The following is a 56552-nucleotide window of genomic DNA, read 5'->3' on the forward strand; positions in this document are numbered from 1 at the left end:
CTCCCGGCCGCGCACGTCGAGGAAGCTCGCGAGTCCCGAGCCGACCCCGTACCAGCCGGTGATCACGTGGCGGTTCTGCGACCAGGCGAACACCCAGGGGATCGCCCGCAGGTCCGAGAGCGAGCGGGCGCCGAATCGGCGTGCCGGGCGGGAGCCGATGTTGAGGAGCGCGATCTCGTCCAGCGGGCTCGCCGACTGGAAATAATCGACGAGGCCGTCGGTCTGCAGCAGCTGGACGTAGGCCGCCCGCGAGGCGCCGGCCAGCGCCTCAAGCGCGTCGTCGTGGCCGGGGCCCGCGCGATCGCCCTCCCGGGCCAGCGCGTGCTCGAACACAGAGGCCGCCAGCAATTCCATCTGGTAGGCGGCGGTGCCGCGGTTGGCGTATTTGAACGAGACCACCTCGCCCTGCTCGGTGGTGCGGAACCGGCCGCGAATCGAGCCCGGGGGCTGGGCCATGATGCCCCGGTGGGTCGGCACGCCGCCCCGGCTCACCGAGCCGCCGCGCCCGTGGAAGAACGCGATGCCGACCCCGAGTTCCTCGCCGAGGCGGGTCAGCTTGCTCTGCGCCTTGTACAGCTCCCAGTTGGCGGCGACGAAGCCGCCATCCTTGTTGGAGTCGGAATAGCCGATCATCACCTCCTGCACCCCGCCCTGCCAGCGGGTCGAGCGGCGCACCACCGGCACGGCGAGCAGCGCCCGCATGATCGCCGGGGCGGCGCGCAGGTCGTCGATGGTCTCGAACAGGGGCACGATCGGCAGCGGGCAGATCTCGGTCCCGGCCCCGTCGAGGAACACCCCCGCCTCCTTGGCGAGGAGGTAGGCGCCGAGCACGTCCTCCACCGAGCGGGTCATCGACAGCACGAAGGCGCCGAACGCCTCCCGGTCGAGGGCCTCGCGCATCTCGGCGACGAGGGCGAAGGTGGCGAGCGTCTCCCGGGCGGCGTCGGGCAGGTCCTCGAAGGACCGCTCCGGATCCCGCGGCCGGGCGAGTTCGGCGTCGAGCCACTGGCGCCACGCGGCAGAGCCGAGGGCCGGCGGCTCGCCGTCGCCGTTGCGCTGGCGCCAGAGCGCCTGGAGGGTGTCGGTGGTCCGGGTGGTGTTCTCGCGCAGGTCCAGCCGGACCGTCGAGAACCGGAAGATCTCCACCATCCTTCGGACGGGGCGGACGAGGTCCCGGGCGAGGGCGCCGCATTTCGCGTCCGCGAGGCCGCGTTCCAGGACGCGCAGGTCCTCGATCAGCCCGTCGGCGCTGGCGTAGTCGGGACCCGAGGGATGCTCGCCCTCGTTGCGGGCGATCGTCGCCTCGATCTTGCGCAGCACGCAGCTGAGATACTGGCGATAGGGCTCGCCGGGATTGCGCCGGGCGATGGCCCGGGCCTGCCCGCTCTCGGCGAGCTGCCGGTCGAGTTCCGCCCGGAATCCCTCTGGCAGCGGCAGGGTGCGCTCGGTGAGCGAGAGGGTGCGGCCGAGTTCGCGCACCCCGTCCTGATAGCGGCTGAGCGAGGCCAGCGCGTTGCGATGCAGGGTCTGCCGGGTGACGGCGGCGGTGACGTAGGGATTGCCGTCGCGATCGCCGCCGATCCAGGAGCCGAACTGGAAGAACGGCGGCACCGTGAAGTCCGTGCCGGGATAGGCCTCCGCCAGGGATTCCTCCAGGGTATCCATGGTCTCGGGCAGCATCTCGAACAGGGTCTCGTCGAAGAAGTGCAGCCCCCAGGCGACCTCCCGCTCGACGGTGGCCTTCTCCAGGTGCAGCTCGCCGGTCATCCAGACCAGCTCGATCTGGTCGCGCAGCTCGTTCATGAGCCCGTTGCGCTCGCGGTCGGTCCAGCGCGGCATCTCCAGCTCGCGGAGCACGAGGTAGATCCGCCGGAACTTCTCCAGGACGGTGACGCGCTTGCCCTCGGTCGGGTGGGCGGTGAGCGTCGGGCGGATGCGCAGGTCGCTGAGCAGCGCCTGGATCTTCTCCGGCGGCACCCCCTGCTGGCGGGCATCGGAAAAGACCTTGGCGAAGGAGCCGCCGAGGGCGGCGCGCCCCTCGGTCCGCTCCACGTGGCGGCGGCGGCGCATCGCGGCGTTCTGCTCGGCGATGGAGATCAGCTGGAACCAGATGCCCTGCACCTGGAGGGCGCGCGCCAGCATCTGCGGCGAGAAGCGCGAGATGTCGGCGGTCCCGTGCAGCACCGCCTCCAGGTCGGGATCGTGCCGGCGGGCGACGTCGAGCAGCGCCTGGAACAGGATGTCCAGAGCCTGCTCCGACGACGTGCCGGTGATCACCGGCGGCGCGAAGGCCGTGGCGTCGACGAGGCCGGGGGTTGCGTGAAGGGTACGGGTCATGGGGCCACCTCGTGGCGCATGGTTTTTGAGGACGATCAGCGCGAAGCGCCCCCTCCCCCCTCTGCGGGGGAGGGTGGCTCCTGCGTCAGCAGGGGTCGGGAGAGGGAAGCGCCGGTGCAGAACGAGGCTGTGTCCGTCATGCAGGGCGCGCATTTTCCGGAAGCCGGGTTCCCCACTCCCGACCCCCTTCGGGGGCCACCCTCCCCCACAGAGGGGGAGGGAGAGCGGCGCGCCGAGTACTGTTACGCCGCCCGCGCCAGCACGTCGGCCACAGTCTGCCCGAAGCTGCCCGGATCCGGCGCCACGGTCAGCCCATACGACCGCATGATCTCGGCCTTCTCGGCGGCGCTGTCGCCGGCCGCCGAGATGATCGCGCCGGCATGGCCCATGCGCCGGCCCTTGGGCGCCGTGAGCCCGGCCACGAAGCCGATCACCGGCTTCGACATGTTCTCGCGGATCCAGGCCGAGGCCTCGGCCTCCTGCGGGCCGCCGATCTCGCCGATCATCAGCACGGCGTCGGTGTCCGGGTCCGTCTCGAACAGGGCGAGATGGTCGAGGAAGGAGGAGCCGTTGATCGGGTCGCCGCCGATGCCCACCGAGGTCGAGATCCCGAGCCCCAGTTCCTTGAGCTGTGCGGCAGCCTCGTAGCCAAGGGTGCCCGAGCGGGAGATCACTCCGACATTGCCCGGGAGGTAGATGTGGCCGGGCATGATCCCGAGCATCGCCTTGCCGGGGGAGATGATGCCGGCGCAGTTCGGGCCGACCACCATGGTCCGCCGGTCCCGCGGGTAGCGCATCAGGTAGCGCTTCACCCGCATCATGTCCTGGGCCGGGATGCCGTCGGTGATCGAGCAGACCAGGCGCAGGCCGGCATCGGCCGCCTCCATGATGGCGTCCGCCGCGAAGGGCGGCGCCACGAAGGTGATCGACGTGGTGGCGCCGGTCGCCGCCACCGCCTCCTTGACGGTGTTGAACACCGGCAGGCCGAGATGGCTGCGCCCGCCCTTGCCCGGGGTGACGCCGCCCACGACGTTCGTGCCGTAATCCAGCATCTCCTTGGCGTGGAAGGTGCCCTTGTCGCCCGTGATGCCCTGGACGATGATCGGGGTGGTCTCGTCGATGAGGATGCTCATGGCGCGGTCTCCCCCTCAGTGCTTCGTCTTGGCGGCCGAGCAGGCGTCGACCGCCTTGCGGGCCGCCTCCGACAGCGTGTCGGCGGTGATCAGGTCGAGGCCGCTCTCGGCCAGGATCTTCTTGCCGGCCTCCACGTTCGTGCCGGCCAGCCGCACCACCAGGGGCACGTCGATCTTCACCTCCCGGGCGGCCTGGATGACCCCCTCGGCGACCCAGTCGCAGCGGTTGATGCCGGCGAAGATGTTGACCAGGATCGCCTTGACGTTGCGGTCCGAGAGCACGAGCCGGAAAGCCGTGGCCACCCGCTCCGGCGAGGCGCCGCCGCCGACGTCCAGGAAGTTCGCCGGCTCGCCGCCCGCGTGCTTGATCATGTCCATGGTGGCCATGGCCAGCCCGGCGCCGTTGACGATGCAGCCGATCTCGCCCTCGAGGCCGATATAGCTGAGGTTGTGCTCGGCCGCCTGCGCCTCGCGGGGATCGCCCTGCGACGGGTCGTGCATGTCGGCGATGCCCGGCCGGCGGAACAGGGCGTTGTCGTCGAAGCTCATCTTGGCGTCCAGCGCCAGCACCCGGTCGTCCTTGGTGACGACCAGCGGGTTGATCTCAAGCATAGTGCCGTCGCAGTCGCGGAACGCCCGGTAGGCGTTCATGATGGTCTTCACCGCGGCCGAGACCTGCTTGATGTTGAGCCCGAGCTGGAAGGCGATCTCCCGGGCCTGGAACTGCTGCAGGCCGACCGCCGGCTCGACCACCACCTGGATGAGCGAATCCGGCTCGTTGGCGGCGATCTCCTCGATGTCCATGCCGCCGCGCTGGCTGGCGATGACGCGGACCCGCTCGGCCTTCCGGTCCAGCACGTAGCCGAGATAGAGCTCGCGCTCGAACGGATCGGCGGTTTCCACGTAGACCCGCTGGACCGGCTTGCCCTCGGGGCCGGTCTGGAGGGTGACGAGGCGCTTGCCCAGCAGCTCCTTGGCGGCGTCGCGGACCTCGTTGTAGGTCCGGCACAGCTTGATCCCGCCGGCCTTGCCGCGGGCGCCCGCATGGATCTGCGCCTTCACGGCCCAGAACGAGCCGCCGAGTTCGGTGGCCGCGTAGACCGCCTGATCCGGGCTGAAGGCGATCGCGCCTTTCGGAACGGCCACGCCGAAGCTCGCGAGCAGCTCCTTGGCCTGATATTCGTGGACGTCCATTCGGCGCCTCCTCCGCGGTTCGTTGCCGCCGTTGACGCCTTTCAGTTTAGTTGAGTCGAAAGAATACGCCCGTCAAATTTTTTGAGACGCGGGTTCAGGGGGGCTTTTTCGCAGGCGCAGCACGGATCGTATTCGTTTGCGCATCGCAACATACAGAAAAACAACGAGGCCGGGGCATGATGAACCCGGCCTCGACTGTCGATCTGGAATTTTGGCACTGCGCTCGGATGCGCTGACAAGTTTAGCGCCACGCCGACGGCGACGCGCGCCCACCCTCCCCCCCTCTGCGGGGGAGGGAGAGCGGCGCGGGCTTCAATGCGCCGTCAGTTCACCTTGGCCTTCACGACCCCGTAGATCTTCTCGGTGAGCGCCCCGGCCTCCGAGAGCAGCTCCTCGAGTTCCGTCAGCCGCTCGTCGGCGAAGTCGCGATCCTCGAGGCCCTTGGCGTTGACGTAGACGTTGAGCGCCGCGCTGCGGAGGCCCGCATAGGCCGAGAGCACCGCCACGCCGGCATCCGACACGACGTTGAGATTGCCCTTGTCGGCGGTGATCGCCGCGAGGTCGATCACCGCCCGACAGGCCCGGCAGCAGGCGAGCGGGACGTCGCAGGCCGTCTTGAGCGCCGCCTGGATCTTCTCGCTCCGCGCCGCCTTCTCGTCGTCGGTGACCTTGGGCAGGCCGTAGGCGCCCATCACGGCGTCGAAGGCTTGGACGTCCTCGCCGATCATGCCGGTGAGGACGACCCGCAGGCCCTCCGACTTGGCCAGCACGTCCTTCAGCTCGGCCTCGACCTCGACGTACTTCTTCTTGCCGATGGTGAGGTTGCAGACCATCGACACCAGGGCCGCGCCCATGGCGCCGGAGATCGCCGCAGCGCCGCCGCCCCCGGGGGTCGGGGCGGCGCTCGCCAGCTCCGTCAGGAAGGTCTGGATGGTCGCGGTTTCCGGCGCCTGCTGCGTGTCCGACATGGGCCTCTCCCCTGCTCAGGCCATTGTCTTCGCGAGCGCGTAGATCTCCTCGGCATCGAGCACCTGCTCGGTGCTCTCGAAGAGCTGGCCCACGCAGGCCCGGTGCAGCTTCAGCTTCAGCCCGCCGATGCCGAGCGCGCCGAAGGCCTTCTTGCCGTGGCGGTCCTTGGCCTTGTCCATCACGTCGATGCCGCCGATCCCGGTCGGGGGCTGGGCGTTGTAGTCGGCGACGAACTCGATGGCCGGGTCCTGGGCCCAGGCCGCCTCGGGCAGCAGCTCGACGCCGATGGCGCCGGCGGTGAACACGAGGTTCGTGCCCTTCACCAGGGCGATGCGCGAGGCCTCGTCGGGGGTCGCGGCGGCCTTCACGTTGACCTTGAAGCGCTGGTTGATCTGGTCCGCGGCGGCCTGCGTCTTGTCGAGGGCCCGGCCCGCGATCGTCACCTCGGCGCCCTCGCCCGCGAGGAGCGCGGCCGAGCGCATGCCCACCGGACCGGTGCCCGCCAGCACCACGGCCTTCTTGCCCTGGAGCGAGCCCGCGGCCTTGGCCACCAGCGCGACGCCGGCGGCCGCCGTGGTGTTGGAGCCGTTGGAGTCGAGCATGACCGAGACCCGGAACGGGCCGAAGAACCGCTTCTTGACCGCGGTGAACAGCGCCTCGCCCGCCGCCATGCTGCCGCCGCCGACGAAGATCGCCGTCGACTTCTTCTCGGAGCCGCCGCGGGTGTAGATCGTGCCGTCGACCAGCGCGCCGACGTTGTCGGGGGTCACGCCGCCGTAGCCAGCGATGTGGTCGGCGCCGCCGTCGTAACCGACCACCGTGTCGAACACGTTCGGCACCGCATCGGTGTCGAACAGGAACAGCAGTTTCTTTGTCATTTGTTATCGGACCTTTCCGTCGCGCCGGTGGGGCGCCGTCATGGTGTCTTTCCGATCGTGATCGGAGTCAGGGGCGGGATCTGCGCGTCTCCCTCCCCCCTTTGCGGGGGAGGGAGGCCCCCGAAGGGGGTCGGGCGAGGGGTGCGACGGAGCATAACGGGGCTGAGCCCTTCATGAAGGCCGTGCTACATCCTGAAGCCGGGCTCCCCTCTCCCGACCCTCGCTGACGCGAAGCCACCCTCCCCCGCAGAGGGGGGAGGGAAAAATAGCGCCCTACTCCACCACGTTCTGCGGCTTGCCGGCGACGAACGCCTCGACGTTGTCGACCAGCTGATCGGCGAGGATCTGCATCGCCTCCTTGCTGGCCCAGGCCACGTGCGGGGTGACGATCAGGTTCGGCAGATCGGCCTCGCACAGGATGTTGCCGTCCTTGGGGGGCTCCTGCGCCACCACGTCGAACCCGGCGCCCGCGATGGTGCCGTCCTTGAGCGCGGCGAGCAGGGCCGCCTCGTCCACCAGCCCGCCCCGGGCGGTGTTGATCAGGATGGCGTTCTTCTTCATCCGCTTGAGCTCGGCGGCCCCGATCATCCCCTTGGTGTCGGGGGTCAGCGGCACGTGCAGCGTGATCACGTCGGACTGCGTCAGGATCGTCTCGAAATCGACGAGCCCGTCCTGCGGGAACACGTCGTAGGCCAGCACCTTCATGCCCAGCGCCTCGGCCCGCTTGCCGATCGACTTGCCGAGCGCGCCGTAGCCGACGATGCCGAGCGTCGAGCCGGCGATGTCGTAGATCGGGTAGTCGAAGTAGCAGAACTGCGTGGACTTCGCCCAGTCGCCGCGGCGCACCGAATTGGCGTACGGCACGATCGCCCGGCGCAGGGCGAACATCAGCCCGACCACGTGCTCCGGCACGGTGTTGAACGCGTAGTTGCGGATGTTGACGACCGTGATCCCTTGCGCCTTCGCCTGGGCCTTGTCGACCACGTCCGTGCCGGTGGCGGCCACCGCGATCAGCTTCAGGTCGGGCAGCTGCTTCAGCGTCTCGGCCCGCATCGGGACCTTGTTGATCAGCGCGATCTCGGCGCCCTGGAGCCGGGACACCGTGTCCTCCGGCGTCCAGGTCGACTCGTGCTCGACGTACTCGTGCGGGAAGGTGAACGGCCGGACGGTCGCGTCGAGGGACTCACGGTCCAGGAACACGATCTTCTTGGTCATGGATCCCCTCTCGGGCGGCGGGCGGTTTCCTCGGGCTTGTTCGTCTTAGTTGCGCGCCGGGGCGGGCCCGGCAACCCGGACCCGCCCCGACACGGCGCAGCGTTCACGCCTTATGCAGCGGATTCTCGCGCAGGTAGCTGGAGGCGGCGGCGACGCCCGAGCCCGGCGTGACCTTGATGCCGCAATCGAGCATCGCCATCTCGGCGCCCGCGATGGCACCGAGCAGCGACAGCTCGTTCAGGTCGCCCAGGTGGCCGATGCGGAACACCTTGCCGGCGACTTTCGACAGGCCAGCCCCCAGCGAGAGATTGTAGCGCTCGTAGGCGTGGGTGATCACCTTGGCGGCGTCGGCGCCCTCCGGCACCACGATCGCCGTGACCGTGTCGGAGTTCCACTTCGGCTCCTTGGCGCAGGGCTTGAGGCCCCAGGCCGCCACCGCCTGGCGGGTCGCCTCGCCGAGCACGTGATGGCGGTGGTAGATGTTCTCCAGCCCCTCCTCCTTCACGATCGCCAGGGCCTCGCGCAGGCCGTAGAGCAGCGGCAGGACCGGCGTGTAGGGGAAGTAGCCGGTGGCGTTGGCGGCGAGCTGATCCTTCCAGGCGAAGTAGGCGTGGCCGAGCCGGTCGTTGCGGCCGGTGCCGCCCTCGGCGATCTTCAGCGCCTTCGGGCTGATGCAGATCAGGCCGAGGCCGGCGGGCAGCATGAAGCCCTTCTGCGAGCCCGCGATGGCGCAGTCGACCTTCCACTCGTCCATCTTGAACGGCAGCGAGCCGATCGACGAGATGCCGTCGACGAACAGCAGCGCCGGGTGGCCGGCGGCGTCGATCGCCTTGCGCACCGCGGCGATGTCGCTGGTGACGCCCGTGGCGGTCTCGTTGTGGACGACCATCACGGCCTTGATGGCGTGGTCCTTGTCCGCCCGCAGGGCCTCCTCGATCTTCTGCGGATCGGCGCCGGCGCCCCACTCCTCGTCCTGGACGATCACGTCGAGGCCGAGGCGCTGGGCCATGTCGACCCAGAGGTGGCTGAACTGGCCGTAGCGGGCAGTCAGCACCTTGTCGCCCCGGCAGAGGGTGTTGGACAGGGCCGATTCCCAGATGCCGGTGCCGGAGGACGGGAACAGGATCACCGTGCCGGCGGTCGAGCCGAACACCATCTTGGAATCCTGGAGCAGCGGCTTCACGAGCTCGGGGAAGCTCGGCGAGCGGTGGTCCTCGGAGGGCACGTGCATGGCCCGCAGCACGCGATCCGGGATGTTGGTGGGGCCCGGGATGAACAGGTGATTGCGACCGGGGCGACGGGTAGCGGCCATGATGTTTCCTCCGAAATGTCTGTTGCGCGCGAGGTTGGACCCGCGCCGGTTTGTCCAAGTGTCCTCGGGAGTCGGTCCGGCGCCGGCGGTCGTGGCTCGCGCCCGCGAACGCCTTCCTGTTCCGTGAAAGAGGGGGCGCTGCGGAGCGGCAGGCGGCCTCACGCCGCTCGCGTCGCGGCACGCCCCCGCGCACCGGTCGCCTCCGAATTGCCGTCCCGTTCAACGGCCGCAGGGCCGTCCTCGCCGCCTTCCTGATCTGCGCCCGGCTCGGCGCAGGCCGAGCCGCCAGTTGCTGGTATTATGAGATGGCGCAGCTCGAAAGGAAAACCGGAAAAACTTCGGGAACTTGCCAAAAAAATTTTTTGTGCAGCGCAGCGAAGCCGATCTCCGGTTGAGAGGTTGCCCCGCACCGCACGCGTCGCGATGGCGGCGGCCCGAGGGCGCGTCATCAAACTGAGATGCGATCGCGTTCAGGCTTCGGCACCGATCAGCCGCCGGGAGAGGGTGCCGTGGCCGAGATTGAGGAGATGCCGGTCCGTGTGCGGACATTGTTCCTGTCCGACCTGCATCTCGGCACCCGCGGCTGCCAGGCGGGGCTGCTGCTGTCGTTCCTGAAGGATTACGACGCCGACACGATCTACCTCGTGGGCGATATCGTGGACGGCTGGCAGCTGCGCTCCGGATGGTACTGGCCGCAGGAGCACAACGACGTCGTCCAGAAGCTGCTGCGCAAGGTCCGCAAGGGCACGCGGATCGTCTACCTGCCGGGCAACCACGACGAGTTCCTGCGCGACTACGTGGGCACGAATTTCGGCGGCATCGAGCTCGCCGAGACCGCGATCCACGAGGCGGCCGACGGGAAGCGCTACCTCGTGATCCACGGCGACCAATTCGACATGGTCGTGCGTCACTCGCGCTGGCTCGCCCATCTCGGCGACGGCGCCTACACGCTTGCGCTGACCCTGAACACGCTGATCAACCGGGCGCGGCGACGCCTCGGCCTGTCGTACTGGTCGCTCTCCGCCTGGGCGAAGCTGCGGGTGAAGAACGCCGTCAGCTTCATCGGGCGGTTCGAGACCATCCTGGCCGAGGAGGCGCGCCGCCAGGGCGCCGACGGGGTGATCTGCGGCCACATCCACCATGCGGCGGACCGGCCGATCGGCGAGCTGCGCTACCTCAACACCGGCGACTGGGTGGAATCCTGCACCGGGCTGGCGGAGCATTACGACGGCCGGATCGAGGTGCTGCACTACCCGAGCCTCCTGCGCGCCCGGGCGGCCGAGACCGTGCCGGCACCGCTGGCCGGCCGGCGGGCGGTGGCGTGAGGAGTCCCGCGTGAAGCTGCTCATCGCCAGCGACGCGTGGCACCCGCAGGTCAACGGGGTGGTGCGCTCCCTGGAGCAGATGGTCCGTCGCGCGCCCGAGCACGGCTTCGCGACGACCCTGCTCACGGTGGCGGATTTCCGCTCGCTGCCCCTGCCGGGCTATCCCGAGATCCGCCTGGCCTACGCGGGCCGGGAGCGGGTGGCGGAGCGCTGGCACGCGGAGCGTCCGAGCCACGTCCACATCGCCACCGAGGGTCCGGTGGGGCTGGCGGTCCGGCGGCACTGCCTCGCCCACGCCCTGCCCTTCACCACGAGCTACCACACGCGCTTCCCCGAATACCTCGCGGCCCGACTTCCGGTGCCCGAGGCGTGGTCCTACGCCTACCTGCGCCGCTTCCACGGTGCCGGGCGGGGAACCATGGTCAGCACCGCCTCGCTCCAAAGCGAGCTGGCGGCGCGGGGCTTCGCCCGGCTGATGCGCTGGACCCGCGGGGTCGATACCGACCGGTTCCGGCCCGCCGAACCCGGCGCGCCGGTGCCGGCGGAACTCGCCGGCCTGCCCGGGCCGCTGTTCCTGTATGTCGGGCGGCTGGCGGTGGAGAAGAACGTCGCGGCGTTCCTGAGCCTCGACCTGCCCGGCACGAAGGTCGTGGTCGGCGACGGGCCGGACCGGGGGCGGCTGCAGGCCCTGGCGTCCGGCGCGACGTTCCTCGGCACCCGCACGGGGGCCGCCCTGGCGGCCGTCTACGCCGCCTGCGACGTCTTCGTGTTCCCGAGCCTCACCGACACGTTCGGGATCGTGCTCCTGGAGGCCCTGGCCAGCGGCCTGCCGGTGGCGGCCTACCCGGTGCCGGGTCCCAACGACGTGGTCGGGGGCACCCGGGTCGGGATCCTCGACCGGGACCTGCGCGCCGCGGCGCTCGCCGCCCTCGGCCTGTCCCGCGCGGAATGCCGCGCCGAGGCCCTGCGCTGCGGCTGGGACGTGAGCGCGCGGCAGTTCTTCGGCAACATCGTCCAGGCCCATGGCGGCGTGCAGGGCGCGCGCGACGCCGCCTGACCGGTGACGCCGCCGGCGCGGGATGGCAGAGGACGGCATGCCGCCCGCCAGGAAGACGCCTCCCGCCCGGATCCCGGCCTTCGATCCGGCCCGCGCCGCCGACTACCCGGCGGCGGTCGGGTGCGACGAGGTCGGGCGGGGCGCCCTCTGCGGACCCGTGGTCGTGGCGGCGGTCTGGTTCGACCCCGCGGCGATTCCCCCCGCGCTGCTCGGCGCCCTGGACGACAGCAAGCGCCTGCCCGAGCCGGTCCGCGCCCGGCTGGCGCCGCTGATCCGCACCCACGCCCGCGTCGCCGTGGCGGCGGGCTCGCGGGCGCTGATCGACCGGATCAACATCCGTGCCGCCACACTCGACGCCATGATGCGCGCCGTCGCCCGGCTCGGGGTCGCCGCGCCGGTGCTGGTGGACGGCCGCGACGCGCTGCCCGGCCTGCCCGGCCGGGCCGTGATCGGCGGCGACCGGCTGGTCCCGCAGATCGCCGCCGCCTCGATCGTCGCCAAGGTTTTTCGCGATGACCTGATGCGCCGCCTGGCCGAACGGCATCCCGGCTACGGCTGGGACCGCAACGTCGGCTACGGCACCGCGATCCACCGGGCCGGCCTGACTACCCTCGGACGGAGCCCGCACCACCGGCTGAGCTTCACCCGGGGGTTCGGATGAGACCACCCGGTCGCCCGAGCGGGCTCGACAGCCCCCGGGTGATGATTAAGGCGCCGCCGTCCGTGCGGGCGCCACGAGACCATCCCGTCGGCACCCGATCCGCGCCGTCGCGCGGCCCCGGGGCGCGTTCCTTCGCAGGGGGAGACGGCGGGCGATACCGCAACCGAGGCCTCGACCGGAACCCGCATCGGGCGGCCCGGACGCCGGTCAGGAACCGCGCGACCACGGCGGTGCGCGGCTCGGTTCGGCGCGGAAGGGCCTCAGAAAAGCGCCAGCTGGGCTCCGGGCTTGCGGAAGGCCTCCCGGTTCAGCGCCATCCGGCCGAACGCGAAGCCGAGGCGGGTTCCGGCGAGCCGGACCCGCTGCCCGATCATCGCCGCGTAGGGACCCTCGCCGCGGAAGCGGTGGCCGAAGCGGGGATCGTTCTCGCGGCCGCCCCGGGCCTGCGCCAGGAGCCCGAAGGCGCGGTCCTTGCGCTCCGGGTAGTGCTCGGCGAACCAGTCGGCGACGAGGTCGGCGACCTCGCCCGGCAGCCGCAGCAGGGCGTGGCCGATCCGGCTGGCGCCGCTCTCCCGAGCCCGGGCCAGGATCGCCTCGATCTCGTGGTCGGTGAGGCCCGGGATGATCGGCGAGAGATTGACCATGACGGGCACGCCGGCGGCGCTCAGGGACCGCATCGCGGCGAGCCGCTTGTCCGGCCGCGGCGCGCGGGGGTCGAGGCGCCGGGCGAGGCCGGGATCCAGGGTCGGCAGCGAGACCGCGACGAGGACGAGGTTCCGCGCCGCCATCTCGGCGAGGATGTCGAGGTCGCGCAGGACGAGATCGGATTTCGTGGTGATGCCGACGGGGTGTCGCGCCGCCTGCAGCACCTCCAGCACCGCGCGGGTGATGCGGTGCTCTCGCTCCACGGGCTGGTAGGGATCGGTGGCGGTGCCGAGCGCGATCGTGTCCGGCCGGTAGCCCGGCGCCGCGAGCTCCCGGGCCAGCAGCCGGGCCGCGTCCGGCTTGGCGAAGATCCGCGACTCAAAGTCGAGCCCCGGTGACAGCCCGAGCCAGGCATGGGTCGGACGGGCGTAGCAGTAGATGCAGCCATGCTCGCAGCCGCGATACGGGTTGATCGACCGGTCGAACGGGATGTCGGGCGAGGTGTTGCGGGCGATGATGCGGTTGGTCCGCTCAGCGGTGACCCGGGTGCGCAGCGGCATCGGCGCGTCCGGCTCCCAGTCGGCCTCGTGGAACGCCTCGCGACGGGTCGCCTCGTAACGGCCGCTCGGGTTGGCGGTCGCCCCACGGCCGCGCCGGGCCTCCCGGGGCGCCGCGCTGGCGCCGAGGCGCACCGGTGCAGATTCGTCCCGCAGTTCCACCATGATGAGTCGGCTCCGTCCAGGGATTGGAACATAGAGCGAACATATCGGAGGCGGGCGCCTCATTTTCGGGCAGAGCCGACCCGGACGCGGCCCCGGGTCGCGAGAAGGCCGTCGAAATCCGCGTCCCCGGTTTACGGCGGCGCAAAATCGGTTATGCGCGCCCTCATGCTTTCCGCGGTGACCTATCTGGCCGATCCGGCCGAGCCGGACGCGATCGATCGCTTGGCCGACACGCTCAGCGCGCTCGTCTCCGGTGTGGCCGGCGGCCTGATCGGCGATGCCGTGATCGTGGCGCCGGGCGAGACCGAGGCCGTCGCGGCCGTCGCGGAGGCGACCGGCGCCACGCTGGTGCTTCACCGCGGCGGCGGCCCCTTCGCCGCAGGTGCCGCAGCGGCCCGCCGGGATTGGGTTCTGTGCCTGGAAGCCGGGGACGTCCCGGCCGAGGGCTGGATCCGCACCCTCGACCGCTTTGTCGGAACCGCCCGGCCGGAGATCGGGCTCGGCCGCCTGCACCGTCCGGCCGCGGGCTGGCTCGGGCGGGTCCTGGCGCGCTACGAGGTCGTCGCCGGCGCCCGGCAGGCCCGGGCCGGGGACGTGGTGCGGCGGGACGCCCTGCGGACGGGCGGTCCGTTCACGCCGCGGCTCAAGGTCAAGCCGCTCATCGGCCGGATCGAACGGGCCTGAACGGCGCGAAAAGGCGGCTGCACTTCGATTTGTTCGTACAAAGCTCCGCCGTCCCTGGCGTGATGGCCGAAAACTTGCTGAATTAACCTCAACGGTGGAGCGCCGGCACGGTCGCGCCGTGGGGAGGATCACCCGATGGACGCGTCTGGCCTGATGGGACGGAAGTCCGTCGACGACATCATCGAGAGCGGCGAGGGCGAGCAGCAGCTCTCGAAATCGCTGGGCGCCCTCTCGATCACCGCGATGGGCATCGGCGCGATCATCGGCGCCGGCATCTTCGTGCTGACCGGCACGGCCGCGGCGCAGTATGCCGGGCCGGGGATCATGCTCTCTTTCGTGCTCGGCGGCATCGCCTGCGCGTTCGTCGGCCTGTGCTACTCGGAGATGGCGGCGCTGATCCCGGTGGCCGGATCGAGCTACACCTACACCTACGCGACGCTCGGCGAGTTCTTCGCGTGGCTGATCGGCTGGGACCTGATCCTGGAATACGCCATGGGGGCCGCCACCGTGGCGGTGGGCTGGTCGGGCTACGTCACCAGCATCCTGAAGGATGTCGGGATCGTGATCCCGCCGCAGTTCGCGCACGCGCCCGGCACGCCGATCGACGGCGGCGGCACCGCCCTGTTCAACCTGCCGGCGGTGCTCATCGTGGGGCTGATCACGACCCTGCTGATGCGCGGCACGAAGGAATCCGCGCGCTTCAACAACATCATGGTCGCGGTGAAGCTCACCGTGGTGGTGGCGTTCATCGCGCTGGGTTGGGGCCATGTCGACACCGCGCACTGGAGCCCGCTGATCCCGCCGAACGACGGCACCTTCGGGCAATACGGCTACAGCGGCATCCTGCGCGGCGCGGGCGTGGTTTTCTTCGCCTTCATCGGCTTCGACGCGGTCTCGACCGCCGCGCAGGAGGCGCGCCGGCCGCAGAAGGACATGCCCATCGGCATCCTGGGATCGCTGGCGGTCTGCACCATCCTGTACGTGCTGGTGGCCGCCGTGCTCACCGGCCTCGTGCCCTACAAGGACCTGAACGTGCCGGACCCGATCGCCAAGGGCGTCGACGTCATCGGCATCGGCTGGTTCTCGATCGCCATCAAGCTCGGGGCGCTCACCGGCCTGACCACGGTGATCCTCGTGCTGCTTTACGGCCAGAGCCGGATCTTCTTCACGATGGCCCAGGACGGGCTGCTGCCGAAGACGTTCTCGCACGTCCACCCGACCTACCAGACGCCCTATCGCAGCCAGGTGCTGATCGGCATCGCGGTGGCGCTGGTGGCGGCCCTGGTGCCGATCAACATCCTGGGCGAGATGGTGAGCATCGGGACGCTCGCCGCCTTCATCCTGGTGTGCGGCTCGGTGATCTACCTGCGCCGCACCGACCGCCACATGAAGCGCCCATTCCGGGTGCCCGCCGTGCCGGTGGTGCCGATCCTGGGCATCCTGTTCTGTCTGCTGCTGATGGCCGGCCTGCCGCTCGACACGTGGCTGCGGCTGGTGATCTGGATGGCGATCGGACTGGTGATCTACTTCTTCTACGGCCGCAAGCACTCCGTCCTGCGCCGGAAGGACGGGACGACGCCGTAGCGCCGTTCGGGCGGGGCTGCGATCGCAGAGGGGCGCGGAGCCCCCTCCCCCGCAGAGGGGGGAGGGAACGCGTCGCGCTCTTCAAACAGAAAGACTCGCCCCCCGCCGCAGATGCTCGTCGAGCCGCGGCATGATCTCCACGAAATTGCAGGGCCGGTGCCGGTAGTCGAGCTGCTGGGCCAGGATCCCGTCCCAGGCGTCGCGGCAGGCGCCGGGCGAGCCCGGAAGCACGAACACGTAGGTCGCCCGCGCGACCCCGGCGGTCGCCCGGGACTGCAAAGTCGAGGTGCCGATCTTGTCGTACGAGATCCGGTGGAACACCGCCGAGAACCCGTCCATGCGCTTCTCGAACAGGGGCTCCAAAGCCTCCGGGGTCACGTCGCGGCCGGTGAAGCCGGTGCCGCCGGTGGTGAGCACCACGTCGACCCCCGGGTCGCGCAGCCACGCCTCCACCTGGCCGCGGATCGCCGGGATCTCGTCGGGCACGATGGCCCGGGCGGCCAGACGGTGACCCGCCTCGGTGAGCCGCTGCGCCAGGGTATCGCCCGAGCGGTCGTCCTCCGGACGGCGGGTATCGGAGACGGTGAGCACCGCGATGTTGAGCGGGACGAAGGAGCGGGCGGCGGACGGGTCGGCCATCGTGCGGTATCTCCGGGACAGGGGCCCGATATGGGCCGGCCGGATCCGGTTGTCGCCCCCGGCCGCCCCTCGCGATCCGCCCCTTGCGGCGGGCGGCAAACTCGGCTGTGCTGCTCCGGCCCCGTCGGAGACCCCTCTCATGCACATGTACGGCAACTGGCGCTCGGCCGCCGCCTTCCGGGTGCGGATCGCGCTCAAGCTGAAGGGCATCCCCTACGAGGAGACCTTCATCGACCTCGATGCCGGCGACCAGCACAAGCCGGAGTTCCGGGCGATCAACCCGCAGGGTGCGGTGCCGGCCCTGTTCGACGGGGACGGGCCGCCGCTCACCCAATCGCTCGCGATCCTCGACTACCTGGAGGAGACCAAGGGCGGCGTGCGCCTCCTGCCCGAGGAGCCCCGGGCCCGGGCCCGGGCGCGCTCCCTGGCGCAGGTGGTCGCCTGCGACACCCATCCGCTCTACGTGCCCCGGGTGCGCACCTTCCTGATGGAGCATTACGGCCTGCCCCGGGAGCGGATGCTCGACTTCCTGCGCAACGCCTTCGAGACCGGCCTGCGGACGCTCGAGACGCGGCTCGGCTCTGAGCCCGGCACCGGCCGGTTCTGCCAGGGCGACGCGCCGAGCCACGCCGACCTCTGCCTCGTCAGCCTCTGGGTCGGCACGGGCATCTTCGGGATCGACACGGCCCCCTACCCCACGGTGGCGCGGATCGCCGAGGCCTGCCTCGCCCTTCCGGAAGTCGCCGAGGCACACCCGTTGCGTCAGCCCGGCGCCCCCGGCGTCTGAGGCGGGGACGCGCGCTCTCGTCACGCGTGCCCGCGGCAGGCAGATGTGGCAATCCGGCACCCGGCGCGTGTAAGAGCCTCTCGCGAAACGCCCGCTGCACCGTCGCCGCCGGGAAGAGGAGTTCCGGTGATCGGGCGCTTTGTCTGAGCAGGCCGGCGTTTTAATCCCGGTTCGGGGAAAGAAAGAGTGTCGATGGTACCCGTCGAGAACGAGTCCGGCCTGCATCGCGTCGTCGTGGTCGGAGGCGGCGCCGCCGGGCTGCAGCTAGTGACGAAGCTCGGCGACAAGCTCGGGCGCGGCAAGCGCGCGCACATCACGCTGGTGGATCGCGCCCGCACCCACATCTGGAAGCCGCTGCTCCACGAGGTCGCGGCCGGCAGCCTCGACATCGGCCACCACGCGGTGGACTACCTGCACCACGCCCATACCCACGGGTTCCGCTACCGGATCGGGCGCATGACCGGGCTCGACCGGGAGGCGCGCACGATCCAGCTCGCGGCGAGCCACGACGCGGAGGGGCGTGAGGTCACGCCCGAGCGCGCGGTCCCGTACGACACCCTGGTGATGGCGGTCGGCTCCACCACCAACGATTTCGGCACGCCGGGCGTGGCCGAGCACGCCATCGCGCTCGACACCCAGGACCAGGCGGTGCGCTTCCACCAGCGCCTCGTGAACGCCTCCCTCCGGGCTCACACCCAGGCCGGTCCGGTCCGGCCGGGCCAGCTGCACGTCACGGTGATCGGCGCCGGCGCCACGGGGACCGAACTCGCCGCCGAGCTGCACCGGACCCTGCGCCACGTGGTCTCCACGGGCCTCGACCGGATCGACCCGGGCAAGGACATCCGCATCACCCTCGTGGAGGCGGCGGACCGGATCCTGCCTGCGGTGCCGCAGCGGCTCTCGTCCGAGGTGATGCAGCTCCTCGACAAGATCGGCGTCGACGTGCGCGTCAAGGCGCGGGTGACCGAGGTCCGCGCCGACGGCGTGCAGCTCGCCGATGGCGCCTTCATCCCGTCGGAGCTGGTGGTCTGGGCGGCCGGCGTGAAGGCGCCGCCCTTCCTGCAGGGCATCGGCGGCCTGGAGACCACGCGGACCAACCAGCTCGTGGTCACCCCGACCCTGCAGACGACCCGGGACCCCGACATCTTCGCGCTCGGCGACTGCGCCTACCTGGTCGAGGCCGGCTCGGACACGCCGGTGCCACCCCGGGCCCAGGCCGCCCACCAGCAGGCGAGCCACCTCATCGGCCAGATCCAGGCGAAGATCGACGGCAAGCCGCTGCGGCCGTTCCGGTACAAGGACTTCGGATCGCTGGTCTCGCTCGGCGAATATTCCACCGTGGGCAGCCTGATGGGCTTCGTCCGCGGCAAGAACATGCTGATCGCCGGCCTGTTCGCCCGGATGATGTACCGCTCGCTCTACAAGATGCACGAGCGGGCGCTCCACGGCACCGCCAAGACGGCCCTCGACACCCTGGCGCGGGCGCTCACCCGCCGCACCGAGCCGCGGGTGAAGCTCCACTAGGGCCGTCCCGAAGCCCCGGGCGTTCCAAATTTTCCGACCGTGAGAACAACCGACATGATCCTGGTGAGCGTGATGTACCCCGCCGGCCCGAGCTTCGACATGGGCTACTATCTCGGCCACCACATGCCGCTGGTGCGCGAGCGCTGGTCGTCCCTCGGCCTCCACGACGCGAAGGTGGTCAAGGGCGCCGGCACCCCGGACGGCGGCGCCGCTCCGTTCCAGGTGATGGCGCTGCTGACCTTCGAGTCGACCGATGCCTTCAAGAAGGCGGTGGCGGCCCACGGGGACGAGATCTTCGCCGACATCCCGAACTTCACCCAGGCCCAGGCCCAGGTGCAGCTCAACGACTTCGCGGAAAGCCCGTGATCGACATCGTCAAGGCGGTGCAGGCGGCCGATCCTGGCCTCGGCACCTACGTCATCGTGCTGCGCGCCGATTCCCGGGCCCTCGACGGACCGGGGCGCTTCACGCCGGACGCCCAGGCGTGGATTGCCGCCAATGCCCCCGGCGGCCGGCTCGCCCGGGTGCGGATCCTGCTGGCGCCGTTCCCGGGCGCCGCCCCCGCGGAGCGCGACGTCACCGTCGCGGCCTTCGCGGATCCCCGGGCGCTCGCCGCCTTCGCCACGGCCTGGACGGGCGACCCGCTGCCGGAGGAGGACGAGGCGTAGCCCGGCTCGGGGCGCCCGGTCGCCTTCAGGCCGCGCGCAGCTGGCGGATGGCCCGAAGGGCCGTCGCCCGCTGAACCTCCAGGCGCCGGATCAGCGGCATCAGATCGGCGCCCGCGTGGGCGGCGGCCTCGACCTCGCGGCAGAGGCTCGACAGGCCGACGAAGCCCAGGAGCCCGGCCGCCGCCACCAGGGCGTGGGCGTCGTGGGCGATCTGGAGCCGATCGGTCTCGCTGGGTCGGAACCGCTCCGACAACTCGTTGGCCAGCAGATCCAGGAGGGCCGCGACGCGGTCCGCGCCGAAGCTCGCCCTCATCTCCGTGAGGACGGCGGCGTCGAGCACCGCGGCATCGACCTGCGGCGCCCGGCTCGGCTGCTCCGGGCGCGCCGGACGGCGGGCGCCGGGCGCCGTCCACCGGCTGATCGTGGCGAAGAGATCGGCCCGGCGGAACGGCTTGCCGACATGATCGTCCATCCCGGCCTCGCGCAGCTCCTCGATCTGGGGCGGCAGGACGTTGGCCGTCATGGCGACGATCGGGATGTCGCAGGCCGGAGGCGCGAGGGCGCGGATCCGCCGGGTGGCCGTCAGCCCGTCGACCACGGGCATCTGCACATCCATCAGCACGAGGTCGTAGGCGCGGCCGGAGGCGACGGACGAGCCCACCGCGGTGATCGCCTCCGCGCCGTTCCCCGCCACGTCCACCGCGTAGCCCTGCGACTCGAGTACCGCGCAGGCGAGTTCCTGGTTGAGCGGCACGTCCTCGACGAGGAGCAGGCGGAGCGGCGCCGCCGCGGCGTCCGCGACGGCCGGAAGCGGCGGGCGCTGCGGCTGCGGCGCTCCCGTGACTGCGACGCCGCGCGCAGGATCGGCGGACCCGGTCCCGGCGCTCCGCGGCAGGACGAGGCGGAACCAGAAGGTCGAGCCCGCCCCCTCCCGGCTCTCCACGCCGATCTCGCCGCCCATGAGGGTCACGAGGTGCCGGGAGATGGCGAGGCCGAGGCCGGTCCCGCCGAAGCGCCGGCTGATGGAGCCGTCCACTTGGCTGAAGCGCTTGAACAGGCGGTCCTGCTGCGCCGGCGCGATGCCGATGCCGGTGTCGATCACGGCGAACCGGATGACGTCGCCCCGGCCGCCGTCGGGCGCGATCCCCTCCCCCTCCCGCTGCACCGTGACGGTGACGGAGCCCTCGGAGGTGAACTTCACCGCGTTGTTGAGCAGGTTGAGGAGCACCTGCCGCAGGCGCCCCGGATCGCCGACCACGAAGTTCGGGAGCGCGGGATCGATCCGGGTCCCGACGGCGAGACCGCTCCGGAGCGCGCTGCCGCGCACGATCGAGACCGTGGCGTCCACGGTCGCGACGAGCGGGAAGCTGACGGGATCGAGCACCAGTTCGCCGGCCTCGATCTTCGAGAAATCGAGGATGTCGTTGACGACGGTGAGCAGCGCCGCGCCGGAACTCTGGATCAGCTCCAGGCGGCGGCGGTCCTCGTTCTGGATCGCGCCCTCGTCGAGGAGGAGATCGGCGTAGCCGAGGATGCCGTTGAGCGGCGTGCGGATCTCGTGGCTCATCGCGGCCAGGAACTCGCTCTTGGCCGCGCTGGCCCGCTCCGCCTCGGCCCGCGCCGCCTCCGCGTCGTAAGTCGCGGCGCGCAACGCGGCCTCGACCGCCTTCCGCTCGGTGACGTCGAGGTGAAGGCCGACCATGCTCTGCGGCTGACCCTCCGGCCCGAACAGCGTGCGCCCGCGCGCGTAGAGCCAGCGGCCGCCCACGCGGAACTCAGCCGCATAGGGCGTGGACGACTCGACCGCCCGCCGGATCTCGTTCCAGACATCGGTGACATCGTCGGGATGCAGCAGCGCGGTCCACGCGGCGGCGGTGATCGTGCAGGGGGCGGCGGTCTCGGGGAGCCCGTGCATGCGCGCGCTCTCTGGGCTGAGCGTGGCGAGGCCCGTGCGCATGTCCCATTCCCAGGTGCCGGCCTCGGCGGCATCGAGGGCGATCCCCAGCAGGCCGCGGGCCTGCTCGACGGCGAGCCGCGCGGTCACGATGTCGTCCACGTCGAGGGCGATGCCGAGCCACTCCGCGACGGCGCCGTCCGCGGAATCGAACCGGATCGGGATCAGCGAGATCTTATGCCACCGGTAGGCGCCGTCGTGGCGCCGGATCCGCCACTGGCCGCTGTAGCCGGTGCCGGTCTCGACCGCACGGTTCCAGGCCGCCTCCATGGCGGCGGCATCCTCCGGGTGGTTGCGGGCCAGGCGCTCGGTCCGCTCGCGTCCGATCGGTCCGTAATAGGCGTTGAACTGCGCGTTGGCGTAGGTCGCCCGTCCGTCCCCGACCCGCATGGTCCAGACCAGGAGCGGAAGCGTCTCGGCCAGGCCGCGATAGCGCATCTCGCTCCGGCGCACGTCGTCCTCCGCGCGCCGACGCTCGGTGACGTCGATGAGCACCCCGACGAGTCCGGTCGCTGTGCCCTCGCCCCGGCACATGCCCCGGACGACCACGTCGCGGGTCGTGCCGTCGGGGCGCAGGAGGCGCGCTTCGAAGTCGAAGTTGCCGCACTTGGCGATGGCGTCCGCGACGGTCGCCTCCAGCCGGCCTCGGTCGTCGGGATGGTAGACCTGCGCGAAGTCCGAGAGCCGGGGCGGCTTCGTCTCCGGATCGCGGCCGGCGATGGCGTAGAGGCTGGCCGACCAGACGGGCTGGCCGTCGGCGAGCTCGACCCGCCAATTGCCGATGTTGGCAAGCTGCTCGGCCATGGTCAGCTGGTGGTTCGCGGCTTCCTGCGCCCGGGCCCGGGCGTTGATCTCGCGGTGCTGCTCGCGGATCAGGGCCTCGCGGATCGTCGCCTGCTCGATCTCGCGCGCCCGGCGCGCATCGGCCTCCGTGAGCCGCAGATGGGCGACGACGATCTCGGCCAGATCGCGAAAGGCGGCCGCCTCCGTCTCCGAGAGCGGGGTCCGGGGCTCCGGATCGATCAGGCAGAAGGTGCCGATCCTGAGACCGGGCCTCAGGCTCAGAGGCAGGCCGGCGTAGAAGCGGAAGCCTCCGGCGGCGGCGACGCCGGGCAGATCGCGGAACCGCGGATCGGCCCGGGCGTCCGGCACGACCAGGAGGGCATCGCTGCGGATCGCGTGATGGCAGATGCTGTCCTCGCGCGGGATCGCCCCCGGCACGTCGATACAGGGCGTCTTGGGCCACAGATCCGTCGCGTCGATGAGCGCCACCAGGGCACTGCGCACGCCGAACAGGCGGCGGGCCGTGCGGCACACCGCATCGAAATGCGGCTCGGGCGCGGTTTTGCCGGCGCCCAAGGCGTTGAGGGCGGCAAGCCGGTCCTCCTCCCATTCCGGCTGTGTCGTCACGTACCGTCTCCGGATGCGGAAGCGCCGATGTGGATCGCCTCCGCGGCGGGCGGGCGATGGCGCAGCTTACAGCGTCGGGCCGAAAGGTGGCCTTCGGCTTTCGGGTGATGACGACGCGGATCGGGAACCCGGCGCTTCGTCCCGATGTCGGGACGCGGCGCGGGGCCACTCCTCAAGCGCGATCGGCCTGCGCGGCGTCCATGCGCAGCCGGGCGGCCTCGAGGGCCCAGACCATGCCGAGCATCATGTAGACGTGGCGCCACTTCTCGATATCGATCTGGACGGCCTGCAGGAAGAACATCAGCAGGGCCGGCCACACGATCTGCGCGTGCGCCCGAACCGGCGACGGCCGCGCCAGCAGCCGGAAGCCGACGAAAGCCGTGCTCAGCACCAGTTCGATGAAGACCGCGCCCCCGAGCCAGCCGCCATTGGCGAAGGAGCCGATGTAGGAATTGTGCGGCTCCAGCCCGAAGACCAGCCGCCAGTGCATCGGGCCCATGCCGAAGGGACGCTCCAGCAGCATGGCGAAGCCGCGCATCTGGTTGCCGAAGCGGCCGGTCTCGCCCTGGTCGTAGTCCTGCGCCAGGGACGCGCGGATCTCGAACATCTTGTGCACGTGGTCGACCGAGAGCAGGGCGATCACCGCGACCGTGCCGAGCACGAGCGTCGCGAGGGTCAGGAGCACGATCCGGCGCCGCAGACGGAGCGACGCGCTGCCCGCATAGACCGAGCCCACCATCAGGAGGACCGCGACGCCGCTCCCCGCCCAGGAACCGCGGGAGAAGGACAGGAAGATGCCGGCCACGATGATCAGCAGGCCGGCGAGCGACGCGAGCGGCCGTCGCGCGGTGCCGGTGAGCAGGCCGTGCATCAGGTAGAGGGCGCCGAGCGTCAGGAACGAGCCGAACACGTTCGGGTCCTGGAAGGTGCCCGAGGCCCGGTCGTACTTGTAGAACAGGTCCTCGATCCCGAGCCACTGCAGGTAGCCGACGATGCCGAGCGCGGCCGAGAACACGCAGCTCGCCGTGTAGGCCTTGAGCGCCAGTTCCATCCGGGCCTGCGTGTCGTCCGAGAAGAACATGGCGAAGAACGTGCAGGTGACCGCGAGGTAGATCAGCTGGACCGTCCAGGTGACCGGGAAATCCTCGTTCAGATACGGCAGCAGCGCCATGACGATCGCCGCGAGGTAGAGCAGCAGGAGCGCGAGCAACGGCACCGCCCCGCGGTGCAGGCGCACGCCGAGGCAGAGCCACAGCAGCATCGTGGGCAGCGCCACCGCGTCGTAGGGCGAGGTCTCCGAGAAGGCGAAGCACGCGAAGAAGATGAACGCTGCGAACAGCGCCTTGGCCGATCCCTGGACGACCGTGCGGAGCGGGATTCCGCCCGCGAGCCCGGACGGGACCGGGGCTCCGGGCGCTGCGGTATAGGCCATGATACGCGGGCTCCGCGGGCCGGTTACGCAGGCCCGCGACCGCAAGACTGACAGTCAATGGTTGAGAATCGGCTTCGCGGCGGGCGCCGCGGGCCATCGCTGCCGAAGATCTTATTCGCCCGCGTGCCTGGGCGTTTGCCGAAACGCGCCCCGATCCGTCGTCCCGGGGGGCGCGCGGCAAAGTCCGGGATCCGGGCGCGCCCGCGGCGGCCCGGAACGACGAGGCCGCGTCCTCACATGCAGGATCTCACGCCCGGCAGCCCTCGAATCCCTGCCGGATCGCCGCCTCGTCGAGGTTGCGCCCGATGAACACGACGCGGGAGACACGCGGCTCGTCCGGCTTCCAATCGCCCTGGACGTCCCCGTCGAGGATCATGTGCACGCCCTGGAAGACGAAGCGCTTGGGCTCGTCCGGGAAGGCCACGATCCCCTTGCAGCGGAGGATGTCGGGACCCTGGACCTGGGTGAGGTTCGAGATCCACGGCATGAACCTCTCCGGATCGACCGCCCCGTCGATCCGGGCCGAGATCGACCGGATATCGGAATCGTGATGATGGTGGTGCCCCTCCTCCAGGAAGTCGGGCTCCACCTCGAGGATGCGGTCGAGGTCGAAGGCGTTGCGCTCCAGCACGGCGTCGAGGGGCACGGCGCAGTTCTGCGTGCGATGGAGCTTGGCCAGCGGGTTGATGGTGCGGATCTCGGCCTCGACCCGATCGAGGTCGTCCGGCCCGACGAGGTCGCTCTTGTTCAGCAGGATCACGTCCGCGAAGGCGATCTGGTTCCTCGCCTCGGGGGCGTCCTTCAGACGGTCGGACAGCCACTTGGCGTCGGCGACCGTCACGACGGCGTCGAGCCGGGCGGCCTCGCCGACGTCCTGATCGACGAAGAAGGTCTGCGCCACCGGTGCCGGGTCGGCGAGGCCGGTGGTCTCGACGATGATCGCGTCGAACTTGCCCCGGCGCTTCACCAGGCCGTCCATGATGCGGATCAGGTCGCCGCGCACGGTGCAGCAGACGCAGCCGTTGTTCATCTCGAACACCTCCTCGTCCGCGCCGACGACGAGGTCGTTGTCGATGCCGATCTCGCCGAACTCGTTGACGATCACGGCGTAGCGCTTGCCGTGGTTCTCGGTGAGAATCCGGTTGAGGAGGGTGGTCTTGCCGGCACCGAGATAACCGGTCAGCACGGTCACCGGGATCTTGCCGGCGGGGGATCCGGCCTGGGCGGAAGCAGCGCTCGTATCGGTCATGACGGGTTCTTCGGTGGCAGGAAGGGTCGGTCGGCGCGGATCGGGCTGGGCAGCGCCCGCGACCGTTGTCATATTGTAACAGATTCCCGCAAAGGAAGGTGGTGCCACACGGTTTCGCGACCGGGCCGGCCGATCGATTGCGAGTCAGATAAGCTTTGCTCTAGGCATACTGCACCGTGTGGAATGTTCCGCGCGGTCCGCCATAGAAAAGCACCTGTGCTCACGTTGATGTGGGCGGCGTCCCGGCGCGAAGCGTGTCCCATTCAGTCGGCCCGGTTCCCGAAGATCATCCCATGGACGCCCGAAATCCGCTGGAACAGGACAAGGCCGTCACCGCGCCGCCGCGCAGCCGCCGGTGGCCGGGCCTCCTGATCGCGCTTCTGCTGGTCGCGGGTGCGGCCGGCCTCGCCTTCGCGTTCCCGGACCGCGCCCGCGGGGCCGCCTCGGGTCTCGTCGCCTCGCTGACCGGCCTGTTCGGCCAGAGCAACCCCGATCCGGGCATCGATGCGGAGAAGGCCAACCCGGTCGAGCGGATCTTCCGGCCCACCAAAGAGCAGCGCGCCGCCTTCGAGATCCTGCCGGTGGCCATGCAGGTGTTCCGCCCGGAAGGATCCGCAGAGGGTCGCATCGCGCTCAACGAGGACGACAACGTGCCGGTGGTCTCGCCCTACGCGGGCCGCGTGACCAAGGTGCAGGCCCGGGCCGGCGACGACGTGAAGGCCGGCGACGTCCTCCTGACGCTGGAGGCCACCGACATGGTCCAGGCGCAGAACGACTATCAGGCGGCCCTGAACAATCTGCAGAAGCAGCAGGCACTGCTGAAGCTCGACCAGACGATCGCGGCACGCCAGCAGGAACTGTTCCAGGCCCACGCGGTGGCGCTGAAGGACTATCAGTCCGCCCAGAACGACGTGATCGCGGCGCAGAGCGACCTGAAGACCGCAGAGGCCGCCCTCGACGCCGTGAAGAACCGGCTGCGCCTGCTGGGCAAGACCGACGCCGAGATCGCCGCCTACGAGAAGAAGGGTACGATGAGTCCGGAGACCCAGATCCGGGCGCCGATCGCCGGCACGATCGTCCAGCGCAAGGTCGGCACGGGTCAGTACCTCTCGGCCTCCAGCGACCCGGTCTTCGTGATCGGCGACCTGTCGACGGTCTGGCTCATCGCCAACGTCCGCGAGAGCGAGATCCCGAAGATCCGCATCGGCCAGGAGGTCGAGGCGAAGGTTGCGGGCTTCGGCGCACGAGTGTTCAAGGCGCGGGTAAACTACATGGCCTCCAGCCTCGATCCGGCCACGCGCCGCCTCGCCGTCCGCAGCGAGGTCGACAACCCCGATCGGGTGCTGCGCCCCGAGATGTTCGCCACCTACACGATCGTCACCGGCAAGGGCGAGCCGTCGCCCAGCGTCCCGGTGGCCGCCATCGTGTACGAGGGCGACCGCACGCATGTCTGGGTGGCCCGGCCGGACGGGGCCGTCGAGGCGCGCGACATCAAGCTCGGCCTGATCAACGGCGACAACGCCCAGGTCGTCCTGGGTCTGCACGCGGGCGAGCAGGTCGTGACCCGCGGCGCCCTGTTCATCGACCGGGCGGCCACCGGCGACAAGGCATCCTGAGCGAGGATCCGGTCCGATGAACGCCCTGATCGCCTTCTCGCTCCGCCAGCGCGTGCTGGTGGTGCTGATGTTCGTGCTGATGCTGGGCGTCGGCTACGGCGCCTACACGCAACTCAACATCGAGGCCTATCCCGATCCGGTGCCGCCGCTGGTCGACGTGATCACCCAGAACCCGGGGCAGTCCGCCGACGAGATCGAGCGCTACATCACGATCCCGCTGGAGGTGGCCCTCGCCGGCATCCCCAACGCCCAGGTGGTGCGGACGATCTCGCTGTTCGGCCTGTCCGACGTGAAGGTCCAGTTCAACTACGAGTACACGTACGAAGAGGCGCTGCAGCGGGTGCTCAACCGCCTGTCGCAGGCCCCGACCCTGCCCAACGGGGCGACGCCGCAGATCTCGCCGACGAGCCCGGTGGGCGAGATCATGCGCTACAAGCTCGTCGGCCCGGCGGGCTACTCGCCCATGGACATGAAGACCCTGCAGGACTGGGTGCTGCAGCGCCGCTTCAAGGCGATCCCGGGGGTCGTCGACGTGACGGCCTTCGGCGGCAAGGCCAAGGAATACGAGGTCGCGGTCGACCTGAACCGCCTCCAGGCGCAGGGCCTGACCCTGGTCCAGCTGACCACGGCGCTGAACAACGCCTCGATCAACGTCGGCGGCCAGACGCTCAACGTCGGCCAGCAATCGGCGGTGGTGCGCGGCATCGGCCTGATCCGCGACATGGACGACATCAAGGACACGATGATCAGCCTCGTCAACGGCACGCCGGTGCTGGTGCGGGACGTGGCCGAGGTGCGCGTGTCGAATGCGCCGCGGCTCGGCATCGTCGGCCACGACGAGCAACCCGACGTGGTCGAGGGCATCGTGCTGATGAGCCGCGGCGGCAAGAGCCTGCCGACCCTGGAGCGGGTCGAGGCCGAGATCGACAAGATCAACAGCTCCACGATCCTGCCGCCGGACGTGAAGATCGAGCGGATCTACGACCGCTCCGGCCTGATCCACACCACGACCCACACGGTGATGCACAACCTCATCTTCGGCGTGGTGCTGGTCTTCGTGGTGCAGTGGCTGTTCCTCGGTTCGCTCACCAGCGCGATCATCGTGGCGGCCACGATCCCGTTCGCGCTGGGCTTCGCGATCCTGATCCTGGTGGTGCGCGGCGATTCCGCCAACCTGCTGTCGCTGGGCGCGATCGACTTCGGCCTCATCGTCGATGCGACCGTGATCATGGTCGAGAACGTGTTCCGGCACATCGCCGAACCGGAGGCGTCCGAGGGCCAGACGCCCCCCGGCGGACTCACCGGCCGCCTCGGCACCATCGCGATCGCGGGCGTCGAGGTGAACCGGGCGATCTTCTTCTCGGCGATCATCATCATCGTCGGCTTCCTGCCGCTGTTCACGATGTCGGGGGTCGAGGGCCACATCTTCGGGCCGATGGCCAAGACCTACGCGTACGCGCTGGTCGGCGGCCTGCTGGCGACCTTCACGGTCTCGCCGGCGCTGTCGGCGCTGATCCTGCCCAAGCACCTGGAGGAGCGCGACACGCTGATCGTGCGGCTCGCGCGCTTCGGCCACGAGCGCATCCTGCGCTTCGGATTGAAGAACCGGGTGCTGACGCTCGCCCTGATGCTGGCGGTGCTGCTGGTCTCGGGTCTGGCGGCCCGGAATCTCGGCCTGGAATTCCTGCCGCGCCTGGAAGAGGGCAACCTCTACGTGCGCGGGACCATGCCGTCCTCGATCTCGCTCGAGGCCGGCAACGACTACGTGCAGCGCCTGCGCAAGATCTTCCAGGCCGTGCCCGAGGTCACCACGGTGATCTCGCACCAGGGCCGGCCGAGCGACGGCACCGACGCCACGGGCTTCTTCAACGTCGAGATCCTGGCGCCCCTGAAGCCGATCGACCAGTGGCGCAAGGGCCTCGACAAGGAGACGCTGATCCGCGACCTCGGGGCGAAGCTCGATGCCGAATTTCCCGGCATCGAGTTCAACTTCTCGCAGTATATCGAGGACAACGTCCAGGAGGCGGCCTCGGGCGTGAAGGGCGAGAACTCGGTCAAGGTCTACGGGAACGACCTCGCGCAGCTCACCAAGACCGCCAACGCCGTCAAGGCGGCCCTGGCGAGCGTGTCCGGCATCACCGACCTGTCGGTGTTCGAGTCCCTCGGCCAGCCCACCGTGCGGATCGACGTCGATCGCCACAAGGCCGCCCGCTACGGCCTGTCGATCGGCGACGTGAACACCACGATCCAGGCGGCGATCGGCGGCCAGACGACGGGCGACCTCTACGAGTACGGCTCGGACCGCCATTTCCCCATGCGGGTGCGGCTCGCCAAGGAGTACCGCTCGTCGCTGGCCGGCATCCGCAACATCGCGGTGGGCGCCCAGAATCCCAACGGCGGCGTGAGCCAGGTGCCGCTCTCCGAGATCGCCGACGTCGACCTCGTCTCGGGGGCCTCGTTCATCTACCGGGAGGACCAGGAGCGGTACATCCCGGTGAAGTTCTCGGTGCGCGGCCGCGATCTCGGCAGCGCTGTCATCGAGGCGCAGCGCAAGGTCGCCGAGGCGGTGGACCTGCCGCCGGGCTACCGCCTCGAATGGGTCGGGCAGTTCACCAACCTGCAGGAGGCGGCGACCCGGCTCAGCCTGGTCGTGCCGGTCACGCTGCTGCTGATCGCGTTGCTGCTCTACATCAACTTCTCCTCGGTGGCCGACATGCTGCTGACGCTGTCGGTGATCCCGATGGCGATGATCGGCGGCATCTTCGCCCTGTTCCTGACCGGCACGCCGTTCTCGATCTCGGCGGCGATCGGCTTCATCGCGCTGTTCGGCATCTCGACCATGGAGGGCGTGATCCTGCTCGCCTACTACAACCAGCTCATCGAGGAGGGCTGGCGGCGCCAGGACGCCGTGTGGAACGCCGCCGTGGTGCGCATGCGCCCGGTGATGATGACCTGCGTGGCCGCCTGCGTCGGCCTGTTGCCGGCGGCGGTCTCCACCGGGATCGGATCGCAGGTGCAGAAGCCCCTGGCGCTCGTGGTGGTGGGCGGCATCATCCTGGCGCCGAACCTGATCCTGGTGGTCGTGCCGGTGCTGATCTCGCTGTTCTCCCGGCGTCGACCGAACCCCGAAGCCCGGGGACGGGCCGAGCACCGGGCCGCCGCGTGAGCCGCTCCGCGCGGGCGGAAGCCGGGATGCGGCCCGTTGCAGGGGTGCCACAACGCCCGTCCCCCGCGTGCGATCGGGACGGGGTCGCATTGACTTGGGTGCGCGCCGCGCGGCTCTACCAGGATCGGGTTTTCGGGGGCGGAATGGTGGGCTTTGCGCCGAACGGGTGCGGACGGGCGGCCGCCGTGCTGGCGGCGGCCCTGTCCCTGTCGGCCTGTGCGGTCGGCCCGAACTTCGTGCCGCCCGAGGCTCCCCCGGTCGGGCGCTACACTAAGGAGCCGCTGAAGAACCCCTCGGCCGCCGACAACATCCGCACCCGGCAGGGCGGCTCGGCGGACCAGAGCTTCGTCTCCGGCGCCGACATCCCCGGCCAATGGTGGACCCTGTTCCACTCGAAGGCGCTGAACCGCCTCGTCGCGCAGGCGCTCGCCAACAACCCGACCCTCGAGGCCGCGCAGGCCGCCCTCCGGATCGCGCAGCAGAACGTGCTCGCCCAGAAGGGCACGCTCTACCCGAGCCTGACCGCGACGCCGCAGATCCAGGGCGCCCTGGCGCCCGGCCTCGACCTGCAATCGCCGCTCAACAATCAGACCCAGTTCCTCTACAGCCTGTCCACGCCGCAGGCGGTGGTTTCGTACAACCCGGACGTGTTCGGGGGGAACCGCCGGCAGATCGAGTCCCTGGAGGCCACCACCGAGAACGAGCGGTTCCAGCTGGAGGCGGCCTATCTGAGCCTCACGGCCAACGTGGTCTCCGCCGCCATCCAGGAGGCGGCCCTGCGGGCGCAGATCGACGCCACCCGCAAGGTGATCCAGGCGCAGACCGAGGTGCTGCAGCTCTACAACAAGCAGCTCTCGTTGGGGCAGATCGCCGGGGCCGACGTGGTGCAGCAGCAGGCCGCCCTCGCCCTGTCGCAGCAACTGCTACCGCCGCTGGAGAAGCAGCTCGCGCAGCAGCGCAACCTGCTCACCGCGCTGGCGGGGCGGCTGCCCTCCGACGAGATCCCCGAGACCTTCGACCTCTCCGCCCTGCGGCTGCCGACCAAGCTGCCGGTGAGCCTGCCCTCCCGGCTCGTGCAGCAGCGGCCCGACGTGAAGGCTGCCGAGGCCCTGGTCCAGCAGGCGAGCGCCAACGTCGGCGTCGCGTTGGCGAACCGGCTGCCGCAATTCAGCCTGACCGCGACGGGGGGCTCCAGCGCGACACGGATCGCGCAGGTCACCAGTCCGGGCGCGGCCTTCTTCACGATCATCGGGCAGGCGACGGCGCCGATCTTCGATGCCGGCACGCTGTTCCGGCGCCAGCGCGCCGCCGAGGAGTCGCTGACGCAGGCGGAGGCGCAGTACAAATCGACCGTGATCACCGCCTTCCAGAACGTCGCCGACGCCCTGCGGGCGCTCCAGGCCGACGCGCGGGCCGTGGCCGCCGCCGATGCCGCGGTGAGCGCCACCAACCAGAGCCTCGTGCTGATCCGCAAGCAATACACCGCGGGCGCGATCACCTCGTCGCAGGTTCTGATCGCCCAGCAGGGCTACCTCTCGGCGCTGGTGACGTCGGCGGGCGCGCGGGCCACCCAGTACGCCGACACCGCAGCGCTGTTCGTGGCGCTGGGCGGCGGCTGGTGGAACCGCGCCGACGTGGCGCCCCCGCCCCCGGAGAAGGATCCGCTGAAGTTCCTGTGACGGGCGCGCTTCGCCTCCGTCTGACATGGCCGGGACGGTGGTCCTGGCGGACGCTCGGACGCGGCGATGCCGTCATCCGGCTGCACGCCGGTTCACCGTGGGGCGGCGGCAGGACATCGGGGCGGCGGTCGGCGATCCACCGCACGACCCTGCCGGAGCCGCGCCGCCGGGTGACCGCCCAACGTGCCCGCTCGGCTTCGACGCTCGGCCTCGCGGCCGCCGCCCGCGCTCAGGCGGCGCCCGGAGACGGCATCAGGTGTACATCGCGATGGCGTCCTGCAGCATCTGGTCGGCGGTGCTCATGACCTTGGTGTTGGCCGTGTAGGCCTGCTGGGTCTCGATCATCTTCGAGAACTGGTCCGAGATCCCGGCATTCGACTGCTCGACCGAGCCGGCGGTGAGCGTGGCGCCGTTGAGGCCGTAGCTCGGCGTGCCGGATTTGCCCGTGGCCACGTAGGTGCCGCCGTCGAGCGAGGCCAGATTGTCCTGCATGCCGAACTGCGCGAGGGTCAGCGAGCCCAGCGCCACGGGGCTGCCGTCCGCGCCGGTGCCGGTGAGCGTCCCGGCGGGCGAGACCGCGAGGCTCGACAGGGTGTTGGTGCCGGTCGGGACCTGCACGGGCGCGGTCGCCGAGGGGCCGGCGAACAGGTAGTAGCCCGCGCCGTTGGCGAGATAGCCGTTGGCATCCGGCGCGAAGTCGCCGCGCCGCGTGTAGCCGGTCTCGCCGGTGAAGTTCGGGCTCTGGGGCGTCCCGGTATTCTCGCGGACGATGAAGTAGCCGTTGCCCGAGATGGCGAGGTTGGTGGACACGCCGGTGGACTGCACCGTGCCCTGGATCCCGAGGGTGTTGCGCGTGCTCGGCGCCACGCCGCCCGCCGGCTGCGTCCCGCCCTCGGTCCGCCCCAGCATGTCGGCGAAGCTTGTCTCGGTGGTCTTGAACCCCGCCGTCTGGGTGTTGGCGATGTTCCCCGAGATGTTGTTCAGGGCCAGCGACTGCGCGGAGGCGCCGGAAATCGAGTTGGAGAGCGCAGCGAAAAGGCCCATTGGGGTCTCCGGTCGCGAGACCGGGGGGAGCCGATCCGACGGAAGATCATAAGCCCACAGGATGGTTAACCGGCGGTGTGTGACCGGATGTTGCCGGGCCGGCCGTCGGCATCACGCCCCGATCACGCTGAGCACGATCTCCCGCCGGTGCGGCCGGTCGCGGTGCTCGATCAGGTAGATCCCCTGCCATGTGCCGAGCGCCAGGCGGCCCTCGACCAGCGGGATGCTGAGGCTCGAATCGGTGACCAGCGTGCGGATATGGGCCGGCATGTCGTCCGGCCCCTCGGCGCCATGGACGTAACCGGCGTTCCGCGGCGCGAGTCCGTCGAGGGCGGTCATCAGATCGGCCTGGACGTCCGGGTCGGCATTCTCCTGGATGGTGAGCGAGGCCGAGGTGTGCCGGCAGAACACCGTGACCTGCCCGTCCCGGATCCCGGTCCCGCGCACGAACGCCGCCACCGCATCGCTGACATCCGTGAAGCCCTGCCCCGGTGTCGCGACGGCGAGGCGCCCGCTCGCGTGGCGCTCTACCGCGCCGGAGGCCAGGGTCTCCACCGGACCGATCTTGCCCTGCCTCATGCGGTCCCCTCCATCAGCGTCGCGCCCGGCGCGATCTCGCGCTCGCCGCGGGCGAGGATGCGCTCCAGCACGTCGATCCGGTCGGCCTCCGCGGGGGGCTTGTCCCAGCGGATGCGGCTGACCCGGGGGAAGCGCATCGCCACCCCGGACTTGTGCCGGGTCGAGCGCTGCACGCCCTCGAAGGCGATCTCCAGGACGAGACCGGCGTCGCGGCCGTACGCGACCTCGCGCACCGGACCGAAGCGCTTGGTGGTGTTGTTGCGGACGTAGCGGTCGAGCTTGGCCAGTTCGGCGTCGGTGAAGCCGTGATAGGCCTTGCCCACCGGCACCAGCTCGTCCCCGCCCTCGGGCGCCTCCCGCCAGACCCCGAACGTGTAGTCCGAGTAGAACGACGAGCGCTTCCCGTGGCCGCGCTGGGCGTACATCATCACCGCGTCGACGACGTGCGGCTCGCGCTTCCACTTCCACCACGGCCCCTTGGGGCGGCCGGGCAGGTAGGGGCTGTTCCGGCGCTTGAGCATCACGCCCTCGATGGCGTCGGCGTCCTCCCCGGCGCCCACGGAGGCGGGGTCGGCCCGGGCGGCGGCGAGGGTCTCCCAATCCGCGAACGGCACCACCGGCGAGATGTCGATCCGGGCGTGGTCCAGCCGGGTGACCAGGGCTTCGAGCCTGTCCCGGCGGTCCGCGAAGGGCTCCCCGCGCAGGTCGTCGCCGTCGAGGGTCAGGAGGTCGTAGGCCCGCACATGCGCGGGAAACTCCTCCAGGAGCTTGGCTGTCACCGCCTTCCGGTTGAGGCGCTGCTGCAGCACGTTGAAGCTCTGGACCCGGCGCTCGCGCAGGATCAGCAATTCGCCGTCCAGCGTCCCCGTGAAGGTGATGGCCTCGGCGAGGTCGGGGAAGGCTCCGGTGATGTCCTCGCCGGTGCGGGAATACACCCGGGCGACCTGGGTGCCGGCCCGGTCGCGGCCGCCGACGAGCTGCACGCGGATGCCGTCCCACTTCCATTCGGCCGAGAACGCCTCGGGCTCCAGCTTCTCGAGATCGGCCTCCTCCTCGATCGGGTGGGACAGCATCGGCGGCCGGAACGGGGCGGGGTTCAGGGTCTCGGGCCGCGCGGCCCGGCCCTCGACCCAGGCGAACAGGCTCTCGAACGGCGGCGCGAGGCCGTGCCAGACCTCCTCTACGGCATCCGCCTCGTGGCCGCCCAGCGCCCCGACCGCGGTCTTGGCGAGCCGCGCCGAGACGCCGACCCGGAGATTGCCGGTGACGAGCTTCAGGAGCGCCCAGCGGCCGGTCTCGTCGAGGGCGTCGAGCCAGTCCGCGAGGTGGCGGGGCAGGTCCCTCTTCGGGATGGTCGCCAGGGTCTCGACGACCTCGGCGAGGGTCGGAACGTGCGGCGGCGGGTTGTTGTGGCCGATCCCCGCGCGCGCCTCCCCGCCCCCTTCTGCGGGGGAGGGTGGCCCGGCCGTCAGGCCGGGTCGGGCCGGGCCGAAGTCCCGCGAGAGGGGAGCGACGGTGCCGGAAAGGGCGTGGCCAGCCTCATCTCCCGAAGCGTCGCGCTGCCCCTCTCCCGCCCCCCTTCGATGGCCACCCTCCCCCGCGGTGGGGGGAGGGAGGGGCGTCGCGGGCCAGATCAGCGCCGTAGTTTCCGCGAGATCGCCGACGTAGTTGTGCGACAGCCGGAACAGCACCGGGTCGATCCGCGCCTCCACGAGGCCGCGGATCAGAGCCGGCTTCGCCTCGCGAAAGCTGAGCGTGCCGGTCATGGCGCCGAGCGCGTAACCCCGCTCCGGATCCGGTGTGCGCGAAAAAAAATCCTGGAGCATCCGCAGCTTGGCGTTGCGGCGGGGCTCGTAGGCGAGGCGGTCGAGGAGATGGGCGAAGTCGTTCATGCCGCCGCCTCCGTCCCGGGGCCGGCCTCGGTCGCGCCGGGTTCGGCCTCGCCGTCGTCGCCGTAGCCGAGCAGGTGCAGCGGCTTGGCCTTGATGCCCTGCGTCCCGCACCAGTGGACCAGAGCGTCCTCCTGGCCGTGGGTCACCCAGACCTCTTCGGCGCCGGTATCGCGGATGGTGCGGCATAGGTCCGGCCAGTCGGAATGGTCGGAGATCACCAGCGGCAGCTCGACGCCCTTCTGGCGGGCGCGGGCGCGCACCCGCATCCAGCCCGAGGCGAAGCAGGTCACCGGGTCGGGGAATTTCCGGGACCAGACATCCTGGATCGACGAGGGCGGACAGATCACGATCGCGCCGTGCAGGTCCTTGCGCTCGGCCGCCACCACCTTCGGGGTGTCGCCCAGCGGCAGCCCCTCGTCCTTGTAGAGGGCGGTCAGCTTCTCCATCGCCCCGTGCAGGAAGATCGGCCGGTCCCAACCCTCCTCGCGCAGCAGCGCCATCACCCGCTGCGCCTTGCCGAGCGCGTAGGCGCCGACGATGTGCGCCCGTTCCGGGAACAGGGTCACCGAGGCCAGGAGCTTGCGCACCTCGCCCCGGGTATCGGGATGGGTGAAGACCGGCAGCCCGAACGTCGCCTCGGTGATGAACACGTCGCAGGGCACGACCTCGAAGGGCAGGCAGGTCGGGTCCGGCGCCCGCTTGTAGTCGCCCGAGACCACGACCCGGGCCCCGTCCCGCTCGATGGCGATCTGCGCCGAGCCGAGAACGTGGCCCGCGGGCGCGAAGCGCACGGTGACGTCGCCGACGCGGATCGGCTCGCCCAGGCGGGCCTCCTGCCGCTGGCGGCAGAAATCCGCGCCGTAGCGCACCGCCATGATCCGCAGGGTCTCCGGCGTCCCCAGGACCTGGCCGTGGCCCGACCGGGCATGGTCGGCGTGCCCGTGGGTAATCAGCGCGCGCTCCACCGGCCAGGTCGGATCGACGTGAAACCGCCCGAGGGGGCAGTACAGACCCTCGCGGGTCAGGGTGAGGAGATCGCTGGCGTGTGTCGGCATCGGGCCCATGTTGCCGGTGGTGTCGGCCGGTGGCCCCGGTATATAGGCGCCCCCGACCCGGCAGACGCATGGCCTCGCAGCTCAGTTCCGGCGACCTCCTCGCCGACCGGCGCTATCGTTACGCCGCGGCCTGCCTGGAGGAGCGCGATTACACCGGGGCTGCCGACCTCGCCGAGCAGGCCCTGGAGATCGCGCCGGCCTATGCGCCGGCCTGGCTGCTCCTGGGACGGGCTCGGGAGGGACTGGCGGCGGCGGGGGGCGGCGCGGACCTGGGCGCCGCGGCGGCCCGCGCCTACGCCTGCGCGCTCGACATCGACCCGGACGATACCCTGGGCGTGCGGGCGGATCTGCTCCGCCTGGGCCTCGGCGACGGCGTCCCGGCGCTCTCGCCCTCCTATGTCAGGGCCCTGTTCGACGGCTACGCGCCGCGTTTCGAGCGCCACCTCTTGGAGGGGCTGGGCTATATCGGCCCGGAACTCGTCCGCGCGGCGGTCCCGCCTGTGCCGGAGCGGTTCGCGGTCGCGCTGGACCTCGGGTGCGGCACCGGCCTGATGGGCGCGGCGATCCGCGACCGGGTGGCGCATCTCGTCGGCGTCGACCTGTCGCCCGGGATGCTCGCCAAGGCGCGGGCCAAATCCTGGCGATCCCGGCCGCTCTACGATCGTCTCGTCGCGGGTGAACTGACCGCGTTCCTGACCGGCGAACCGCGGGCCTCCGCGGATCTCTGCCTCGCTGCGGACGTCATGATCTACGTGGCGGACCTCCGCCCACCGCTCGCCGCGGTAGCCCGCGTCCTGCGGCCCGGCGCCCTCGCAGCCTTCACCGTCCAGTCCCACGCCGGCACGGGTGCCGCGCTGGGTTCGGACGGGCGCTACGCCCATGCCGACGACCACGTCGCGGCAGCCGCCTCAGACGGCGGCCTGGAGATCCTCACGCTGCGGCCGGCCGAGGTCCGGCGGGAGGCCGGCCGTCCGGTGCCGGGCTGCGTCGTCGTGTTGCGCCGCACAGCGGCATGAAACCGCGCAGTCGTTCGTCCATTGTCAGTCGGCCGCGACGGGTGCGGCCGCTGTATCGAGGGATCAGCATGGCGGAACACGGCAGCCGGACCGGGAACGGCGTGGAGCGAGCGCCCGACCCGCCGGCGGACAAGTCCTTCCCGGCCGATCCGCGGACCCGGATCCCCTTCGCCATCGCGCTGGCCGCCCTGGCGGGCTGTGCCGATTCCATCGGGTTCCTGGAATTCTCGCAGCTCTTCATGTCTTTCATGTCGGGCAACACCACGCGCTTCGGCGTGGCTGTGGCCAACGGCGACTGGGAGAACGTCACCCGGGTGGCCAGTACCATCACGCTGTTCTGCTTCGGGGCCTTCCTCGGCACGCTGATCGCGGCCGCGGTCGGACGCTGGCGCCTCGCCGTCCTCCTGACCCTGCAGGCGCTGCTGCTCGCCGGCGGGCTGCTGATGCCGTGGGGCACCTTCGCCTACCCGCTGCACGCCTACCCGATCGTGCTGGCGCTGGGGCTCCAGAACGCGACGCTGCAGGACGAGGGCGGCCGCTCCCTCGCCCTCACCTACGTCACCGGCGCGGTGGTGCGCTTCGGGACCGGCTGCGCCAATCTGCTGCTCGGCACCGTGGCGCCCTCGTTCTGGATCCAGGCGCCGCTCTGGGCGGGGCTCAGCACCGGTGCCGTGGTGGGCGGCCTGCTCGACCTCCGCTACGGCGAATCGGCTTTCCTGTTCCCCGCCGCGTTGGCCGCGCTCCTCGCCCTGATCGCGATCGCGCTCACCCTCGCCAAGCCGGGCAGTCCCCTGGTGGCGGGGTCGTCGCCGGCGCCGGATGCGAACCCGAAGGCCGCGGTGATCGACGCGATCCATTGAGCGGGGGCGCAGGGCGGGGGGTTCAGCCGTCGGAGTCCCGATGGCTGCCCCGACCCTGCTTGATCGCTCCGCGGCTCTTCTTGGCCTCGATCCGCCGCTCCTGAGAGCCCCGGGTCGGCTTGGTCGGGCGGCGGATCGGCGGGGGCGGCTTGGCCGCCTCCGCCACGAGATCGGTGAGGCGCTGCAGGATCTCGGCCCGGTTGCGCTCCTGCGTCCGATGCCGCTGTCCTGTCAGGACGAGGACGCCGTCCTTGGTCATCCGCCGGCCGGCCAGGCGGAACAGGTTCGCCCTGACCCGGTCGTCGATGGAGGGCGACGTGAGGACGGACCAGCGGAGCTGGACCGCGGTCTCGACCTTGTTGACGTTCTGGCCCCCCGCGCCCGAAGACCGCATGAACGACAGCTCGATCTCGTCGTCGTCGAGGACGATGCGCGGGGTCACCCGCAGGGGCATGGCGGCCTCCGGGACACGGTGCTGGACGCGCGGCAGGCCGGCTGGTCCGCCGCGACGCCGTCGATCCGGCCGGTGCAGATCGGCGCGCCCATAGCCATATCCTCTCTGTCGCTCCGCACGCGGCGCGGCGCCGTTGAGCGCGACGCTTTCCCGCGCGGCGCCGCCCGGACCGCACCGCTCGCGGGCACGGTGCCGCCTCTCACGCCCGGGCCTTCGCCGCGCCCGAGCGTTGGCGCCGGTGGCCGCCCGGACGGTTCAGGCGGCCTCGGCCGGCGTGCGGGCCCGCAGCGCGAGGGCGTGAAGGCCCCGCTTGGAGAACGCATCCTCCAGAAGCGCGTTCACCAAGCGGTGCCGCTCGACGCGGCTCCTGCCCTCGAAGGCCGACGCGACGATGTCGAGCCGGTAATGGGTCTCGCCCCCCGGCCGTGCCCCGGCATGGCCGGCGTGCAGATGCGACTCGTCGATCACGTCTAGGCGCGTCGGCGCGAGCTGCTCCCGCAGCCGCGCCTCCATCCAGTCTCGGAGCGTACCGCCCCCGTTCGCTCCGTCCGCCATCGCGTCGCATCCCCGTCATCCGTCAAGCCCGATCTCGCGCATGCGTCATCAGGCCCGGCGCTCTTGTGTCTCAGGTCAGCCCCCTCATAATCGGCCCGTCATGGATCTCAACTCGCGTCTGTTCGACAGCATCCGGATCAAGCGGTCCTGCGACGAGCCCAAAGCCGCTGCCGAGACCGGCTGCGAGAGCCCCGGCTGCACGCAGCCGGGGTTGTACCGGGCCCCGAAGGGTCGGAGGGCGGAGGGCCAGTACTGGCGCTTCTGCATCGACCATGTCCGGGCCTACAACGCGAGCTACAACTACTTCGACGGCATGAACGATGCCGCCGTCCAGGCCTACCAGAAGGACGCGATCATCGGGCATCGCCCGACCTGGGCCATGGGGGTGAATCCGGCCGGCCAGGGCAAGCCCGCCGAGGAGCCGGCCCGGGACTGGGCCTACGTCGACCCGCTCGGCATCCTGCGCGGGGCGGGGGTCGGCGACGGACGCCGACGCGCCCGCCAGCCGGAGCCGGAGAAGCCGCGCCGCTCGGCGACGCTGCGCCGCGCCCTGGACGTGATGGGTCTCGAAGAGGGGGCCGACGGCCCCGCCATCAAGGCGCAGTACAAGGCGCTGGTGAAGCGATTCCATCCGGACGCCAACGGCGGCGACCGCTCCTTCGAGGAGCGGCTGCGCGACATCATCCGCGCCCACGACGTCCTGCGTGCCGCCGGGCTCTGCTGAACGGCACGAAGGATGCACGCAGGCTTGCCCAGGATAGGGCAAACCGCGCGGCGCGGCCCTATATGGAGCCGACGCCTGTCGGTGGCGCCCCCGGGCTCTGCCGTTTAAGGATGGCTCCGCCGCGTCGCGGATGCCCGGCTCGACGTTCTTCCGCGCGGAAACTCCCTCTTTCGGGTGGCGTTTCCACGCCCCACGAGGTTCCGAATGCTCTCTGACGATAAGTCCTCCGCGTTGCCCGACCGCACCGTCTCCGTCCGCGAGGTCTTCGGCATCGACCTCGACCTGAAGGTCCCGGCCTATGCCGAGCCCGAGGAGCACGTGCCCGATCTCGATCCCGACTACATCTTCGACCGGGAGACGACGCTCGCCATCCTGGCCGGCTTCGCGCGCAACCGCCGCGTGATGGTCACCGGCTATCACGGCACCGGCAAGTCGACCCATATCGAGCAGGTGGCGGCGCGGCTGAACTGGCCCTGCGTGCGCATCAACCTCGACAGCCACGTCTCGCGCATCGACCTCGTCGGCAAGGACGCCATCGTCCTGCAGGACGGCAAGCAGGTCACCGCCTTTCAGGACGGCATCCTGCCCTGGGCGCTGCAGAACAACGTCGCCCTCGTGTTCGACGAGTACGATGCCGGCCGGCCGGACGTGATGTTCGTGATCCAGCGCGTGCTGGAGCTCTCGGGCCGGCTGACGCTGCTGGACCAGAAGCGCGTGATCCGTCCGCACCCGGCCTTCCGGCTGTTCGCCACCGCCAACACGGTGGGCCTCGGCGACACGTCGGGCCTCTATCACGGCACCCAGCAGATCAACCAGGGCCAGATGGACCGCTGGTCGATCGTGACCACGCTGAACTACCTGCCGCACGACCGCGAGGTCGACATCGTCCTCTCCAAGGCGGTGCATTACCGGAGCGACCAGGGCCGGGACATCGTCAACCGGATGGTGCGGGTGGCGGATCTCACCCGCAACGCGTTCATGAACGGGGACCTCTCCACCGTCATGAGCCCGCGCACGGTGATCACCTGGGCGGAGAACGCCGACATCTTCAAGGATATCGGTTTCGCCTTCCGGGTGACCTTCCTGAACAAGTGCGACGAGCTGGAGCGGACGCTGGTGGCCGAGTTCTACCAGCGCGCCTTCGGCAAGGAGCTGCCCGAGAGCGCGGTGAACGTCGCGCTGAGCTGACCCGTATGGAGGAACCCGTGGCGCGCCCGACCGAAACCGCCGTGATGGACGCGCCAACGACGCCCGGCTCCGGTCGCACGCGGTACGCAGACGACCTCTATACCTGGGTGCAGGAGCAGGTGGCGCTGCTGCGCGCCGGCCGGGTGGACATGCTCGATCTCGAAAACATCGCCGAGGAACTGGGCGACGTGGGGAGCGCGCAGTATAGTCAGCTGGAAAGCGCGCTGCGCGTTCTCATCATGCACATGCTCAAGTGGGATCAGCAGCCCGAAAAGCGTACGCCGAGCTGGATTTACTCAATCCGCGAGCAGCGTTTCCGCTATGCAAAAATTCTTCGGAAGAACCCGGGCCTGAAGCCGCATCTCGATACGATGCGGGACGATATCTATCCGATATCGCGCAACTGGGCAGCGGACGAGTGCCACCTCTTACCGACAGAGTTCCCACCGGAATGTCCTTACACCTGGGACGATCTGCTTGAACGCCCCTTCGATCTCGATTCGGTGAAGACGTAGCCCCGCATGTCCATTTCCAACCGCAAGCCCGGCGAGCGCCGCGAACCCGTCGCCGAGCCCCTGAAGCGCTCGGTGGCCGGGTGCCTGCGCGCCATCGCCCGGCGCTCCGAGGTCGAGGTCACCTACGCCACCGACCGGCCGGCGCTCACCGGCGACAAGGCCCGGCTGCCCGAGCCCCCGCGCAAGCTCTCGGCGCAGGACGTGGCGGTGCTGCGCGGGAACGCCGACGCCATGGCGCTGCGGCTCGGCTGCCACGACATCGCGCTCCACCGCCGGTTCGCCCCCGAGAACGCCCCCGCCCGGGCGGTCTACGACGCGGTCGAGCAGGCCCGGGTCGAGGCGATCGGCTCGCGCCGGATGGCGGGGGTCGCCAGCAACATCACGGCGATGCTGGAGGACCGCTACCACCGCGGCGGCAAGTACGAGACCATCACCGACCGGGCCGACGCGCCGATGGAGGACGCCGTCGCCCTGATGGTGCGCGAGCGCCTGACCGGCCAGAAGCCGCCCGAGGCCGCCGCCAAGATCGTATCGCTGTGGCGCGATCATATCGAGGCCAAGGCCGGCCCGAACCTCGACGGCCTGATCGGCTCGATCGAGGATCAGCGCAAGTTCGCCCGGTCCGTGCGCGATCTCCTCACCTCGCTCGACATGTCGGACGAGACGCCGTTCGACGCCGAGGACGACGAGAACGACGACGAGAACGACGCCCAGGACGACGAGCAGAACCCCAGCGAGGGCGATTCCGAGGAGAAGAGCCAGGGCGAGCGCGCCGAGATCGAGACCTCCGAGGAGGCCTCCGACGAGATCGAGGAGGGCGCCCAGGAATCCGCCGATGCCCCCTCCGGCGAATTGCCCGACGAGGCCGAGGACGCCGATTCCGAGGAGGCCTCCGAGGCGTCCCGGCCGCCGCAGCGCCAGGGCAACGAGGCCCGCGGGCCCGAGTACCGGGTGTTCAACCCCCGGTTCGACGAGATCATCCACGCCGAGGAGCTGTGCGACGCCGACGAGCTGTCGCGCCTGCGCTCCTACCTCGACAAGCAGCTGTCGCACCTGCAGGGCGTGGTCGGCCGCCTCGCCAACCGGCTGCAGCGGCGCCTTTTGGCCCAGCAGAACCGCGCCTGGGACTTCGACCTGGAGGAGGGTCAGCTCGATCCCGCGCGCCTCGTGCGCGTGGTCATCGACCCCTACCAGCCGCTCTCCTTCAAGCAGGAGAAGGACACCAACTTCCGCGACACGGTCGTCACGCTGCTCCTCGACAATTCGGGCTCGATGCGCGGCCGGCCGATCACCGTGGCGGCGACCTGCGCCGACATCCTGGCGCGGACCCTGGAGCGCTGCGGCGTGAAGGTGGAGATCCTGGGCTTCACCACCCGGGCCTGGAAGGGCGGCCAGAGCCGCGAGGCCTGGCTGGCCGCCGGCAAGCCGCCGAATCCCGGCCGCCTGAACGACCTGCGCCACATCGTCTACAAGTCCGCCGACGCGCCGTGGCGCCGGGCCCGGAAGAACCTCGGGCTGATGATGCGCGAGGGGCTGCTCAAGGAGAACATCGACGGCGAGGCGCTCGACTGGGCGCACAAGCGCCTGCTCGGGCGGCCGGAGCAGCGCAAGATCCTGATGGTGATCTCCGACGGTGCGCCGGTGGACGATTCGACCCTGTCGGTGAACGCCGGCAACTACTTGGAGCGGCATCTACGCTGGATGATCGAGGAGATCGAGACCCGCTCGCCGGTGGAGCTGCTGGCCATCGGCATCGGCCACGACGTGACGCGCTACTACCGCCGCGCCGTGACGATCATCGACGCCGAGGAGCTGGGCGGGGCGATGACCGAGAAGCTCGCCGAGCTGTTCGAGGAGAATGGCGAGTCCGCGCCCACGGGCCGGATGCTGCGGGCGGCCGGCGGCCGGCGCTGAGCGCGGGAGGTCCGGCACGTCTGCCCGATCCGCGGCCTGCATCCTGAGGTGCCCGCCTCAGCGGGCGGCGAAGGATCCTCCAGGGATCGCGCGCGGCCGGCTGAGGGCTCCTTCGAGGCCCTGGCCGCGCTTTGGCGCCTTAGCATGAGATCGTGGATCGGATGGTCCGGATCAGCCTGGCGGCTGCGCGCAAGAGCAAACCGCCGCGGCCCAAGGGCCGCGGCGGTTTGGCCGATCAGGTGAAAGACGCGCGAAGCGCCCGAGAGATCAGGCCGCGACGGCCGGGGTCTCGGCGAGCTTCTTGTGGATCTCGCGCTTCAGCAGGCGGGCAGTCTGCGACAGGTCGCCCTCGCCGGCCTTGATCAGGAAGGCGTCGAGGCCGCCGCGATGCTCCACCGAGCGCAGGGCGTGCGCGGTGACGCGCAGGCGCACGCGCTTGCCGAGCGCGTCCGACTGGAGGGTGACGTTGCACAGGTTCGGCAGGAACCGGCACTTGGTCTTGCGGTTCGAGTGGCTCACGAGGTGGCCGACCTGAACGGCCTTGCCGGTGAGTTCGCAGCGGCGCGCCATGATGACTTAAGATCCCGTCTCGTTCCGCTCAGAGAGACCCGATCGCGGCCGGCGCGATCATCGTCGCATCGGGCGGCGCCCAGTGCGTGTTCCAGGTCCAGCGGAGTCCTGTTGAAGGCGCGAGCCTATAGGCGACGAAGGTGCGCTGCGTCAAGGGAGCAGCGGGCCGCCGGGCTGCTTCGGCGATCCAACGGTCTGTTAACCACGATGCCGGGATATAGCCTTCATCCGCTGGCAGAAAGGCGACCCGCCCGGCAACGGCCGTCTCGGGAAGGCCGTCGAGCGGGCGAGTTCGAGAGGGTGTGCGCAAGCTCGTGTCTTGGGCCGCCGTCCTGGGGATGCGATCCGGATCATGAGCGCCACGCCTGCCCATCGCACGATCAAGGCTCTGACGAAGCACGCCGCCGGCCGCCTCGCTTGCGGCATCCTCGCCGTCGCGGTCCTCGCGGGGCCGGCCGACGCCGCGTCGCGCGCATTGCGATCGAAGCGGGCGGCCGCGGCCTCCGCGACCGTGGCGGTCGATTACGGCATCAACCTCGCCGGCCTGCCGATCGGCACCGCGCGCCTTGCCGGATCGTTCGACCGCGACCGCTACGTCATGGACGTCTCGGCGGTGCTCACCGGTCTGGTCGGCGCGATCACCGGCGGCAAGGGCTCGGCCCGCGCCTCCGGAACCTTCGCGTCCTCACCCCAGCCCGGCGCCTTCGCCATCGCGACCCACACGGCGAATTCGGGCATCGCGGTGCGCATGGCGCTGGCGCACGGAAATGTGGTCCAGTCCGAGATCACGCCGCCGCTGATCGACATGCAGGACCGGGTGCCCGTCACCGCCGCCCACACGCGCGGGATCATCGATCCGGTGAGCGCGCTGCTGATGCCCACGCAGGGCCGCGGCGAGCCGCTCGATCCGGACAATTGCAACCGGACCCTTCCGGTCTTCGACGGCGCAACCCGCTTCAACGTGGTGCTGAGCTACGCCGAGACCCGCCCGGTCCAGAAGCCCGGCTATGTCGGTCCGGTCCTCGTGTGCAACGCCCGCTATCAGGCGGTGGCGGGCCACCGGCCGGACAGGCCCGGGGTGAAGTTCATGGAGGAAAACCGCGAGATGTCGGTCTGGCTCGCCCCCGTCGAGGGGACGCGGGTGCTGATCCCGCTGCGCATCTCGGTGCTCACCACCATCGGCAGCAACATCATCGAGGCGACGCGCTGGACCCAGAGCGGCACCGCCGGGACGTCGGGGACGGCGGGAGCCGCCGGCGCCAGCGTCGCGCAGGCGAGCCTGCCCGGGCAGTAGCCGGGCGGCCGGCCGAACCGCTTTGACCGGCGGCGGATTTCCCGGCACGCGTTCCCGGCGCGGCAGTCGCGCCAGGGAGGTCAGCCGATGCCCAAGGGCTACATCGTCGTCCGCATGACCGTTACCGACCCGGAGGCCTACCGGGACTATGCCGCCATGGCCTCCGAGGCCATGCGCAAGTACGGCTGCACGCCCCTCGTCCGCGGTGGGCGCAGCGAGGCGCTGGAGGGCGAGGCCCGGCCGCGCAACGTCGTGCTGGAATTCGACTCCTACGAGGCGGCGCGGGCCTACTACTTCTCCCCCGAGTACCAGGCCGCCGTCGAGAAGCGCCGGCCTGCGGGGATCGGCGAGGTGGTGCTGGTCGAGGGGGTGGATTGAGCGGGTCACCGGCGTCCAGGCGGAGCGATCCGTTTGACGCAGGCCGCTTCGTCATCACGAGCGCAGCGAAGTGACCCAGGCCGGCGCGATCGGGCCGAGCGCGGCGCTGCTGGACTGCTTCACAACTTCCTCGCAAGGACGGCGGCGGCGGAGCCCGAAACCGGATTCCCATTTGGCGGCCGGGAGCGAAATCTTCACGATCCGCGCGATACTCCGCGGATGCGCGCGCTCCCGCTCCGATTCGCCCTCGCCCTCATAGCCCTCGCCGGTCCGGCCGCGGCCGGCCCGCTCACCGCCGGAACCGCGGAGTCCGGCTGCGGCGGCGACGCCTTCTCCTCCGCCGAAGTCATCGAGCACCGGCCGCCCCGCCATGGCCCGCTCGTCGCGATGCCGGACACCCTCTGCGCCGACCTCGCGCCCCAGCCCGGAGCGCCCGCGACGCAGATCGACGTCTATCCGCTCGTGACGCCGCAGGTTGGACCTGGAGGCGGCGGCGTCCCATATGGGGAGAGACCGATGCGGCCCTACCGTCCCTGACGCGACCGGCCGGCAACACCCCTCCCCGCCCGCGCCGCGACGGCGCCGCGACGGCCTTCCCGTCCGAAGGAACCGCCGATCATCGACGCGCTGCTCCGCCCCTCGCCCAGCCGCTCGCTGCCCCGCGACGTCCGCGCCCGCGGCGTCACGGCGGTCCTCGGCCCGACCAACACCGGAAAGACGCACCTCGCCATCGAGCGGATGCTCGCGCATCCGACCGGGATGATCGGGCTGCCCCTGCGCCTGCTCGCCCGGGAGGTGTACCTGCGCGTCGTCGCCAAGGTCGGCCCGGACAAGGTCGCGCTGGTGACCGGCGAAGAGAAGATAAAACCGGACCGGCCGCGCTACTGGATCTGCACCATCGAGGCGATGCCCCGGGACCTCGACGTGGCCTACGTGGCCATCGACGAGATCCAGCTCGCCGCCGACATGGACCGCGGCCACGTCTTCACCGACCGCCTGCTCTACGTCCGCGGCCGGGAGGAGACCCTGCTGATCGGCTCCTCGACCATGCTGCCGCTGGTCCAGGGCCTGATTCCCAACGTCCACACCACCACCCGGCCGCGGCTGTCGCAGCTGACCTTCGCGGGGGAGAAGCGGCTCTCGCGCCTGCCCCGGCGCACCGCCATCGTGGCGTTCTCGGCGGAGGAGGTTTACGCCATCGCCGAGCTGATCCGTCGCCAGCGCGGCGGGGCCGCGGTGGTGCTGGGCGCGCTCTCGCCGCGGACGCGCAACGCCCAGGTGGAGATGTACCAGGCGGGCGACGTCGATTACCTCGTCGCCACCGACGCGGTCGGGATGGGCCTCAACCTCGATGTCGACCACGTCGCCTTCGCGGCGAACTGGAAGTACGACGGCACCCGCTTCCGCAAGCTCACCCCCGCCGAGATGGGCCAGATCGCCGGCCGGGCCGGGCGCCATCTCGCGGACGGGACCTTCGGCTCCACCGGCCGCTGCCCGCCCTTCGAGGCCGAACTGGTCGAGCGGCTGGAAAGCCATGATTTCGACCCCCTGCGCATCCTGCAATGGCGCAACCCGGATCTCACCTTCGGCAGCCTGGAGGCGCTGCAGGCGAGCCTCGACGAGCATCCCCGCGAATCGGGCCTGACCCGCGCCCCGATGGGCGAGGACCAGCAGGCCCTCGAGATCCTGATGAAGGAGGACGACATCCGCGACACGGCGCGCAGCGCCGCCTCGGTCCGGCGGCTCTGGGACGTCTGCGGCGTGCCGGATTACCGCAAGGTCCACCCGCAGGTGCATGCCGACCTCGTCGCCCAGCTCTACCGGTTCCTCATGAAGGGCATGGCCGGGCGGATCCCCGATACGTGGTTCGCCGAGCAGGTGGCGATGATCGACCGCACCGACGGCGACATCGACACGCTGTCCCGCCGGATCGCCCACGGCCGCACCTGGACCTTCGTCGCCAACAGGCCCGACTGGCTGCGTGACCCAGAACATTGGCAGGGCGAGACGCGTCGGGTAGAGGACAGGCTGTCCGACGCCCTGCACGAACGCCTCGCGAGCCGCTTCGTCGACCGGCGCACAAGCGTCCTGATGCGGCGCCTGAGAGAGAACACGATGCTCGAAGCCCAGATTACCGCCGACGGTGACGTCACCGTCGAGGGTCAGCATGTCGGCCACCTTCACGGATTCCTGTTCGTTCCCGATGCCAGCGCCGAGGGGCACGAGGCCAAGACCCTGCGGAGCGCCGCCGAGAAGGCGCTCGCGGGCGAGATCGAGGCGCGGGCGGACCGATTCGCCGCCACCGCCGATTCGACCCTCGTGCTCTCGCATGACGGCACGATCCGCTGGACCGGGGCGCCCGTCGCCAAGCTCAATCCGGGCGAGAAGCTGTTCGCCCCGCAGATCCGGCTGCTCGCCGACGACAGCCTGACCGGCGCGCACCGCGAGAAGGTCGAGGCGCGCCTCGACGCCTGGTTGAAGGCCTACATTGTCCGGTTGCTCGGCCCGCTCATGGAGATCGAGACCGCCGCCGACCTCACCGGCCTCGCCAAGGGGATCGGCTATCAGGTGGTCGAGTCCTTGGGGGTGCTGGAACGCTCGAAGGTGGCGCAGGAGATGCGCAGCCTCGACCAGGACGGCCGCGGCGCGCTGCGCCGGCACGGCGTCCGCTTCGGCGCCTACCACATCTTCCTGCCCGCCCTGCTGAAGCCGGCACCCCGCACCCTCGCGGCGCAGCTCTGGGCCCTGCGCAACGGCGGTCTCGACCAGCGCGGCCTCGACGAGATCGCGCATCTCGCCGGCTCCGGCCGGACCTCGATCAAGGTCGATCGCGAGATCGCCAAGGGCCTCTACCGCGCGGCCGGCTTCCGGGTCAGCGGCGAGCGGGCGGTGCGGGTCGACATCCTGGAGCGCCTGGCCGATCTGATCCGCCCGGCGATCGCCTACCGGCCCGGCACCACGCCGGGCGCCCCGCCGGACGGGACCGCGGACGGCGACGGCTTCGTGGCCACCGTCGGCATGACCTCGCTGGTCGGATGCTCGGGCGAGGATTTCGCCTCGATCCTGAAGTCGCTGGGCTACAACGCCGAGGCGCGTCCCGGCCCGGCCATCACGGTGCCGCTGGTCCCGGCGGCCGCCACCGCCCCGGCGGCGGCCGCCGAGACGTCCTCCGACGAGGCGGTCGCCGCGCAGGCCGCGGCCGCCGAGCCGGCCGGCGACGAGGCCCCGCCTGCGCCGGCTCAGGACGACGGTGGGATCCCCGGGGACGACGCCCCCGCTCCGGCAGAGGCATCGGCCCCGCGCGACGCGGAGGCGGCACCGGCCGAGGCGGTCGAGCCGGAAGCCGCTGCGGCCGAGACGGCCGAGGCAGCGGCCGAGTCGGCCGAGACAGCGGTCGGGGAGCCTGTCGCGGATGCACCTCACCCCGAGGAAGCCGTCGCCGGGACCGACGAGCCGGCCGAAGCGCCCTCGGCTGTCGAGCCGGCTGTCGAGCCGGGCCAGACCACGGACGTGTCCGAGGCAGAGCCCGCCGAGATCGCCGCGGACGGACTGTCCGACGCCGCGCACCCGGCGGGCGAGCCGGCGGCCGAGATCCCGCAGATCGAGGTCTGGCGTCTGCAGCGTCATCAGCGCCCGGCTCATCAACGCCCGCAGAACCGTCCGCGCGGGGCCGGCCGGGGCCGCGACGCCGGACAGCCGGGCCAGCCTCAGGGGACGGGACGGCCCGAAGGCGGCCGGCCGGAGCAGCGCCGCGCCGAGGGCGACGCCGGCCCGCGTCCCGGGCGGGACCGAGGCCCCCGTCGGGATCGTTTCGAGGGCGGCCGGCCGGAGCGCCGGGACGACCAGCGCAACGCGGAGCAGCGCCAGTCCGGCCCGCGTCCGGACCCGCGGCCGCCGCGGCGGGAGCGGGCGCCGGATCCGGATTCGCCCTTCGCCAAGCTGGCCGCGCTCAAGGCACAGCTCGAGGCCGGCGACGGCGGGAAACGCTGACCCCCGCGGCGGATGCGGGAGGATCGGCAGCGGCTCGACAAGTGGCTGTGGTTCGCGCGCTTCGCGCGGACCCGCTCCCTCGCGGCGCGGCTGGCCTCGGACGGGTTCGTGCGCGTCAACGGCAGCCGGGTCGAGAATCCGGCAAAGGGCATCGGCATCGGTGACGTCGTGACGGTGGCGGCGCCGCACGGGACGCTGGCCGTGCGGGTGCTGGACCTCGGCCTGCGGCGGGGATCAGCCCCCGAGGCGCGCCTGCTGTACGACGACCTGCCGGGCGCCGCGCGTCCGGATTCATCCCCGGAATGATGGCGCCGGTCTCTTCGCGCCGATGCGGCCCATCGGGGACGTCCGCGACTTGAGGAATTCCCGTTCGTTCGATCGCGGCCCGTAGCGCGGCGCCCACGCGGTCATCTCGGGGCACCGCAGGCGAGCCCGGAACGCCGGGTTTGCCGCTCCGAGGCGCGGCCTGCTCCCCTCGCCCCGCATTCGGGGCCCGCTGCGGCGCCCGCGCGCTTGTCAGCCCGTGAGGCAGGGTCTAGAGCCGTGGCCTTCGAAGCCCGGCGCCGCGCCGAGTGTCACCGGCGTGCCCTCCGAGCGCCACCCCGGCCTGCGGGCCGCGTCACGACCCCGCCCGGGCCAAGTCGTGTTTTAGGACGAAGACATCCGATGACCTACGTCGTCACCGACAATTGCATCAAGTGCAAGTACACGGACTGCGTCGAGGTCTGTCCGGTGGATTGCTTCTACGAGGGCGAGAACATGCTCGTCATCCATCCGGACGAGTGCATCGATTGCGGGGTCTGCGAGCCTGAATGCCCCGCTGAGGCGATCAAGCCCGACACGGAATCGAATCTCGACACGTGGCTGAAGCTGAACGCCGACTACGCCAAGACCTGGCCAAACATCACCCAGAAGAAAGAGGCGCCCGGCGACGCCAAGGAATGGGACGGGAAGGCCGGAAAGTTCGAGGCCCACTTCTCGCCCAACCCCGGCTCCGGCGACTGATCACGGCGGGCCGTCCACAGGCGGTCCACCGCGCTTACGCGTCGTGCGGCGGGCCCCAGAAATATTTGCGCACCGCGTCCGTGGGTCTTGGCCGGTGGGAGGCCTGCACCGCGCGATGCCCTGACCCGACGCAAAGACATTTCTGTCCGGCCGTACCGGTGTAAAACGTTTTCGCGCTGCGCCGGGGTCCGTGCGCGCGTGCTCAGGGATGCTTTGATCTGCGCGCCAGATTGTGGTAGACAATCTGCCTGCCGTCGCTTGCGCCTGACGTGCTTCCTCCAGCTGAAACACCTTCGACTCTCGTGGGTTAGGAGTGGCACGCGATCGACCGCCGAAGGGTTCTTCGGCGGACGCTTCAGGCTTTTGCACGGTCGCGCCGGGGACTGTCCCGGATCCCGCCGCAGGCGGGATCCTCGGAAGCGGCGAGGCAAACCGGGGGTCCCGCCCGGAACAACACGGTTTTGCGCGGCGTCGAACCGTTGCGCACCAGTGGAGGCCCTTCTCGCATGACCACAGCCAAGAAGACGACGACCGCAGGCCGGCAAGGTTTCAAGACCGGCGAGGCTGTCGTGTATCCGGCCCACGGTGTCGGTCGCATCACCGCGATCGAGGAGCAGGAGATCGCGGGCTACAAGCTTGAGCTGTTCGTCGTCTCGTTCGAGAAGGACAAGATGGTCCTGCGCGTGCCGACCGCGAAGGCCAACAGCGTGGGCATGCGCAAGCTGGCCGAGCCGGAGCTGGTGAAGAAGGCGTTGGATCTGCTCACCGGCCGCGCCCGGATCAAGCGGACCATGTGGTCGCGTCGCGCCCAGGAATACGAGGCGAAGATCAACTCGGGCGACCTGCTCTCGGTCACCGAGGTGGTGCGCGACCTGTTCCGCTCCGAGGCGCAGCCCGAGCAATCCTATTCCGAGCGGCAGCTCTACGAGGCGGCCCTGGACCGGATCGTGCGCGAGATCTCCTCGGTCAACCGCATCACCGAGACCGAAGCCCTGAAGCTGATCGAGCAGAGCTTGGCGAAGTCGCCGCGCCGGGTGAAGAGCGAGGCGGAAGCGGAGCCCGAGGCCGAGAGCGAGGGCGACGATATCCAGGAGGAGGCCGCCTGAGGCTCACGCCTCAGCGCAGGCACCATCGAACCCGGCCCCCGCGGCCGGGTTTTTTCATGCGCCGCGCGCTGGACGACGGCGCGCCGAGATCCATCTTGTCCTGACCGAACACGTTTTCGTGGCTGTCCGGCTGTCGCATTGTGAGACGCGTCGGCGGAACTTTCGCGTTGAGCCTTCCGTTGTCGCTGGCCTGGCGCCGCCTTGCGGCGGTGCCTGCGCGCTGGACGACGGGTCCGGCGCCGCAACAGCACTCGACAACAAGAGGCAGGCGGAATGGCTGAGATCGCGGGAATTCGACGTCAGTTCATACGGACCGCGATGGAGGCGCCGTTCCTGGCGCGGGAAGAGGAACGCGGCCTCGCCGTCCGTTGGAAGGACGAGCGCGACGAGCGCGCCCTGCACCGTCTGATCTCGGCCCATATGCGCCTCGTCATAGCTCTGGCGGGGCGTTTCCGTCACTACGGCCTGCCGATGGCCGATCTCGTCCAGGAGGGCCATGTCGGCCTGATGGAGGCCGCAGCCCGTTTCGAGCCGGAGCGGGACGTCCGGTTCTCCACCTACGCCACATGGTGGATCCGGGCGTCGATCCAGGATTACATCCTGCGCAACTGGTCGATCGTGCGCGGGGGGACGTCGTCCGCCCAGAAGGCCCTGTTCTTCAACCTGCGCCGGTTGCGGGCCCGCCTCATGCAATCCACCGAGGAGCATGTCGGCGACGAGATCCATCGCCGCATCGCCAGCGCCATCGGTGTCTCGCGCGACGACGTCGCCCTGATGGATGCGCGCCTGTCCGGCCCCGACATGTCGCTCAACGCCCCCGTGGGCGAGGACAGCGAGGCCTCCTCGGAGCGCATGGACTTCCTGGTGGACGGCGCGGCGCTTCCGGACGAGACGGTCAGCGCGACCGTCGACGGCGAGCGACGCCTCAGCTGGCTGCAGCAGGCCCTCACGGTCCTGTCCGAGCGGGAATTGCGCATCCTGCGGGAGCGGCGCCTCGCCGAGGATCAGGCGACGCTGGAGGCGCTGGGACAGCGGCTCGGGATCTCCAAGGAGCGCGTCCGGCAGATCGAGAACCGCGCGCTCGAGAAGCTGCGCCGTGCCCTGGCCGACCGGTTCCCGGCCGCCACCGGCAGCCCGCATATCGGCTGATCGATACGACGCAGGCGTCTGAACGGAGCCCGGCCCATGGCCGGGCTTTTCCCGTTTCGGATCACACGTCATCCGGACGGAGGCGCGGGGCCCGTTCGGTCCGCCCACCCGGCGAAGCGACACCGGGCAGCGCGGCATCGGCATGCGGGGCGTCCCTTTGACTGTGCGTGCGAGGATGGCGCGGCGAACCGAGCGCTCATCCGCAGGCCGCGCAGCGCCTACGCGCCCTGGATCGCCGCCTCGCGCCGCTCCCGCCGCTTGCGGCGCCGGCCCGGCTCGGGCGTGGCGTCGAGCCAGATCACCAGGGCCAGGGCGATCAGCGCCGGCACGCCGAGGGCGAGGAACGATCCCGTCCAGCCGAACAGGCCGTAGGACAGGCCCCCGTACCACCCCGACAGGGCGCCCCCGACCCCCTGCACCGCGTTGACGCTGCCGAGCGCCGTCTGCGTGCGTCCGGACCCCCAGGTCAGGTCCGCCACCACCACCGGCACCGCCACCCCGACGATCCCGGAGGCCACGCCGTCGAGGATCTCGGCGGAGATGAGCCAGAGCGGGTCGTCGATCAGGCCGGAGAGGACCGCCCGCACGGGCAGCACCGCGAAGGCGACCATCAGGATCTGGCGGCGGCCGCGCTTGTCCGCCAGCGATCCGGCGAACAGCGCCACCGGAACCATCACGAGCTGCGCCACCATCACGTAGCGGGCCGTCCAGGTGGTGGCGTCCGCGGCCGTCGCCACGAGCTTCTGCCCGAGCAACGAGAGCATGCCGCCGTTGCCGAGGTTGAACAGCGTCAGCGCCACGGTCAGCACCAGGAGCCGGCGGTTGCCCAGGACCTGGCGGATGCCGCTGCGCTCAGGCTCGTCCTCCGAATCCTCCTGCCAACCGACCGCCCGGCGACGGTTCCACGCACCGGCCGGCGTCGTCAGGGTGGCGGCGATCGCCAGGACCGCCATGCCGCCCAGCACCCAGAAGGCGATGGCCGGTCCGAACGTGCCCGTGCCGAGGCTGATGCCGCCGGCCGCGACCAGGATCCCCACATGGTTGAAGGCCTGGTTGCGGCCCTGCTGCCTGGGAAACCCGTCCTTCCCGACGATCCCCAGGGTGAGGGCTGCGACGGCCGGGAGCAGCAGCGTGCCGCCGGCTGCCGCGAGGAGCTGGGCGCACAGCACCGCCGGCAGGCTGCGTGCCGGCAGCAGCAACAGCGTGCCGGCCAGGATCGCCCCGCAGGCGAGCGCGATCAGCAGGCGGGGCCGGGGGAACCGGTCGACCAGGGCGCCGAACGGACCGCTCAGGAACAGCGTGCCGAATCCGACGAGCGTCACGACGAAGCCGACCCGCGCGGGGCTCCACCCGGCGGACTGCGCCAGCCACGTGCCCAGAAACGGGCCCAGGCCGCCCTGGATGTCGCCGATGAACAGGTTGATCAGCGCGAGGTGAGCGGTGGGGGCCATGCGATCCGGGAGCGGTTTCGGGCCCCGCACCTGGACTCCCGCCTCCGAACGGTCAAGCCCGGGATGCCGCCGCACGGGCCGCCGGGAGGTCGACGGAGCTCCCGCTCACGGATCCGGCGGCCCGTACTGCATCCCGCCGTCCCCGAACGACCAGTTCTCCGGTGCGACCTCGACGAGGTTCACGAAGACGTTGCCGGGTCTCACGCCGGGATCGCGCCCGAGATTGCGGGCGATCGCCCGGTAGAGCGCGCGCTTCTGGTCGGGGGCCCGGGTCGCGTTGGCGGTGATCTGGATCAGCACCAGATCGGCGTCCCGCACGATGCCGAGATAGTGGCGCCCGAAGGCGAAGTCCGCCTCCCCGTGCTCGTGGACGACGGCGAACAGGTCGTCCTCCGGCACCGCGAAGCTCTCGCGCAGGGCGGCGTAGACACCGGCGATCAGCGCGGCGCGGTAGTCCGGGCTCTTGCCGGCGTGCAGGGAGATACGGGTCAGGGGCATGGGACGGGCTCCTCAGGCCGGGACGGCGACGTGCCGCAGGACCGCGATCCCGGGGGCGGCGAGGTGGACGATCTCGGCGGTGCCGGCGGTCGGCATGCCGGCGCGCAGAACGAAGCGGACCAGCCGCCAGCCGGCGGGATCGAGACCCGACACGACGGCGAGGACGTCCGGTTGCGCGGACAGGGCCGCGCCCTGCTCCGCTTCGGCGCGCCGCTCGGCAGCCAGGTCGGCATCCGCCGGCAGGGTCCGCTCGGCGATGGCGAGGCTGCGGGCTCCCGATGCCGGACCGCGGCTGACGGCGAAGGGCAGCCATAGGTCGGTCCGCGGCCGGCCGAAGGTCTCGATCACGGCCCCGAAGGCGGGACCGGCGAAGAACTCGGCCGCCGCGGCCGGATCGCGCCAGAGGTAGAGCGACGCGTAGGCGTTCGCGGCCGCGCCGCGATTCCGGTCCTCCACCGTGAAAGCCTTGAAGACGAGGCCGGGCGCATCGTCCCAGAGCGGGCCCCGGGCCGCGATGCGGTCGCGGATCCGGTCCATGTCGTAATCGGCCGGCAGCCGGTGCCGGTAGCGGGCGAGAATCATCCTGTCCTCCGGGATCGTCCCGGACGCAGGCTTGCACCCGCTCGCAATTACAGAAAGATATGATTGGCTATATCTGCCATTACGGAACCGTCATGCTGCCGCGCGCCGAGACCCTGCTGGACATCGAGGGCGTGCGCGCCTTCGTGCGGGTGGTCGACCTCGCGAGCTTCACCCGCGCCGCGGATTCGCTGGCGACCTCCCAGGCCGCCATCAGCCTGCGGGTGAAACGGCTCGAGGACCGGCTGGGACTGCGCCTGGTGGACCGGACGCCCCGCCACGTGGCGCCGACGCCCCGCGGCGCCAAGTTCCTGCCCTCGGCCCGGCGACTGCTGGAGGCCCATGCCCGCGCCGTGGCGGATCTGGCGGACGTGCCCCCGCCGCGGCTCAGCCTCGGGATCAGCGACCACGTGGCGGGCCCGGATCTGCCGGGCCGGCTCGCCCGGCTCGGCCTCGACGGAATGGGTGTCGTGCCGGAGGTGACGATCCTGCCGTCGCGCGACCTGGGCTCCGTCTTCGCGGCGGGCCGCTTCGACGCGGTGCTGGTGCGCGCCGAGACCGGCGACCCGGCGGAGCCGGAGGGCGGCACAATCCTGGCGGCGGAGCGGCTCTGCTGGTTCGCCGCGCCGGCCTTCGCCTGGGACCGGGAGACGGGGCGGCCGCTGCTTCTGGCGACCCTGGCGGGCCCCTGCAATGTCCGGATGTCGGCCGAGGCGGCCCTCGACGCGGCCGGCCTGCCCTGGCGGGAGGCGTTCGTCGGCGGCGGTGTCGCCGCGGTCGGCGCCGCCGTGGCAGCGGGGCTCGCGGTGGCGGCGCTCGCACCGAGCACGGCCCCGGCCGGGGTGGTGGAGTCCGGAGACCGCCTCGGCCTGCCCGAACTCCCCCTCACCCGGATC

49 protein-coding genes (2 of these 49 cut by a window edge) are annotated in these 56552 nt (G+C 70.9%); 26 read left to right on the top strand and 23 right to left on the bottom strand.

Annotated features, from left to right (window positions below; all coding sequences use genetic code 11):
• From MKL01_RS09375 to MKL01_RS09405, 7 genes are all read right to left on the bottom strand, one after another.
• A protein-coding gene (locus tag MKL01_RS09375) for a phosphoenolpyruvate carboxylase (RefSeq protein ID WP_243904944.1) crosses the window boundary here: on the bottom strand, nucleotides 1-2337 show its 5' portion. The gene continues 414 nt to the left of window position 1, outside the view; the window shows 2337 of its 2751 coding nt (coding positions 1-2337); the start codon lies at nucleotides 2335-2337; the stop codon falls past the left edge of the window.
• A 242-nt stretch (nucleotides 2338-2579) separates the two neighbouring features.
• Nucleotides 2580-3470 (bottom strand): succinate--CoA ligase subunit alpha, encoded by an 891-nt coding sequence (gene sucD, locus MKL01_RS09380; protein ID WP_243904945.1) that lies wholly within the window; start codon nucleotides 3468-3470, stop codon nucleotides 2580-2582.
• Nucleotides 3471-3485: 15 nt separating this feature from the next.
• Nucleotides 3486-4664: a malate--CoA ligase subunit beta gene (locus MKL01_RS09385; RefSeq protein WP_243904946.1), complete on the bottom strand. Its 1179-nt coding sequence runs from the start codon at nucleotides 4662-4664 to the stop codon at nucleotides 3486-3488.
• 323 nt (nucleotides 4665-4987) lie between these two features.
• Nucleotides 4988-5632 (bottom strand): methenyltetrahydrofolate cyclohydrolase, encoded by a 645-nt coding sequence (fchA, locus tag MKL01_RS09390; RefSeq protein ID WP_243904947.1) that lies wholly within the window; start codon nucleotides 5630-5632, stop codon nucleotides 4988-4990.
• Between the two features lie 15 nt (nucleotides 5633-5647).
• Nucleotides 5648-6511, bottom strand: coding sequence for an NADP-dependent methylenetetrahydromethanopterin/methylenetetrahydrofolate dehydrogenase (locus tag MKL01_RS09395; RefSeq protein ID WP_243904948.1), 864 nt, complete (start codon nucleotides 6509-6511; stop codon nucleotides 5648-5650).
• Between the two features lie 273 nt (nucleotides 6512-6784).
• A complete protein-coding gene (locus tag MKL01_RS09400) occupies nucleotides 6785-7726 on the bottom strand; it encodes a D-2-hydroxyacid dehydrogenase (RefSeq protein ID WP_243904949.1) in 942 nt (313 codons plus the stop codon).
• A gap of 103 nt (nucleotides 7727-7829) precedes the next feature.
• Nucleotides 7830-9038 (bottom strand): aminotransferase class V-fold PLP-dependent enzyme, encoded by a 1209-nt coding sequence (locus tag MKL01_RS09405; RefSeq protein WP_243904950.1) that lies wholly within the window; start codon nucleotides 9036-9038, stop codon nucleotides 7830-7832.
• Nucleotides 9039-9565: 527 nt separating this feature from the next.
• Here MKL01_RS09405 and MKL01_RS09410 point away from each other — a divergent pair.
• From MKL01_RS09410 to MKL01_RS09420, 3 genes are read left to right on the top strand one after another with little or no spacing between them, the layout of a single operon-like run.
• Nucleotides 9566-10363: a UDP-2,3-diacylglucosamine diphosphatase gene (locus MKL01_RS09410; RefSeq protein ID WP_279604503.1), complete on the top strand. Its 798-nt coding sequence runs from the start codon at nucleotides 9566-9568 to the stop codon at nucleotides 10361-10363.
• Nucleotides 10364-10373: 10 nt separating this feature from the next.
• Nucleotides 10374-11420: a glycosyltransferase family 4 protein gene (locus MKL01_RS09415; RefSeq protein ID WP_243904952.1), complete on the top strand. Its 1047-nt coding sequence runs from the start codon at nucleotides 10374-10376 to the stop codon at nucleotides 11418-11420.
• Between the two features lie 37 nt (nucleotides 11421-11457).
• Nucleotides 11458-12081, top strand: coding sequence for a ribonuclease HII (locus MKL01_RS09420; protein ID WP_243904953.1), 624 nt, complete (start codon nucleotides 11458-11460; stop codon nucleotides 12079-12081).
• A gap of 260 nt (nucleotides 12082-12341) precedes the next feature.
• Here the strand turns inward: MKL01_RS09420 and MKL01_RS09425 are convergent, their stop codons facing one another.
• Nucleotides 12342-13448: a PA0069 family radical SAM protein gene (locus MKL01_RS09425; protein WP_243904954.1), complete on the bottom strand. Its 1107-nt coding sequence runs from the start codon at nucleotides 13446-13448 to the stop codon at nucleotides 12342-12344.
• A 153-nt stretch (nucleotides 13449-13601) separates the two neighbouring features.
• On the opposite strand from MKL01_RS09425, the gene MKL01_RS09430 reads away from it, so the two are divergent.
• Both MKL01_RS09430 and MKL01_RS09435 read left to right on the top strand, forming a co-directional pair.
• Nucleotides 13602-14132, top strand: coding sequence for a hypothetical protein (locus tag MKL01_RS09430; RefSeq protein WP_243904955.1), 531 nt, complete (start codon nucleotides 13602-13604; stop codon nucleotides 14130-14132).
• Between the two features lie 135 nt (nucleotides 14133-14267).
• Nucleotides 14268-15716, top strand: coding sequence for an amino acid permease (locus MKL01_RS09435; protein ID WP_243904956.1), 1449 nt, complete (start codon nucleotides 14268-14270; stop codon nucleotides 15714-15716).
• An 81-nt stretch (nucleotides 15717-15797) separates the two neighbouring features.
• Here MKL01_RS09435 and moaB read toward each other — a convergent pair whose 3' ends face one another.
• Nucleotides 15798-16355, bottom strand: a complete 558-nt coding sequence (gene moaB / locus MKL01_RS09440) for a molybdenum cofactor biosynthesis protein B (RefSeq protein WP_243904957.1) — start codon at nucleotides 16353-16355, stop codon at nucleotides 15798-15800.
• Nucleotides 16356-16494: 139 nt separating this feature from the next.
• Between moaB and maiA the strand changes: the two genes are divergently transcribed.
• From maiA to MKL01_RS09460, 4 genes are all read left to right on the top strand, one after another.
• Nucleotides 16495-17142, top strand: coding sequence for a maleylacetoacetate isomerase (gene maiA, locus MKL01_RS09445; protein ID WP_243904958.1), 648 nt, complete (start codon nucleotides 16495-16497; stop codon nucleotides 17140-17142).
• Nucleotides 17143-17334: 192 nt separating this feature from the next.
• Nucleotides 17335-18666, top strand: a complete 1332-nt coding sequence (locus tag MKL01_RS09450; protein ID WP_243905004.1) for an NAD(P)/FAD-dependent oxidoreductase — start codon at nucleotides 17335-17337, stop codon at nucleotides 18664-18666.
• Nucleotides 18667-18720: 54 nt separating this feature from the next.
• Nucleotides 18721-19032, top strand: a complete 312-nt coding sequence (locus MKL01_RS09455) for an EthD family reductase (RefSeq protein WP_243904959.1) — start codon at nucleotides 18721-18723, stop codon at nucleotides 19030-19032.
• Complete coding sequence (locus MKL01_RS09460; RefSeq protein ID WP_243904960.1) at nucleotides 19029-19334, top strand: hypothetical protein; 306 nt, start codon at nucleotides 19029-19031, stop codon at nucleotides 19332-19334. Before MKL01_RS09455 ends, MKL01_RS09460 begins: the two co-directional genes overlap by 4 nt.
• 25 nt (nucleotides 19335-19359) lie before the next feature.
• Here MKL01_RS09460 and MKL01_RS09465 read toward each other — a convergent pair whose 3' ends face one another.
• The 3 genes from MKL01_RS09465 to MKL01_RS09475 all read right to left on the bottom strand — a co-directional run bounded on the left by MKL01_RS09465 (nucleotide 19360) and on the right by MKL01_RS09475 (nucleotide 25379).
• Nucleotides 19360-22698: a GAF domain-containing hybrid sensor histidine kinase/response regulator gene (locus MKL01_RS09465; protein ID WP_243904961.1), complete on the bottom strand. Its 3339-nt coding sequence runs from the start codon at nucleotides 22696-22698 to the stop codon at nucleotides 19360-19362.
• A gap of 172 nt (nucleotides 22699-22870) precedes the next feature.
• Nucleotides 22871-24130 carry an O-antigen ligase family protein gene (locus MKL01_RS09470; protein ID WP_243904962.1) on the bottom strand — a complete coding sequence of 420 codons (1260 nt, stop codon included), beginning with the start codon at nucleotides 24128-24130 and terminating at the stop codon, nucleotides 22871-22873.
• Between the two features lie 247 nt (nucleotides 24131-24377).
• Nucleotides 24378-25379, bottom strand: a complete 1002-nt coding sequence (locus MKL01_RS09475) for a CobW family GTP-binding protein (protein ID WP_243904963.1) — start codon at nucleotides 25377-25379, stop codon at nucleotides 24378-24380.
• A gap of 293 nt (nucleotides 25380-25672) precedes the next feature.
• On the opposite strand from MKL01_RS09475, the gene MKL01_RS09480 reads away from it, so the two are divergent.
• From MKL01_RS09480 to MKL01_RS09490, 3 genes are all read left to right on the top strand, one after another.
• Nucleotides 25673-26995, top strand: a complete 1323-nt coding sequence (locus MKL01_RS09480) for an efflux RND transporter periplasmic adaptor subunit (RefSeq protein WP_243904964.1) — start codon at nucleotides 25673-25675, stop codon at nucleotides 26993-26995.
• A 16-nt stretch (nucleotides 26996-27011) separates the two neighbouring features.
• Nucleotides 27012-30161, top strand: coding sequence for an efflux RND transporter permease subunit (locus tag MKL01_RS09485; protein ID WP_243904965.1), 3150 nt, complete (start codon nucleotides 27012-27014; stop codon nucleotides 30159-30161).
• 143 nt (nucleotides 30162-30304) lie between these two features.
• Nucleotides 30305-31840: an efflux transporter outer membrane subunit gene (locus MKL01_RS09490; protein ID WP_313901447.1), complete on the top strand. Its 1536-nt coding sequence runs from the start codon at nucleotides 30305-30307 to the stop codon at nucleotides 31838-31840.
• Nucleotides 31841-32092: 252 nt separating this feature from the next.
• Here the strand turns inward: MKL01_RS09490 and MKL01_RS09495 are convergent, their stop codons facing one another.
• The 4 genes from MKL01_RS09495 to MKL01_RS09510 form a co-directional block, all read right to left on the bottom strand.
• Nucleotides 32093-32884 carry a flagellar hook basal-body protein gene (locus tag MKL01_RS09495; RefSeq protein WP_243904966.1) on the bottom strand — a complete coding sequence of 264 codons (792 nt, stop codon included), beginning with the start codon at nucleotides 32882-32884 and terminating at the stop codon, nucleotides 32093-32095.
• A gap of 111 nt (nucleotides 32885-32995) precedes the next feature.
• Entirely contained in the window at nucleotides 32996-33463 is a 468-nt protein-coding gene (locus tag MKL01_RS09500; protein WP_243904967.1) for a secondary thiamine-phosphate synthase enzyme YjbQ, read from the bottom strand.
• On the bottom strand, nucleotides 33460-35355 hold the full coding sequence (locus MKL01_RS09505; protein ID WP_243904968.1) for a cisplatin damage response ATP-dependent DNA ligase: 1896 nt from the start codon (nucleotides 35353-35355) through the stop codon (nucleotides 33460-33462). The genes MKL01_RS09500 and MKL01_RS09505 overlap by 4 nt, the downstream gene beginning before the upstream one ends.
• Entirely contained in the window at nucleotides 35352-36410 is a 1059-nt protein-coding gene (locus tag MKL01_RS09510; protein WP_243904969.1) for a ligase-associated DNA damage response exonuclease, read from the bottom strand. The genes MKL01_RS09505 and MKL01_RS09510 overlap by 4 nt, the downstream gene beginning before the upstream one ends.
• A 68-nt stretch (nucleotides 36411-36478) precedes the next feature.
• Here MKL01_RS09510 and MKL01_RS09515 point away from each other — a divergent pair, with 68 nt between their 5' ends.
• A complete protein-coding gene (locus MKL01_RS09515) occupies nucleotides 36479-37426 on the top strand; it encodes a class I SAM-dependent DNA methyltransferase (protein ID WP_243904970.1) in 948 nt (315 codons plus the stop codon).
• A 68-nt stretch (nucleotides 37427-37494) separates the two neighbouring features.
• On the top strand, nucleotides 37495-38286 hold the full coding sequence (locus tag MKL01_RS09520; protein WP_243904971.1) for a YoaK family protein: 792 nt from the start codon (nucleotides 37495-37497) through the stop codon (nucleotides 38284-38286).
• 22 nt (nucleotides 38287-38308) lie between these two features.
• On the opposite strand, the gene arfB is transcribed toward MKL01_RS09520, so the two are convergent.
• Together arfB and MKL01_RS09530 are read right to left on the bottom strand one after the other, a co-directional pair.
• Entirely contained in the window at nucleotides 38309-38740 is a 432-nt protein-coding gene (arfB, locus tag MKL01_RS09525) for an alternative ribosome rescue aminoacyl-tRNA hydrolase ArfB (RefSeq protein ID WP_243904972.1), read from the bottom strand.
• Nucleotides 38741-38995: 255 nt separating this feature from the next.
• A complete protein-coding gene (locus MKL01_RS09530; RefSeq protein ID WP_243904973.1) occupies nucleotides 38996-39295 on the bottom strand; it encodes a BolA family protein in 300 nt (99 codons plus the stop codon).
• A 100-nt stretch (nucleotides 39296-39395) separates the two neighbouring features.
• Between MKL01_RS09530 and MKL01_RS09535 the strand changes: the two genes are divergently transcribed.
• The 4 genes from MKL01_RS09535 to cobT all read left to right on the top strand — a co-directional run bounded on the left by MKL01_RS09535 (nucleotide 39396) and on the right by cobT (nucleotide 43636).
• Entirely contained in the window at nucleotides 39396-40019 is a 624-nt protein-coding gene (locus tag MKL01_RS09535; protein ID WP_243904974.1) for a J domain-containing protein, read from the top strand.
• 204 nt (nucleotides 40020-40223) lie between these two features.
• The gene (cobS, locus tag MKL01_RS09540) at nucleotides 40224-41207 is read left to right on the top strand and encodes a cobaltochelatase subunit CobS (RefSeq protein ID WP_243904975.1); all 984 of its coding nucleotides are present in this window, start codon (nucleotides 40224-40226) and stop codon (nucleotides 41205-41207) included.
• Between the two features lie 17 nt (nucleotides 41208-41224).
• Nucleotides 41225-41722, top strand: coding sequence for a DUF29 domain-containing protein (locus tag MKL01_RS09545; RefSeq protein WP_243904976.1), 498 nt, complete (start codon nucleotides 41225-41227; stop codon nucleotides 41720-41722).
• A 6-nt stretch (nucleotides 41723-41728) separates the two neighbouring features.
• Nucleotides 41729-43636: a cobaltochelatase subunit CobT gene (cobT, locus tag MKL01_RS09550; protein ID WP_243904977.1), complete on the top strand. Its 1908-nt coding sequence runs from the start codon at nucleotides 41729-41731 to the stop codon at nucleotides 43634-43636.
• A 267-nt stretch (nucleotides 43637-43903) separates the two neighbouring features.
• On the opposite strand, the gene rpmB is transcribed toward cobT, so the two are convergent.
• Nucleotides 43904-44206: a 50S ribosomal protein L28 gene (gene rpmB, locus MKL01_RS09555; RefSeq protein WP_243904978.1), complete on the bottom strand. Its 303-nt coding sequence runs from the start codon at nucleotides 44204-44206 to the stop codon at nucleotides 43904-43906.
• A 352-nt stretch (nucleotides 44207-44558) separates the two neighbouring features.
• On the opposite strand from rpmB, the gene MKL01_RS09560 reads away from it, so the two are divergent.
• Together MKL01_RS09560 and MKL01_RS09565 are read left to right on the top strand one after the other, a co-directional pair.
• On the top strand, nucleotides 44559-45500 hold the full coding sequence (locus MKL01_RS09560) for a DUF3108 domain-containing protein (RefSeq protein ID WP_243904979.1): 942 nt from the start codon (nucleotides 44559-44561) through the stop codon (nucleotides 45498-45500).
• An 87-nt stretch (nucleotides 45501-45587) separates the two neighbouring features.
• Nucleotides 45588-45878, top strand: coding sequence for a DUF1330 domain-containing protein (locus MKL01_RS09565; RefSeq protein ID WP_243904980.1), 291 nt, complete (start codon nucleotides 45588-45590; stop codon nucleotides 45876-45878).
• 54 nt (nucleotides 45879-45932) lie between these two features.
• On the opposite strand, the gene MKL01_RS35960 is transcribed toward MKL01_RS09565, so the two are convergent.
• Nucleotides 45933-46250: a hypothetical protein gene (locus MKL01_RS35960; RefSeq protein WP_243905008.1), complete on the bottom strand. Its 318-nt coding sequence runs from the start codon at nucleotides 46248-46250 to the stop codon at nucleotides 45933-45935.
• Between the two features lie 255 nt (nucleotides 46251-46505).
• On the opposite strand from MKL01_RS35960, the gene MKL01_RS09580 reads away from it, so the two are divergent.
• From MKL01_RS09580 to MKL01_RS09600, 5 genes are all read left to right on the top strand, one after another.
• Nucleotides 46506-49868: a helicase-related protein gene (locus MKL01_RS09580; protein WP_409566235.1), complete on the top strand. Its 3363-nt coding sequence runs from the start codon at nucleotides 46506-46508 to the stop codon at nucleotides 49866-49868.
• A 12-nt stretch (nucleotides 49869-49880) separates the two neighbouring features.
• Nucleotides 49881-50174, top strand: coding sequence for an RNA-binding S4 domain-containing protein (locus tag MKL01_RS09585; RefSeq protein WP_243904982.1), 294 nt, complete (start codon nucleotides 49881-49883; stop codon nucleotides 50172-50174).
• Nucleotides 50175-50534: 360 nt separating this feature from the next.
• Nucleotides 50535-50873, top strand: a complete 339-nt coding sequence (fdxA, locus tag MKL01_RS09590) for a ferredoxin FdxA (RefSeq protein ID WP_243904983.1) — start codon at nucleotides 50535-50537, stop codon at nucleotides 50871-50873.
• 506 nt (nucleotides 50874-51379) lie between these two features.
• The gene (locus MKL01_RS09595) at nucleotides 51380-51979 is read left to right on the top strand and encodes a CarD family transcriptional regulator (protein WP_243904984.1); all 600 of its coding nucleotides are present in this window, start codon (nucleotides 51380-51382) and stop codon (nucleotides 51977-51979) included.
• A gap of 273 nt (nucleotides 51980-52252) precedes the next feature.
• On the top strand, nucleotides 52253-53128 hold the full coding sequence (locus MKL01_RS09600; protein ID WP_243904985.1) for an RNA polymerase factor sigma-32: 876 nt from the start codon (nucleotides 52253-52255) through the stop codon (nucleotides 53126-53128).
• Nucleotides 53129-53346: 218 nt separating this feature from the next.
• Here MKL01_RS09600 and MKL01_RS09605 read toward each other — a convergent pair whose 3' ends face one another.
• The 3 genes from MKL01_RS09605 to MKL01_RS09615 all read right to left on the bottom strand — a co-directional run bounded on the left by MKL01_RS09605 (nucleotide 53347) and on the right by MKL01_RS09615 (nucleotide 55659).
• Nucleotides 53347-54579, bottom strand: coding sequence for an MFS transporter (locus MKL01_RS09605; RefSeq protein ID WP_243904986.1), 1233 nt, complete (start codon nucleotides 54577-54579; stop codon nucleotides 53347-53349).
• Between the two features lie 105 nt (nucleotides 54580-54684).
• Nucleotides 54685-55077, bottom strand: a complete 393-nt coding sequence (locus tag MKL01_RS09610) for a tautomerase family protein (RefSeq protein WP_243904987.1) — start codon at nucleotides 55075-55077, stop codon at nucleotides 54685-54687.
• A gap of 12 nt (nucleotides 55078-55089) precedes the next feature.
• The gene (locus MKL01_RS09615) at nucleotides 55090-55659 is read right to left on the bottom strand and encodes a DUF4865 family protein (RefSeq protein ID WP_243904988.1); all 570 of its coding nucleotides are present in this window, start codon (nucleotides 55657-55659) and stop codon (nucleotides 55090-55092) included.
• Nucleotides 55660-55751: 92 nt separating this feature from the next.
• Between MKL01_RS09615 and MKL01_RS09620 the strand changes: the two genes are divergently transcribed.
• Nucleotides 55752-56552, top strand: partial view of a LysR family transcriptional regulator gene (locus tag MKL01_RS09620; RefSeq protein ID WP_243904989.1) — the 5' portion only. The gene runs 87 nt beyond the window's last position; 801 of the gene's 888 nt are visible here — the first part of the coding sequence; its start codon is at nucleotides 55752-55754; its stop codon lies beyond the right edge, outside the window.

The sequence above is a fragment of the Methylobacterium sp. J-070 genome (assembly GCF_022829385.1).
Classification (GTDB): Bacteria; Pseudomonadota; Alphaproteobacteria; order Rhizobiales; family Beijerinckiaceae; genus Methylobacterium.

Bases quoted from the DNA above. Each gene is read 5' to 3' on its own strand.
- fchA (WP_243904947.1), bottom strand. From the start codon at position 5,632: ATGTCGGACACGCAGCAGGCGCCGGAAACCGCGACCATCCAGACCTTC.
- MKL01_RS09530 (WP_243904973.1), bottom strand. From the start codon at position 39,295: ATGGCGGACGGAGCGAACGGGGGCGGTACGCTCCGAGACTGGATGGAG.
- MKL01_RS09475 (WP_243904963.1), bottom strand. From the start codon at position 25,379: ATGACCGATACGAGCGCTGCTTCCGCCCAGGCCGGATCCCCCGCCGGC.
- MKL01_RS09610 (WP_243904987.1), bottom strand. From the start codon at position 55,077: ATGCCCCTGACCCGTATCTCCCTGCACGCCGGCAAGAGCCCGGACTAC.
- MKL01_RS09480 (WP_243904964.1), top strand. From the start codon at position 25,673: ATGGACGCCCGAAATCCGCTGGAACAGGACAAGGCCGTCACCGCGCCG.
- MKL01_RS09565 (WP_243904980.1), top strand. From the start codon at position 45,588: ATGCCCAAGGGCTACATCGTCGTCCGCATGACCGTTACCGACCCGGAG.
- MKL01_RS09455 (WP_243904959.1), top strand. From the start codon at position 18,721: ATGATCCTGGTGAGCGTGATGTACCCCGCCGGCCCGAGCTTCGACATG.
- MKL01_RS09595 (WP_243904984.1), top strand. From the start codon at position 51,380: ATGACCACAGCCAAGAAGACGACGACCGCAGGCCGGCAAGGTTTCAAG.
- maiA (WP_243904958.1), top strand. From the start codon at position 16,495: ATGCACATGTACGGCAACTGGCGCTCGGCCGCCGCCTTCCGGGTGCGG.
- MKL01_RS35960 (WP_243905008.1), bottom strand. From the start codon at position 46,250: ATGGCGGGGCGGCCGGTGCTCGATGACTTCGGCGGAGGAGAAGGCGTC.
- MKL01_RS09400 (WP_243904949.1), bottom strand. From the start codon at position 7,726: ATGACCAAGAAGATCGTGTTCCTGGACCGTGAGTCCCTCGACGCGACC.
- MKL01_RS09425 (WP_243904954.1), bottom strand. From the start codon at position 13,448: ATGGTGGAACTGCGGGACGAATCTGCACCGGTGCGCCTCGGCGCCAGC.
- moaB (WP_243904957.1), bottom strand. From the start codon at position 16,355: ATGGCCGACCCGTCCGCCGCCCGCTCCTTCGTCCCGCTCAACATCGCG.
- MKL01_RS09435 (WP_243904956.1), top strand. From the start codon at position 14,268: ATGGACGCGTCTGGCCTGATGGGACGGAAGTCCGTCGACGACATCATC.
- MKL01_RS09585 (WP_243904982.1), top strand. From the start codon at position 49,881: ATGCGGGAGGATCGGCAGCGGCTCGACAAGTGGCTGTGGTTCGCGCGC.
- MKL01_RS09615 (WP_243904988.1), bottom strand. From the start codon at position 55,659: ATGATTCTCGCCCGCTACCGGCACCGGCTGCCGGCCGATTACGACATG.
- MKL01_RS09470 (WP_243904962.1), bottom strand. From the start codon at position 24,130: ATGGCCTATACCGCAGCGCCCGGAGCCCCGGTCCCGTCCGGGCTCGCG.
- MKL01_RS09430 (WP_243904955.1), top strand. From the start codon at position 13,602: ATGCGCGCCCTCATGCTTTCCGCGGTGACCTATCTGGCCGATCCGGCC.
- rpmB (WP_243904978.1), bottom strand. From the start codon at position 44,206: ATGGCGCGCCGCTGCGAACTCACCGGCAAGGCCGTTCAGGTCGGCCAC.
- MKL01_RS09535 (WP_243904974.1), top strand. From the start codon at position 39,396: ATGGATCTCAACTCGCGTCTGTTCGACAGCATCCGGATCAAGCGGTCC.
- sucD (WP_243904945.1), bottom strand. From the start codon at position 3,470: ATGAGCATCCTCATCGACGAGACCACCCCGATCATCGTCCAGGGCATC.
- MKL01_RS09515 (WP_243904970.1), top strand. From the start codon at position 36,479: ATGGCCTCGCAGCTCAGTTCCGGCGACCTCCTCGCCGACCGGCGCTAT.
- MKL01_RS09405 (WP_243904950.1), bottom strand. From the start codon at position 9,038: ATGGCCGCTACCCGTCGCCCCGGTCGCAATCACCTGTTCATCCCGGGC.
- MKL01_RS09500 (WP_243904967.1), bottom strand. From the start codon at position 33,463: ATGAGGCAGGGCAAGATCGGTCCGGTGGAGACCCTGGCCTCCGGCGCG.
- MKL01_RS09395 (WP_243904948.1), bottom strand. From the start codon at position 6,511: ATGACAAAGAAACTGCTGTTCCTGTTCGACACCGATGCGGTGCCGAAC.
- MKL01_RS09605 (WP_243904986.1), bottom strand. From the start codon at position 54,579: ATGGCCCCCACCGCTCACCTCGCGCTGATCAACCTGTTCATCGGCGAC.
- MKL01_RS09600 (WP_243904985.1), top strand. From the start codon at position 52,253: ATGGCTGAGATCGCGGGAATTCGACGTCAGTTCATACGGACCGCGATG.
- arfB (WP_243904972.1), bottom strand. From the start codon at position 38,740: ATGCCCCTGCGGGTGACCCCGCGCATCGTCCTCGACGACGACGAGATC.
- MKL01_RS09485 (WP_243904965.1), top strand. From the start codon at position 27,012: ATGAACGCCCTGATCGCCTTCTCGCTCCGCCAGCGCGTGCTGGTGGTG.
- MKL01_RS09420 (WP_243904953.1), top strand. From the start codon at position 11,458: ATGCCGCCCGCCAGGAAGACGCCTCCCGCCCGGATCCCGGCCTTCGAT.
- cobT (WP_243904977.1), top strand. From the start codon at position 41,729: ATGTCCATTTCCAACCGCAAGCCCGGCGAGCGCCGCGAACCCGTCGCC.
- MKL01_RS09510 (WP_243904969.1), bottom strand. From the start codon at position 36,410: ATGCCGACACACGCCAGCGATCTCCTCACCCTGACCCGCGAGGGTCTG.
- MKL01_RS09385 (WP_243904946.1), bottom strand. From the start codon at position 4,664: ATGGACGTCCACGAATATCAGGCCAAGGAGCTGCTCGCGAGCTTCGGC.
- MKL01_RS09505 (WP_243904968.1), bottom strand. From the start codon at position 35,355: ATGAACGACTTCGCCCATCTCCTCGACCGCCTCGCCTACGAGCCCCGC.
- MKL01_RS09560 (WP_243904979.1), top strand. From the start codon at position 44,559: ATGAGCGCCACGCCTGCCCATCGCACGATCAAGGCTCTGACGAAGCAC.
- fdxA (WP_243904983.1), top strand. From the start codon at position 50,535: ATGACCTACGTCGTCACCGACAATTGCATCAAGTGCAAGTACACGGAC.
- cobS (WP_243904975.1), top strand. From the start codon at position 40,224: ATGCTCTCTGACGATAAGTCCTCCGCGTTGCCCGACCGCACCGTCTCC.
- MKL01_RS09495 (WP_243904966.1), bottom strand. From the start codon at position 32,884: ATGGGCCTTTTCGCTGCGCTCTCCAACTCGATTTCCGGCGCCTCCGCG.
- MKL01_RS09410 (WP_279604503.1), top strand. From the start codon at position 9,566: ATGCCGGTCCGTGTGCGGACATTGTTCCTGTCCGACCTGCATCTCGGC.
- MKL01_RS09490 (WP_313901447.1), top strand. From the start codon at position 30,305: ATGGTGGGCTTTGCGCCGAACGGGTGCGGACGGGCGGCCGCCGTGCTG.
- MKL01_RS09520 (WP_243904971.1), top strand. From the start codon at position 37,495: ATGGCGGAACACGGCAGCCGGACCGGGAACGGCGTGGAGCGAGCGCCC.
- MKL01_RS09450 (WP_243905004.1), top strand. From the start codon at position 17,335: ATGGTACCCGTCGAGAACGAGTCCGGCCTGCATCGCGTCGTCGTGGTC.